General features: G+C 71.7%; 59 protein-coding genes and 1 tRNA gene (1 of these 60 running past the window's edge). 23 read left to right on the top strand and 37 right to left on the bottom strand.

Annotation, left to right across the window (positions count from 1 at the left end; translation table 11 throughout):
* The 3 genes from QDS12_RS12510 to ychF all read right to left on the bottom strand — a co-directional run.
* On the bottom strand, positions 1-606 hold the 5' portion of the coding sequence (locus QDS12_RS12510) for a class I SAM-dependent methyltransferase (RefSeq protein WP_279879364.1). Its footprint begins 147 nt before the window's first position; 606 of the gene's 753 nt are visible here — the first part of the coding sequence; its start codon is at positions 604-606; its stop codon lies beyond the left edge, outside the window.
* Positions 607-756: 150 nt separating this feature from the next.
* Positions 757-1,413 carry a fasciclin domain-containing protein gene (locus QDS12_RS12505; protein ID WP_279879363.1) on the bottom strand — a complete coding sequence of 219 codons (657 nt, stop codon included), beginning with the start codon at positions 1,411-1,413 and terminating at the stop codon, positions 757-759.
* 146 nt (positions 1,414-1,559) lie between these two features.
* Positions 1,560-2,633, bottom strand: coding sequence for a redox-regulated ATPase YchF (gene ychF / locus QDS12_RS12500; RefSeq protein WP_279879362.1), 1,074 nt, complete (start codon positions 2,631-2,633; stop codon positions 1,560-1,562).
* A gap of 80 nt (positions 2,634-2,713) precedes the next feature.
* Between ychF and QDS12_RS12495 the strand changes: the two genes are divergently transcribed.
* The 4 genes from QDS12_RS12495 (at position 2,714) to QDS12_RS12480 (ending at position 7,099) form a co-directional block, all read left to right on the top strand.
* The gene (locus QDS12_RS12495) at positions 2,714-3,226 is read left to right on the top strand and encodes a PH domain-containing protein (RefSeq protein ID WP_279879361.1); all 513 of its coding nucleotides are present in this window, start codon (positions 2,714-2,716) and stop codon (positions 3,224-3,226) included.
* Positions 3,223-4,674: a PH domain-containing protein gene (locus QDS12_RS12490; protein WP_279879360.1), complete on the top strand. Its 1,452-nt coding sequence runs from the start codon at positions 3,223-3,225 to the stop codon at positions 4,672-4,674. Before QDS12_RS12495 ends, QDS12_RS12490 begins: the two co-directional genes overlap by 4 nt.
* A gap of 78 nt (positions 4,675-4,752) precedes the next feature.
* Positions 4,753-6,642: a glycoside hydrolase family 3 protein gene (locus QDS12_RS12485; protein WP_279879359.1), complete on the top strand. Its 1,890-nt coding sequence runs from the start codon at positions 4,753-4,755 to the stop codon at positions 6,640-6,642.
* 46 nt (positions 6,643-6,688) lie between these two features.
* Positions 6,689-7,099 carry a VOC family protein gene (locus QDS12_RS12480; protein WP_279879357.1) on the top strand — a complete coding sequence of 137 codons (411 nt, stop codon included), beginning with the start codon at positions 6,689-6,691 and terminating at the stop codon, positions 7,097-7,099.
* A gap of 14 nt (positions 7,100-7,113) precedes the next feature.
* Here QDS12_RS12480 and QDS12_RS12475 read toward each other — a convergent pair whose 3' ends face one another.
* Genes QDS12_RS12475 through QDS12_RS12465 form a run of 3 tightly spaced genes read right to left on the bottom strand, consistent with a single transcriptional unit; the run spans position 7,114 to position 9,795 of the window.
* Entirely contained in the window at positions 7,114-8,199 is a 1,086-nt protein-coding gene (locus tag QDS12_RS12475; protein WP_279879355.1) for an ABC transporter substrate-binding protein, read from the bottom strand.
* A 52-nt stretch (positions 8,200-8,251) separates the two neighbouring features.
* A complete protein-coding gene (locus QDS12_RS12470) occupies positions 8,252-9,010 on the bottom strand; it encodes an ABC transporter permease (RefSeq protein ID WP_279879353.1) in 759 nt (252 codons plus the stop codon).
* The gene (locus tag QDS12_RS12465; RefSeq protein WP_279879351.1) at positions 9,007-9,795 is read right to left on the bottom strand and encodes an ABC transporter ATP-binding protein; all 789 of its coding nucleotides are present in this window, start codon (positions 9,793-9,795) and stop codon (positions 9,007-9,009) included. Before QDS12_RS12465 ends, QDS12_RS12470 begins: the two co-directional genes overlap by 4 nt.
* Before the next feature lie 41 nt (positions 9,796-9,836).
* Between QDS12_RS12465 and QDS12_RS12460 the strand changes: the two genes are divergently transcribed.
* Complete coding sequence (locus QDS12_RS12460; protein ID WP_279879350.1) at positions 9,837-10,607, top strand: exodeoxyribonuclease III; 771 nt, start codon at positions 9,837-9,839, stop codon at positions 10,605-10,607.
* A gap of 87 nt (positions 10,608-10,694) precedes the next feature.
* A complete protein-coding gene (locus tag QDS12_RS12455) occupies positions 10,695-11,162 on the top strand; it encodes a DUF6542 domain-containing protein (protein WP_279879348.1) in 468 nt (155 codons plus the stop codon).
* On the opposite strand, the gene QDS12_RS12450 is transcribed toward QDS12_RS12455, so the two are convergent.
* Complete coding sequence (locus QDS12_RS12450) at positions 11,108-11,734, bottom strand: L-threonylcarbamoyladenylate synthase (RefSeq protein WP_279879347.1); 627 nt, start codon at positions 11,732-11,734, stop codon at positions 11,108-11,110. The two genes, QDS12_RS12455 and QDS12_RS12450, sit on opposite strands and share 55 nt — an antisense overlap.
* Entirely contained in the window at positions 11,734-12,726 is a 993-nt protein-coding gene (locus tag QDS12_RS12445; protein ID WP_279879344.1) for a 4-hydroxy-3-methylbut-2-enyl diphosphate reductase, read from the bottom strand. Before QDS12_RS12445 ends, QDS12_RS12450 begins: the two co-directional genes overlap by 1 nt.
* A 98-nt stretch (positions 12,727-12,824) precedes the next feature.
* On the opposite strand from QDS12_RS12445, the gene xseA reads away from it, so the two are divergent.
* Both xseA and QDS12_RS12435 read left to right on the top strand, forming a co-directional pair.
* On the top strand, positions 12,825-14,057 hold the full coding sequence (xseA, locus tag QDS12_RS12440) for an exodeoxyribonuclease VII large subunit (protein ID WP_279879342.1): 1,233 nt from the start codon (positions 12,825-12,827) through the stop codon (positions 14,055-14,057).
* On the top strand, positions 14,047-14,253 hold the full coding sequence (locus tag QDS12_RS12435; protein WP_279879340.1) for an exodeoxyribonuclease VII small subunit: 207 nt from the start codon (positions 14,047-14,049) through the stop codon (positions 14,251-14,253). Before xseA ends, QDS12_RS12435 begins: the two co-directional genes overlap by 11 nt.
* Position 14,254: 1 nt before the next feature.
* Here the strand turns inward: QDS12_RS12435 and QDS12_RS12430 are convergent, their stop codons facing one another.
* Complete coding sequence (locus QDS12_RS12430) at positions 14,255-14,893, bottom strand: DUF4245 domain-containing protein (protein ID WP_279879339.1); 639 nt, start codon at positions 14,891-14,893, stop codon at positions 14,255-14,257.
* Positions 14,894-14,927: 34 nt separating this feature from the next.
* On the opposite strand from QDS12_RS12430, the gene QDS12_RS12425 reads away from it, so the two are divergent.
* The 7 genes from QDS12_RS12425 (at position 14,928) to QDS12_RS12395 (ending at position 21,227) form a co-directional block, all read left to right on the top strand.
* The gene (locus QDS12_RS12425) at positions 14,928-16,184 is read left to right on the top strand and encodes an SLC13 family permease (protein ID WP_279879337.1); all 1,257 of its coding nucleotides are present in this window, start codon (positions 14,928-14,930) and stop codon (positions 16,182-16,184) included.
* Between the two features lie 66 nt (positions 16,185-16,250).
* Positions 16,251-16,643: a TOBE domain-containing protein gene (locus tag QDS12_RS12420; RefSeq protein WP_279879335.1), complete on the top strand. Its 393-nt coding sequence runs from the start codon at positions 16,251-16,253 to the stop codon at positions 16,641-16,643.
* Complete coding sequence (modA, locus tag QDS12_RS12415; RefSeq protein ID WP_279879333.1) at positions 16,644-17,405, top strand: molybdate ABC transporter substrate-binding protein; 762 nt, start codon at positions 16,644-16,646, stop codon at positions 17,403-17,405.
* The gene (locus QDS12_RS12410; protein WP_279879331.1) at positions 17,402-18,175 is read left to right on the top strand and encodes an ABC transporter permease; all 774 of its coding nucleotides are present in this window, start codon (positions 17,402-17,404) and stop codon (positions 18,173-18,175) included. The genes modA and QDS12_RS12410 overlap by 4 nt, the downstream gene beginning before the upstream one ends.
* Positions 18,172-19,290, top strand: a complete 1,119-nt coding sequence (locus QDS12_RS12405; protein ID WP_279879330.1) for an ATP-binding cassette domain-containing protein — start codon at positions 18,172-18,174, stop codon at positions 19,288-19,290. Before QDS12_RS12410 ends, QDS12_RS12405 begins: the two co-directional genes overlap by 4 nt.
* The gene (gene glpX, locus QDS12_RS12400; protein WP_279879329.1) at positions 19,287-20,327 is read left to right on the top strand and encodes a class II fructose-bisphosphatase; all 1,041 of its coding nucleotides are present in this window, start codon (positions 19,287-19,289) and stop codon (positions 20,325-20,327) included. The genes QDS12_RS12405 and glpX overlap by 4 nt, the downstream gene beginning before the upstream one ends.
* Positions 20,328-20,330: 3 nt before the next feature.
* The gene (locus QDS12_RS12395; RefSeq protein WP_279879328.1) at positions 20,331-21,227 is read left to right on the top strand and encodes an alpha/beta hydrolase; all 897 of its coding nucleotides are present in this window, start codon (positions 20,331-20,333) and stop codon (positions 21,225-21,227) included.
* 57 nt (positions 21,228-21,284) lie between these two features.
* Here the strand turns inward: QDS12_RS12395 and ugpC (QDS12_RS12390) are convergent, their stop codons facing one another.
* Together ugpC (QDS12_RS12390) and QDS12_RS12385 are read right to left on the bottom strand one after the other, a co-directional pair.
* Positions 21,285-22,268: a sn-glycerol-3-phosphate ABC transporter ATP-binding protein UgpC gene (gene ugpC / locus QDS12_RS12390; RefSeq protein ID WP_279879326.1), complete on the bottom strand. Its 984-nt coding sequence runs from the start codon at positions 22,266-22,268 to the stop codon at positions 21,285-21,287.
* Positions 22,250-22,325 (bottom strand) — tRNA-OTHER (locus tag QDS12_RS12385). The genes ugpC (QDS12_RS12390) and QDS12_RS12385 overlap by 19 nt, the downstream gene beginning before the upstream one ends.
* Positions 22,326-22,562: 237 nt before the next feature.
* Between QDS12_RS12385 and QDS12_RS12380 the strand changes: the two genes are divergently transcribed.
* The 4 genes from QDS12_RS12380 to ugpC (QDS12_RS12365) are packed head-to-tail and all read left to right on the top strand — an operon-like array spanning position 22,563 to position 26,887.
* On the top strand, positions 22,563-23,858 hold the full coding sequence (locus QDS12_RS12380) for an extracellular solute-binding protein (protein ID WP_279879325.1): 1,296 nt from the start codon (positions 22,563-22,565) through the stop codon (positions 23,856-23,858).
* A complete protein-coding gene (locus tag QDS12_RS12375; protein WP_279879324.1) occupies positions 23,855-24,814 on the top strand; it encodes a sugar ABC transporter permease in 960 nt (319 codons plus the stop codon). The genes QDS12_RS12380 and QDS12_RS12375 overlap by 4 nt, the downstream gene beginning before the upstream one ends.
* Positions 24,814-25,689 carry a carbohydrate ABC transporter permease gene (locus QDS12_RS12370; RefSeq protein WP_279880438.1) on the top strand — a complete coding sequence of 292 codons (876 nt, stop codon included), beginning with the start codon at positions 24,814-24,816 and terminating at the stop codon, positions 25,687-25,689. The genes QDS12_RS12375 and QDS12_RS12370 overlap by 1 nt, the downstream gene beginning before the upstream one ends.
* Before the next feature lie 4 nt (positions 25,690-25,693).
* A complete protein-coding gene (gene ugpC, locus QDS12_RS12365) occupies positions 25,694-26,887 on the top strand; it encodes a sn-glycerol-3-phosphate ABC transporter ATP-binding protein UgpC (RefSeq protein WP_279879323.1) in 1,194 nt (397 codons plus the stop codon).
* Here the strand turns inward: ugpC (QDS12_RS12365) and QDS12_RS12360 are convergent.
* From QDS12_RS12360 to QDS12_RS12335, 6 genes are all read right to left on the bottom strand, one after another.
* Positions 26,884-27,516, bottom strand: a complete 633-nt coding sequence (locus QDS12_RS12360; protein WP_279879322.1) for a DUF1707 domain-containing protein — start codon at positions 27,514-27,516, stop codon at positions 26,884-26,886. The genes ugpC (QDS12_RS12365) and QDS12_RS12360 overlap by 4 nt on opposite strands.
* Positions 27,517-27,559: 43 nt before the next feature.
* Positions 27,560-28,126 (bottom strand): carboxymuconolactone decarboxylase family protein, encoded by a 567-nt coding sequence (locus tag QDS12_RS12355; RefSeq protein ID WP_279879320.1) that lies wholly within the window; start codon positions 28,124-28,126, stop codon positions 27,560-27,562.
* A gap of 73 nt (positions 28,127-28,199) precedes the next feature.
* The gene (locus QDS12_RS12350) at positions 28,200-29,237 is read right to left on the bottom strand and encodes an ABC transporter ATP-binding protein (RefSeq protein WP_279879318.1); all 1,038 of its coding nucleotides are present in this window, start codon (positions 29,235-29,237) and stop codon (positions 28,200-28,202) included.
* A gap of 1 nt (position 29,238) precedes the next feature.
* Positions 29,239-30,009 carry an ABC transporter permease subunit gene (locus QDS12_RS12345; RefSeq protein WP_279879316.1) on the bottom strand — a complete coding sequence of 257 codons (771 nt, stop codon included), beginning with the start codon at positions 30,007-30,009 and terminating at the stop codon, positions 29,239-29,241.
* Complete coding sequence (locus QDS12_RS12340; RefSeq protein ID WP_279879315.1) at positions 30,006-30,917, bottom strand: ABC transporter permease subunit; 912 nt, start codon at positions 30,915-30,917, stop codon at positions 30,006-30,008. Before QDS12_RS12340 ends, QDS12_RS12345 begins: the two co-directional genes overlap by 4 nt.
* Positions 30,918-30,919: 2 nt before the next feature.
* A complete protein-coding gene (locus QDS12_RS12335; RefSeq protein ID WP_279879314.1) occupies positions 30,920-32,035 on the bottom strand; it encodes an ABC transporter substrate-binding protein in 1,116 nt (371 codons plus the stop codon).
* 173 nt (positions 32,036-32,208) lie between these two features.
* On the opposite strand from QDS12_RS12335, the gene QDS12_RS12330 reads away from it, so the two are divergent.
* A complete protein-coding gene (locus QDS12_RS12330; protein ID WP_279879313.1) occupies positions 32,209-33,918 on the top strand; it encodes a fumarate hydratase in 1,710 nt (569 codons plus the stop codon).
* Between the two features lie 178 nt (positions 33,919-34,096).
* Here QDS12_RS12330 and QDS12_RS12325 read toward each other — a convergent pair whose 3' ends face one another.
* The 4 genes from QDS12_RS12325 to QDS12_RS12310 form a co-directional block, all read right to left on the bottom strand.
* Positions 34,097-34,405 (bottom strand): hypothetical protein, encoded by a 309-nt coding sequence (locus tag QDS12_RS12325; RefSeq protein WP_279879312.1) that lies wholly within the window; start codon positions 34,403-34,405, stop codon positions 34,097-34,099.
* A gap of 78 nt (positions 34,406-34,483) precedes the next feature.
* Complete coding sequence (locus QDS12_RS12320; RefSeq protein ID WP_279879311.1) at positions 34,484-36,226, bottom strand: sodium:proton antiporter; 1,743 nt, start codon at positions 36,224-36,226, stop codon at positions 34,484-34,486.
* Positions 36,227-36,277: 51 nt separating this feature from the next.
* Positions 36,278-37,240, bottom strand: a complete 963-nt coding sequence (locus tag QDS12_RS12315) for a DUF1648 domain-containing protein (RefSeq protein ID WP_279879310.1) — start codon at positions 37,238-37,240, stop codon at positions 36,278-36,280.
* The gene (locus QDS12_RS12310) at positions 37,237-37,590 is read right to left on the bottom strand and encodes a GntR family transcriptional regulator (RefSeq protein ID WP_279879309.1); all 354 of its coding nucleotides are present in this window, start codon (positions 37,588-37,590) and stop codon (positions 37,237-37,239) included. Before QDS12_RS12310 ends, QDS12_RS12315 begins: the two co-directional genes overlap by 4 nt.
* Before the next feature lie 44 nt (positions 37,591-37,634).
* Here QDS12_RS12310 and QDS12_RS12305 point away from each other — a divergent pair, with 44 nt between their 5' ends.
* Both QDS12_RS12305 and QDS12_RS12300 read left to right on the top strand, forming a co-directional pair.
* Entirely contained in the window at positions 37,635-38,291 is a 657-nt protein-coding gene (locus tag QDS12_RS12305; RefSeq protein WP_279879308.1) for a hypothetical protein, read from the top strand.
* 49 nt (positions 38,292-38,340) lie between these two features.
* Entirely contained in the window at positions 38,341-39,735 is a 1,395-nt protein-coding gene (locus tag QDS12_RS12300) for a class II fumarate hydratase (protein ID WP_279879306.1), read from the top strand.
* A gap of 24 nt (positions 39,736-39,759) precedes the next feature.
* On the opposite strand, the gene QDS12_RS12295 is transcribed toward QDS12_RS12300, so the two are convergent.
* From QDS12_RS12295 to QDS12_RS12285, 3 genes are all read right to left on the bottom strand, one after another.
* Positions 39,760-40,443, bottom strand: a complete 684-nt coding sequence (locus QDS12_RS12295) for a lytic transglycosylase domain-containing protein (RefSeq protein WP_279879305.1) — start codon at positions 40,441-40,443, stop codon at positions 39,760-39,762.
* Positions 40,444-40,648: 205 nt separating this feature from the next.
* Entirely contained in the window at positions 40,649-41,998 is a 1,350-nt protein-coding gene (locus QDS12_RS12290) for a PhoH family protein (RefSeq protein ID WP_279879304.1), read from the bottom strand.
* A gap of 300 nt (positions 41,999-42,298) precedes the next feature.
* Positions 42,299-43,075 (bottom strand): isoprenyl transferase, encoded by a 777-nt coding sequence (locus QDS12_RS12285; protein ID WP_279879303.1) that lies wholly within the window; start codon positions 43,073-43,075, stop codon positions 42,299-42,301.
* A 65-nt stretch (positions 43,076-43,140) separates the two neighbouring features.
* Between QDS12_RS12285 and QDS12_RS12280 the strand changes: the two genes are divergently transcribed.
* Positions 43,141-43,905: a hemolysin III family protein gene (locus QDS12_RS12280; RefSeq protein WP_279879302.1), complete on the top strand. Its 765-nt coding sequence runs from the start codon at positions 43,141-43,143 to the stop codon at positions 43,903-43,905.
* Between the two features lie 7 nt (positions 43,906-43,912).
* On the opposite strand, the gene QDS12_RS12275 is transcribed toward QDS12_RS12280, so the two are convergent.
* The 13 genes from QDS12_RS12275 to QDS12_RS12215 all read right to left on the bottom strand — a co-directional run bounded on the left by QDS12_RS12275 (position 43,913) and on the right by QDS12_RS12215 (position 55,461).
* A complete protein-coding gene (locus tag QDS12_RS12275; protein WP_279879300.1) occupies positions 43,913-44,776 on the bottom strand; it encodes a DUF1353 domain-containing protein in 864 nt (287 codons plus the stop codon).
* Positions 44,777-44,791: 15 nt separating this feature from the next.
* Positions 44,792-46,786 carry a thioredoxin domain-containing protein gene (locus QDS12_RS12270; protein WP_279879299.1) on the bottom strand — a complete coding sequence of 665 codons (1,995 nt, stop codon included), beginning with the start codon at positions 46,784-46,786 and terminating at the stop codon, positions 44,792-44,794.
* A gap of 187 nt (positions 46,787-46,973) precedes the next feature.
* A complete protein-coding gene (locus QDS12_RS12265) occupies positions 46,974-48,590 on the bottom strand; it encodes a polyketide antibiotic transporter (protein ID WP_279879298.1) in 1,617 nt (538 codons plus the stop codon).
* Positions 48,587-49,483: an ABC transporter ATP-binding protein gene (locus QDS12_RS12260; protein ID WP_279879297.1), complete on the bottom strand. Its 897-nt coding sequence runs from the start codon at positions 49,481-49,483 to the stop codon at positions 48,587-48,589. Before QDS12_RS12260 ends, QDS12_RS12265 begins: the two co-directional genes overlap by 4 nt.
* A gap of 61 nt (positions 49,484-49,544) precedes the next feature.
* Positions 49,545-50,768 (bottom strand): GAF domain-containing SpoIIE family protein phosphatase, encoded by a 1,224-nt coding sequence (locus tag QDS12_RS12255; protein ID WP_279879296.1) that lies wholly within the window; start codon positions 50,766-50,768, stop codon positions 49,545-49,547.
* 37 nt (positions 50,769-50,805) lie between these two features.
* Entirely contained in the window at positions 50,806-51,117 is a 312-nt protein-coding gene (locus tag QDS12_RS12250) for an STAS domain-containing protein (protein ID WP_279879295.1), read from the bottom strand.
* On the bottom strand, positions 51,108-51,554 hold the full coding sequence (locus QDS12_RS12245) for an ATP-binding protein (protein ID WP_279879294.1): 447 nt from the start codon (positions 51,552-51,554) through the stop codon (positions 51,108-51,110). The genes QDS12_RS12250 and QDS12_RS12245 overlap by 10 nt, the downstream gene beginning before the upstream one ends.
* Positions 51,555-51,696: 142 nt before the next feature.
* Positions 51,697-52,065, bottom strand: a complete 369-nt coding sequence (locus QDS12_RS12240) for an MmcQ/YjbR family DNA-binding protein (protein WP_279879293.1) — start codon at positions 52,063-52,065, stop codon at positions 51,697-51,699.
* 38 nt (positions 52,066-52,103) lie between these two features.
* Positions 52,104-52,802: a nucleoside/nucleotide kinase family protein gene (locus QDS12_RS12235; protein WP_279879292.1), complete on the bottom strand. Its 699-nt coding sequence runs from the start codon at positions 52,800-52,802 to the stop codon at positions 52,104-52,106.
* A 9-nt stretch (positions 52,803-52,811) separates the two neighbouring features.
* Entirely contained in the window at positions 52,812-53,015 is a 204-nt protein-coding gene (locus QDS12_RS12230; protein WP_279879291.1) for a CDGSH iron-sulfur domain-containing protein, read from the bottom strand.
* The gene (locus QDS12_RS12225; protein WP_279880434.1) at positions 53,012-53,962 is read right to left on the bottom strand and encodes an iron-containing redox enzyme family protein; all 951 of its coding nucleotides are present in this window, start codon (positions 53,960-53,962) and stop codon (positions 53,012-53,014) included. The genes QDS12_RS12230 and QDS12_RS12225 overlap by 4 nt, the downstream gene beginning before the upstream one ends.
* 187 nt (positions 53,963-54,149) lie before the next feature.
* Complete coding sequence (locus QDS12_RS12220) at positions 54,150-54,740, bottom strand: response regulator transcription factor (protein WP_279879289.1); 591 nt, start codon at positions 54,738-54,740, stop codon at positions 54,150-54,152.
* A gap of 1 nt (position 54,741) precedes the next feature.
* Positions 54,742-55,461, bottom strand: a complete 720-nt coding sequence (locus QDS12_RS12215; RefSeq protein ID WP_279879288.1) for a GAF and ANTAR domain-containing protein — start codon at positions 55,459-55,461, stop codon at positions 54,742-54,744.

Raw genomic sequence — 55,461 nt, 5'->3', positions numbered from 1 at the left:
GAGGAACCGGCCGACCCGGGCCCACTCCCGGCCGCCGGTCGCCAACCCGGCCGCCGGCAGCACCAGCCGGGTGTAGAGCCGCCAGGCCGATCGCCACACCGGAGGTGGCGGTACCGCGAACTCGAGGCTGGCCACCGTCCCGCCGGGCCGTACGACGCGGGCGAGCTCACGCAGGGTCGCCGCCGGATCGGCGACGTAGCGCAGCAGGTAGGTGAACGAGACCGCGTCGAACGCGTCGTCGGCGAAGGGCAGGCGCTCCGCCCGCGCCACCGCGAGCCGCACCCGGCGCTCGTCGAGCCGGTCGACCCGCGTCTGGCCCTGCCGCAGCATCGCCTCGGTCAGGTCGACGCCGGTGATCTCGGCACCCGTGCGGGCGGCGAGCGCCAGCGCCACGCCGGCGGTCCCGGTGGCGACGTCGAGCACTGTCCGCGGACGGCTCTCGGCGATGGCGTCGACCAGCGCCATCCGCCAGCGCCGGTTCTGGCCGAACGAGAGCGCCTCCTCCAGGAGGTCGTAGCGCTGAGGCAGTCCCGCGAAGAGCTGGCGCGCGAACGCGTTCGGGTCCTCGCGGGACCGGCGTACGGCTGAATCGACACGTCCTGGCATGCCTACCTCCAGGACCACGGTAGAGCCGCTCGGCCCGATCCCGCTCCCCCCAGTCTCGGCACAGTCTCGGCACAGTCTCGGCTCGGTCTCGGCGGCACCGGGCGGGTGACGACTCGTCGTGCACCCGCCCGGTCGCCGTATGGACGCGGCTCAGAGGTCGATCGGCCTGAGCACCCGGTTGATCGCGTGCGCGATCTGCTTGTTCCCCTTGTTGATGTCGACCGCGACGACCTGGGGGTTGACGGCGTCGGGGTCCCGGTCGACCAGTCGCACGGTGGTCCTGTGGATGCGGACGATGATCTGACCGCCCGACGCCGTGGTCAGGGAGGCCCCGTTGGACCTGGCGACCTTGCGAGCCGTCAGGGTCACGCCCGGAACCACGTGGTAGAGCAGGATCGCCTCGATCGTGTCGACGTCAGCGGCCCGGGTGACCGCCCGGAACGTTCCGCGCTCGGTGCGCGGTGCGCGGCCGGTCAGGTCGCGGACCAGGCGGCGGAAGGCGCGATCGGTCGGGAGGAAGGCGGTCAGACGGGTCCGGCCCTGGGTCAGCACCTTGACGGGGCTGTGGGGCTTGGCCTTCAGGACCGTGGTGACGGCCTTGTCGAGGACGTCGAAGTCGTTCCAGTTGTGGTCGAAGCCCTTGTCCGCGGCCAGGACCGCGGCGAGGCTGCGGTGCCCGACCATGTGGTGCGAGCGATCGGCGGCCTGAGCCGGCGCGATCGTCATCGCAGTGGCGGCGAGGGTCGCCGTGATCATGCCGACCAGGCCGAGCCTGGCCCCGTGCGTGACGCGGTGGAGCTGGTTCATCGTGCTGTCCCTCCGACTAGACGTTGACGAGTACGCGGCCCTCCGCCACGTGCTCGACGGTCATTCGCCGGTTCGGAACCGACCGCGAGTCGGATGGGTCGGTCCGGGGATACGGATCCCGACACGCCGCCCGGACAGCCGGATGGTCAGACGTTGAAGCGGAACTCCACGACGTCACCGTCGGCCATCACGTAGTCCTTGCCCTCCATGCGGACCTTGCCGGCCTCGCGCGCCTTGCCCATGGAGCCGGCGGCGACCAGGTCGTCGAAGGAGACGATCTCGGCCTTGATGAAGCCCTTCTGGAAGTCCGTGTGGATGACGCCGGCGGCCTCGGGGGCGGTCGCGCCCTTCCGGATCGTCCAGGCGCGGGACTCCTTGGGGCCGGCGGTCAGGTAGGTCTGCAGGCCGAGCGTGTCGAAGCCGACGCGGGCGAGCACCTCCAGGCCGGGCTCGGCGACGCCGGCGTCGGCGAGGAACTCGGCGGCCTCCTCGTCGGAGAGCTCGACCAGCTCGGACTCGAGCTTGGCGTCGAGGAAGATCGCCTCGGCGGGGGCGACGAGCTCGCGCATCTTGGCCCTCAGCGACTCGTCGCCGAGCTCGTCGGCGTCGCAGTTGAAGACGTAGATGTAGGGCTTGGCGGTCAGCAGCGACAGCTCGCGGATCAGGGTGCGGTCGATGGACGTCGCGATGATCGGCGTACCGGCCTCGAGCGCCTCCTTCGCGGCCTGGGCGGCCTCGACGTTGGCGAGCAGCTCCTTCTTGCCGCGCGCCTCCTTCTCCAGCCGCGGGATCGCCTTCTCGACCGTCTCGAGGTCGGCGAGGATCAGCTCGGTCTGGATGGTGGAGATGTCGTTGCCGGGGTTGACCTCGCCGTCGACGTGGGTGACGTCCTCGTCGCGGAACACGCGGGTGACCTGGCAGATCGCCGCCGACTCGCGGATGTGGGCGAGGAACTTGTTGCCCAGACCCTCGCCCTGCGACGCGCCGCGCACGATGCCCGCGATGTCGACGAACTCCACGGTCGCCGGGAGGATCCGCTCGGAGCTGAAGATCTCGGCGAGCTTCGCCAGCCGGGGGTCGGGCACCCCCACGACACCGACGTTGGGCTCGATCGTCGCGAACGGGTAGTTCGCGGCGAGCACGTCGTTCTTGGTCAGCGCGTTGAAGAGGGTGGACTTGCCCGCGTTGGGCAGGCCGACGATGCCGATGGTGAGTGCCACGGGTCCCGATCCTAGGTGTGCGTACGACGGCCGCGGGAATCCTCACCGGACGGGCACCGACGCACCCTAGGCTCGGCGGCGTGACCCTCCCCGCCCCGTCGCTGCGCGAGCCGTCCCACCGGGTGTCGCAGCGGGCTCCGGCGTACTGGCGCGTCCACGCGGCCGTCGCCGCGGTCGTGATGTGGCTGACCGCCGTCGCGCTGCTCGTGACGGTGCTCCTCGTCCCCGGCGGCTGGTGGAGCGTGCTCCTCTGGGTGGGCGTCGCCGTGCTCGCGGTCGCGCCGGTGCCGTGGCTGACGCTGGCGCCGCGGATCAGGTTCGACGTGCACCGCTGGGAGGTCACCGACATCGCGGTGCACGTGCGGTCGGGGTGGCTGAGCCGGACCGACGAGATCGTGCCGCTCTCCCGCGTGCAGACGGTCGACTCGGCCCAGGGGCCGCTGATGCGCGTGTTCGGGCTGCGCACGGTGACCGTGCAGACCGCCTCCAGCGCCGGCACCGTGGCGATCGCCTGCCTCGACGACGCGGTCGCGCAGGAGGTCGTCGCCCGCCTGGTCGCGATCACCGCCGCGACGCCCGAGGACGCGACGTGACGGACTGGCAGCGGCTCGACCCGCGGACGCTCGCGACGCAGCCGGTGGCCACCGTCGCGAAGGCGATCGTCCCGGCCATCGCAGCGATGGTCGGCCTCGGCTCCGCGATCGGGCTGAACTTCGCGTTGCTGATCGGCATCGCCGTCGTCGTCGGCGCCGGCGCGCTGCCCTGGTGGACGACGACCTACCGCGTGACCCCGACCCACCTGGAGATCAGGCGCGGCGTGCTCAACCGGACCACGGTCACCGCACGGCTCGACCGCGTGCGCAGCGTCGACCTCGAGGCCGACGTCGTCCACCGCGTCCTGCGCGTCACGAAGGTGGCCGTCGGCACCGGCGTCGACGAGAGCCGCCTCGAGCTCGACTCGCTCGGCGTCGACGAGGCCGAGCGGCTGCGCGTCGCGCTGCTGCACGGCTCCCGGCCCACCGACGAGCCGGCCGCCCCGGCGCCCGTCCACGAGATCGCCCGGCTGGACTGGTCGTGGGTGCGGTTCGCGCCGCTCAACGTCGGCAACCTCGTGATCGCGCTCGCCGCCTTCGGTGCCGTGCTCAGCCAGTTCGACCAGGTCATCGACGAGCAGCGGGTCGAGCGCGCCTGGCACTGGCTGCGCGACTCCGACGTCCCGCTGCTGGCCGGCGGCGTGCTGCTCGCCGGCCTCCTGCTCTGGGTCCCGTGCGCCTGCCTCGGCTACGCCGTGCGGTGGTACGGCCTGAGCATCACCCGCGAGCAGGGCAAGGACGGGCCGACCCTCCGCCGCGTGCACGGTGCTCTCACCCAGCGCGCGACCACGGTCGAGGAGGCGAAGATCCGCGGTGCCGTCGTACGGCGGCGGGCGCTGGTCGGGCTCGCCGGCGGAGCCGAGCTGCACCTGCTGACGACCGGCCTCGAGGACAACGAGACGCACCTGCTGCCGTCGGCACCCCGCGAGCTCGTCGACGACGTCGCGACCGACGTCCTCGGCGAGCGTGCGGCGCTCCGCGCACCGGTCACCGCCCACGGCGCAGTGGCCCGGCGACGGTGCTACGTCCGGAACCTCCGCGACGCCCTCCTCACGACGGCCGGGACGGCGCTGGCGGTCTGGCTGGCCCGCGCCGGTGGCCTGGGCCTGGCGGTCTGGCTCCCGCTGGTCGTGCTGGTCGTCGCCGTGCCGGTGGCGGTCGCGACCGCCGAGCTGCACTACCGGCGACTGGGGCACACGCTGACCGAGCGTTACCTGGTCAGCTGCACGGGGACGTTCACCGCGAGCCGCACGGCGCTCGAGAGCGACGGCATCGTCGGCTGGCGCGTCCACCAGTCGTTCTGGGACCGCCGCCGCGGGCTGGCGCAGCTCGTCGCGACGACCGCCGCCGGCAAGGAGCAGGTCGTGGTGCCGGACGTGCCCCTCGGCGAGGCGGTGGCCGTCGCGGCCGCGGCGACCCCCCGCATGGTGGAGGGGTTCCTCGCCTGACGAGCCTTCCCAACCCACACCGCCGGGCCTACATTCGGTTCGTCCTCACTCGGGGGACAGCCCATCTCGGAGGCGCCCATGTTCGCTCGGTCAGCATCCACCCGCCGCACCCGGACCCCGCTCCGGCTGATGGTCCTCGGCCTCACGCTCGCGCTGGGCACTGCGCTGGGCACGTCACTCGGACCGCCCGCGACGGCTGACGACCCGGGACACTCCGGCGACGCGCCCTACCGCGGCCGGATCATCTCGCAGCTGCGGCACATGACCGTGCAGCAGAAGGTGGGCCAGCTGTTCGTCATCGAGGTCGCCGGCCGCGACGCCAACGACGTGAGCGCCAACGCCAAGATCGTCAACCAGCGGCTCTACGGCGTCGACACCCCCGCCCAGGCGATCGCGAAGTACCAGCCCGGCGGCGTCATCTACTACACGACGCGCTCCGCCTGCAGCGGCTGCCCCAGCGACGACAACATCGGCGACCCGGCTCAGGTCGCCACCCTGTCCAACGGGCTCCAGGCAGCGGCGCTGGCGCAGCCGACCCGCATCCCGCTGCAGATCTCGGTCGACCAGGAGGGCGGCGCGCTCGTCGCTCGATTCGGCCCGCCCGCGACGCAGATGCCCGGCGCGATGGCGCTCGGCGCCGGCGGCTCGGCGCAGGACGCCCGCACCTCCGGGGACGTGATCGGCACCGAGCTCAAGGCGGTCGGCGTCACCCAGGACTACGGCGTCGACTCCGACGTCAACATCAACCCCAACAACCCGGTCATCGGCATCCGCTCCCCCGGCGGCGACCCGGCGCTGGTCTCGCGCATCGTCACCGGCGAGATCAAGGGCTTCCACGACGCCGGCGAGTCGGCCGTCTCGAAGCACTTCCCCGGTCACGGCGACACCGGCGTGGACAGCCACTTCGGCCTGCCGATCGTCACGCACGACCTGGCCACGTTCAACGCGACCGACCTGCCGCCCTTCAAGGCGGCGATCGCCGCCGGTGTCGACACGATCATGACCGCCCACGTCGTCTTCCCGGCCGTCGACCCGTCCGGTGCGCCGGCGACGATGAGCCACGCGATCCTCACCGGTGTCCTCCGCGACCAGCTCGGGTTCAAGGGCCTCGTGGTGACCGACGCCCTCGACATGGGCGGCGCCACGGCGACGTACCCGCCGAACGTCGCGCCGGTGCAGGCCCTGCTCGCCGGCGCCGACCAGCTCCTCATCCCGCCGCAGATGGACACGGCGTACGCCGCCGTGCTCGCTGCGGTCGAGGACGGCACCATCAGCCAGCAGCGGCTCGACGACTCGGTCTACCGCATCCTGCTGCACAAGTACCAGCACGGCATCTTCGCCGACCCGATGGTCGACCCGGCGACCGCGGCGACCGTGATGGGCGCGCCCGCGCACCTGGCCGCCGCGCAGGCGGTGACCGACCGCACCACGACGCTGGTCAAGAACGACAGCGGCCTGCTGCCGCTCGCGGCCGGTCCCCGCAAGGTGCTCGTCGCGGGCTGGGGCGTCGGCACGACCCAGGGGATCGCGAAGGCGATCGCCGCCCGGGGTGCGACGACGCAGGTGCTGGAGTCGGGCACCACGCCGTCGGAGTCGGCGATCGCCAACGCCGTCGCGGCCGCCCAGAACGCCGACCTCGTCGTGGTGTCGACCAACAACGCCTACGCGGTCTCCGCGACCACCGGCCAGCCCCTGGCCTCGGCGGCGGCGCAGACGCGGCTGGTGAGGGCGCTGCTCGCGACCGGCAAGCCGGTCGTGGTCTCGGCGATGCGCAACCCCTACGACGTCGCGTCGTTCCCGGAGGCGCCGACCGTGCTCGACACCTTCGGCTACACCGCCGACCAGCTCGAGTCGCTGGTGCGGGTGCTGTTCGGAGAGGTGAACCCGGCGGGCAGGCTGCCGGTCTCGATCCCGCGGGCGGACGGCAGCGGCGAGCTGTACCCGCTGGGCCACGGACTGCACTACTGACCCAAACCGCTGGCGGTCGTGCGCACACCCACGGGAGGGTGTGCGCATGACCGTCTCGATCACCGACATCACGTTCGACGCCGGCGACGCGCGAGCGCTGGCGACGTTCTGGGCCAACCTGCTCGGTTGGCAGGTCTTCTACGACGACGACCCGGTCGTCCTCGTCGCGCCCCACTACCCCACGCTCGGGAAGACGACGATGCTCTTCATCCCCGTGCCCGAGGGCAAGACGGCCAAGAACCGGGTCCACCTCGACCTCACGCCGACCGACATGACCCGCGACGAGCAGGTCGAGCAGGCGATCGCGCTCGGGGCGACCGTGGTCGGCGACCACCGCGAGGAGGAGGACGGCGGCGGGTGGGTCACGCTCGCCGACCCGGAGGGCAACGAGTTCTGCATCGTCCGGTCGGACGCCGAGCGGCCCGCCCCGACGACGAAGGCGTGGCGGCTCGGCTGAGCAGGCACCCCGGGCTACGGAGCCGGCCAGACGACCTTGTTGTCACCGCCGACGACGGCGTCGCTGAAGGAGTTGTCGAACCATCCCGCGGCCTCGTCGGGTGACACCTGGACGCCGCCGTACTGCGTCATGATGCCCGCCAGCGCGCGGACGTTCCCCGTGTCGATCGACCCGAACTTGCCGGGGAGCGGGTTGTCGGCGACGACCTCGGTCTCCTTCTTCCACACCGCGGTCTCGTGCTTGGGGTCGGACTCGGCGCCCGCCTTGTCGTGCTGGAAGCCGATGCACTCGTCGACGTGGGCCTCCTCGGCGCAGTACTGGTAGGCCTTGAACACCGCCCGCAGGAAGTCCTGGGCGGCGGTCGGGTGCGCCTTGAGGAAGCCGGGGTTCGCGGCGTAGGCGCCGAGCGAGCCGGGGACGCCGAAGTCCTTGGGCTCCCAGACCTTGACCGGCTTACCCGCCGCCTCGAGCTGGAGCGGCTCGTTGGAGATGAAGCCGACCAGCGCGTCGACCTGCCCGCGCGGCAGGATCGTCGGGTCGTAGCCGACCTTGACCTCCTTGACGTCGCCCTGCTTCAGCCCCGCCTTGTCGAGCATCGCGGAGACGCCGACCGGCACCAGGCCCTTCTGGCCGAGCGTCTTGCCCTTGAGCTGGGCGAGGTCGGTGATCGACGGCATCGTCATGAGGATGTCGAGACCGGCGTTGGAGTACGACGAGATGCCGGTGATCCGCAGCCCGTTGGCGTTCGCGGTCATGGTGTCCTGCTGCGAGAGGCCGCCGACCTGGGCCCGGCCGCTGGCGAGCAGCTTGGTGTTCTGCGAGACGTCGCCCGACCCGGGCTGCAGCCGCACGTCGAGGCAGAGGTCCTTGAAGTAGCCGAGCCGATCGGCGGCGATGACCTCGAGGATCGAGGCCGACGCCTGCCAGTAGTAGCCGGACAGGTAGGTGACGGTGCCGGCCGCCTTGTTCTGGTCGCAGCGCTTGGCCGACGCCGCCGAGCCGGTCGTGCCTGCCGACTCGTCGTCTCCCCCGCAGCCGGCCAGGGTCCCCGCCAGCAGCGTGGCGGCCAGGAGCAGGGCGAGCGGGCGGATGATCCTCACGGAAGTGACTCTCCTCGTCGGGGGGAACGCGGGGGACGCGCGGCGGGCAGGCTCAGCGGGGCTCGTGCCAGCGCAGGGCGCGGCGCTCGACGACGGTCACGAGGAGCAGCAGCAGCGAGCCCATCAGGGCCAGCACGAAGATAGCGGCCCACACGGTGGCGAGTCTGTTCATGGAGGACGCGACCTGGATCACGCTGCCGAGTCCCGCCGCCGACCCGGCGGCCGAGAGCTCGGCCACGACCGCGCCCACCACCGAGAGCGGGAAGACGATCTGGAGCGCCGCGAAGACGTACTGCAGCGAGCCGGGGATGCGCAGGTGCCGCAGGACCTCCCAGCGCGACGCGTGCACCGACTGGAACACCTGCAGCACCGGCTCCGGGACCGACCGCAGCCCGACCGAGGCGTTGATGAGGATCGGGAAGAAGCAGATCAGCCCCGTGATGATCAGCTTCGGCGCGGAGCCGAACCCGAACGCCACCACGAGCGCCGGCGCGATCGCGACGAGCGGGGTCACGTTGAGCACGACCGCGATCGGCATGACCGCCCGCCGCGCGAGGGTCACCTCGCTCACCAGGATCGCGAGCGCGAAGGCGGCCACGAAGCCGATCAGCAGCCCGAGCAGGGCTTCGCGCAGCGTCACCCAGCTGTTGTGCAGGAAGTAGCCGGGGTCGGTCGTGAGCGCCGACCACACGTCCGGCAGCGGTGGCAGCAGGTAGGGCATCCGGTCCGCCCCGACCTGCCAGAGCACGCCGAGCAGCACGAGGAGGACGGCGAGCGGCGCCCAGTACGCCGGGTGGAGCACCCGCTTCACGAGGCGACCCCGTTCTGCTCGAACGCGTCGCGCAGCCGCTCGCGCAGACCGAGCTCGTAGGCGTGGAACTCGGGGCTGCGGATCAGCTCCTGCGTCCGCGGCCGGGGCAGGTCGATGTCGACGACGTCGACGATCCGCCCGGGGCGCGGCGCCATCACGACGACGGAGTCGGAGAGCCTGACCGCCTCGAGGATCGAGTGGGTGACGAAGAGGACCGTCGCGCCGCGCTCCTCCCACAGCTCGAGCAGCTGCTGCTGCTGGGCCTCGCGGGTGAACTCGTCGAGCGCTGAGAACGGTTCGTCCAGCAGCAGTACGTCGGGCTGCAGCCCGAAGGCGCGCACGATGGCGACCCGCTGCCGCATCCCGCCGGAGAGCTGGGCCGGCCGCTGGTGCACGGCGTCGCCCAGGCCGGCGCGGCGCAGCAGCTCGCGCATGTCCGGGAGCGGCTCCCGGTTGTGGCGTCGGTTGACCTTCGCCGGCAGCGAGACGTTGTCGAGCACGGTCAGCCACGGCAGCAGCGCCGGCTGCTGCGGCACGAGCCCGAGCCGCTTCTGCTCCGCGGCCTCCCGCGGCGTCGTGCCGCACACGGTGACCTCGCCGGCGTCCGGCTCCTCGAGCCCGGCGACGATGCGCAGCAGCGTCGACTTCCCGCAGCCGCTCGGCCCGATGATGCTGACGAACCGCCCGGTCGGCACCTCGAGGTCGATGCCGTCCAGCGCGACCACGCGGGTGGCGTCCTCGTGCACGCGACCGATGCCGCGCAGGTCGATGGCGGCGCCGGTCATGGGGGTCAGTCTTCCAAACCGGGGACCGATAGGTTTCCGGGGTGCGCATCGCGACCTGGAACGTGAACTCCATCCGCTCCCGCATCGACCGCGTCGAGGCCTTCCTCGACCGCCACGAGGTCGACGTGCTCGCGGTCCAGGAGACCAAGGCCAAGGTCGACCAGCTGCCCACGATGGGCCTCGAGGCCAGGGGGTACGACGTCGCGGCGGTCGGCTACTCCCAGTGGAACGGCGTCGCGCTGATCTCGCGCGTCGGGCTCGAGCAGGCCACGGTCGGCTTCGAGGGCATGCCCGGCTGGGGCGAGCCGACCGAGGCCGAAGCGCGCGCGGTGAGCGCGGTCGCGGGCGGCGTACGCATCTCGTCGCTCTATGTCCCCAACGGACGCAAGCCCGACGACCCGCACTACGTCTACAAGCTCGACTGGCTCGCCCGGCTCCGGGACGCCGGGCAGGCATGGCTCGGCGAGCAGGCCGCGCTGGTCGGTGACTGGAACATCTGCCCGACCGACGACGACGTGTTCGACGTGACGCAGTTCCGCAACTCCACGCACGTCACGCCGCAGGAGCGCGCCGCGTTCCAGGCGATCCTCGACTCGGGATGGAGCGAGGTCACCCGCAAGTACGCCCCTGGCTACACCTACTGGGACTACTACCGCCAGCGGTTCGAGCGCGACCGTGGCCTCAAGATCGACTTCGTCCTCGCCTCGCCATCGCTGGCCGAGCGCGTGAAGGGCGCGTTCATCGACCGCGAGGAGCGGGCCGGGGCCGGGGCCTCGGACCACGCGCCGGTCGTCGTCGACCTCGAGGACTGAGCAGAAGGCTCGCCGAGTTCGGCGAGCGCGGCGCGTCGCGGCCGCCTCGTCGGCGGGTCGCCCTACCGTGAGCAGCGGAGGAGACCCATGAGCAGATGGCATCCCGGTCATGAGCCCGGCCGTCAGGTGGTCGTGCTCGCAGTCGCGCTCGCCCTCACGGCCGCCCTGCTCGACGTCGCGATCACCGGCAGCGTCACCTGGATCTTCGACGTCTGCTTCGTCGTCCTGTGCGCCGCGATGGCGTTGCTCGTCGCACCCAAGGACATGTTCACGGTCGGCGTGCTGCCGCCGCTCGTCATGCTCGGGGTGTTCGTGGTCGTCGGGCTGTCCGACGCCGACGCCCTCGGCCGTCCCGACGACAGCGTGGGGCAGGCCGTCGTCTCAGGACTGGCCCACCACAGCCTGGCGCTGTGCCTCGGCTACGGAGTGTGCCTGGGCCTGCTCGCCCAGCGCCGCCACGTCCAGGCGGCGCGCGCCGGGCACGCGGCCCGCTCGCGCCGTCAGGCGACGAAGCGCGACCAGTCCCCCGCGCCCTCGCGGATGACCTCGGGGTAGCCCTCGGACCAGTCCACGACCGTCGTGGGCTCGGCCGGGGTGTCCTCGCCGGTCTCGATGACGACGTCGACGAGGTGGTCGAGGGTGTCCTTGACGTCCCAGCCGTTGGTCCGCGGCTCGGTCTCCCCCGGCATGATCAGCGTCGACGACAGCAGCGGCTCGCCGAGCGCCTCGAGCAGCGCCTGGACGAAGGTGTTGTCGGGGATGCGGACGCCGACGGTGCGCTTCTTCGGGTGCAGCAGGCGACGCGGCACGTCGGGCATCGCCGGCAGGATGAACGTGTAGGGCCCCGGCGTCGCGCCGCGGATCGCCCGGAAGGCACTGTTGTCGACGTGCACCATCTGGCCGAGCTGGGAGAAGTCCCTGCAGACCAGGGTGAAGTGGTGACGCTCGTCGAGGTCGCGGATCGCCAGGATCCGGTCGCGACCGTCCTTGTTGCCGATCCGGCTGCCGAGCGCGTAGCCCGAGTCGGTCGGGTAGGCGATGAGCTGGTCGTCGTTCAGCGCGTCGACGACCTGCTGCAGCAGGCGCGGCTGCGGATTGTCCGGGTGGATGTCGACGTAGCGCGCCATCAGTGCTGACCCGCAGCCTTCAGGTCGCGGCGCAGCTCCTTGGGGAGCGAGAAGATGAGCGACTCCTCGGCACTGTGCACGGCCCGCGCATCCGGGTAGCCGCGCTCCGCGAGGAACGCGAGGACGCCCTGCACGAGCTCCTCCGGCACGCTCGCCCCGCTGGTCACGCTCACCGAGCGGACCCCGTCGAGCCACTCGGGGTCGATCTCCGAGGCGTCGTCCACGCGGTAGGCCGATCCGGCGCCCGCCTCCAGGGCGACCTCGACCAGCCGGACGCTGTTGGAGGAGTTCCCCGACCCGACCACGATGACGAGGTCGGACTCCTTGGCGATCTCCTTGACCGCCAGCTGGCGGTTCTGGGTCGCGTAGCAGATGTCGTCGCTCGGCGGGTCCAGCAGCAGCGGGAAGCGCTTCCGGATCGCGTCGACGGTCTCGAGCGTCTCGTCGACGCTGAGCGTGGTCTGCGACAGCCAGGAGACCTTGGCGGGGTCGCGGACGACGATCTTGTCGACGTCCTCTGGCCCCTGCACCAGCTGGATGTGCTCGGGGGCCTCGCCGGCCGTGCCCTCGACCTCCTCGTGCCCGGCGTGGCCGATGAGGAGGATGTCGTAGTCCTCGGCCGCGAACCGCTTCGCCTCGTGGTGGACCTTGGTCACCAGCGGACAGGTCGCGTCGATGGTCTTGAGCCCGCGGGCCTCCGCCTCGGCGTGGACGGCCGGCGAGACGCCGTGCGCGGAGAAGACGACCGTCTCCCCCTCCGGCACCTGGTCGAGCTCCTCGACGAAGATCGCGCCGCGCGACTCGAGGTCAGCGACGACGTGCTTGTTGTGCACGATCTGCTTGCGGACGTAGACGGGAGCGCCGTAGAGGTCGAGCGCCTTCTCGACGGTCACCACTGCCCGGTCGACGCCGGCGCAGTAGCCGCGCGGCGCGGCGAGCAGCACCTGCTTCTCCGCGTCGGTGAGCGGGCGGGGCATGGCGAGGTCCGTCATGGTGCTGAGTCTACGGACCCCTGCTCCCGGCGGGCGCTTCGGCGAGGCACCCCGCGGGACCCGTCGTGTCGGCGGGCGCCGCTAGTCTCGCCCAGGTCATGACGATGCAGACGTCGCTCGAGTCCCCGGCCCCGGTCCGGCAGATCGCCAACGCGATCGCCGGCTGGATCGACCGGCTCGGCGCGGTCTGGGTGGAGGGTCAGGTCGCCCAGGTCAGCCGGAGGCCGGGCATGCAGACGGTCTTCCTGACGCTGCGCGACACGGTGGCCGACATCTCGATCGCCGTCACGTGCAGCCGCACGCTCTTCGACGGGCTCAACCCGCCGCTGGTCGAGGGGGCCAGCGTCGTCGTCCACGCCAAGCCGTCGTTCTACGCCAACCGCGGGACGCTCTCGCTCTACGCCCGCGACATCCGCATGGTCGGGCTCGGCGAGCTGCTCGCCCGGCTGGAGCGGCGCCGCCAGCTGCTCGCCGCCGAGGGTCTCTTCGCCGCCGAGCTCAAGCGGTCGCTGCCCTTCCTCCCGGGCCGGGTCGGCCTGGTGACCGCTCCCGACTCAGCAGCCGAGCGTGACGTCCTCGAGAACGCCCGCCGCCGTTGGCCGGCGGTCGCCTTCGAGACCGCCTACGCCGCCATGCAGGGCACCCGCTGCGTGCCGGAGGTGATCGAGGCGCTCGAGCGGCTCGACCGCGACCCGTCGGTCGACGTCATCGTCGTCGCCCGAGGCGGGGGCTCCGTGGAGGACCTCCTGCCGTTCTCCGACGAGGCGCTCATCCGCGCCGTCCACCGGCTGACGACGCCGGTCGTCTCGGCGATCGGCCACGAGCCCGACAGCCCGCTGCTCGACCTGGTGGCCGACCTGCGCGCCTCGACCCCGACCGACGCCGCCAAGCTCGTGGTGCCCGACGTCGCGGAGGAGCTTCGCCTCGTGGCGACCGCCCGCGACCGGATGCGGAGCGGGCTGCGCTCCTGGCTGGACCGCGAGCAGGCAGCACTCGACGCGCTCCGCTCCCGGCCGGCGCTCGCCGACCCGCGCTCGCTGCTCGACGAGCGGGCCGACGAGGTGAGGGTGCTGCGCGATCGCGCCCGTCGTACGCTCTCCCACCTGCTCGACCGAGCCTCCGACGACATCGGTCACCACCGCGCCCGGGCGAGGGCGCTCTCGCCGCTCGAGACCCTGCGCCGCGGCTACGCCGTCCTGCAGGACGGCGACGGCCACGTGCTCGCCTCCGTGGCGGGCGTCGAGGCCGGCGCCGAGATCAGCGTCCGCGTCGCCGACGGTCGCGTCCACGCCACCACCACCCGAACCGAGGAGCTCCCCGATGGCCAGTGACGACGAGAAGCCCTCCTACGAGGAGGCCCGCGCGGAGCTCATCGAGGTGGTCCGTGCGCTCGAGGCGGGCGGCACGACCCTCGAGGAGTCGCTCGCGTTGTGGGAACGCGGCGAGAAGCTCGCGACCGTCTGCCAGGAGTGGCTCGACGGCGCGCGCCAGCGGCTCGACGCCGCGATGGGCTCCGACGAGGAGTAGGTCAGGCGACGGGCGCGGTGGTCAGCAGGCCGATCAGCGTCTTCAGGTCGGCGACCGACGCCGACCCGTAGACCAGCAGGGTGTCCTTGCCGACGCTGGTCGAGAACGCGTGGTCGCGCTGCCCGTCCGACCACGACGTCCACGTCGTTGCGACCTTGCTGTCGATCGTGACGTCCTCGCCCTTCCGAGCGCCGTTCGGCAGCGCCGTGGCGAGCATGTCCTCGACCGACAGGTCCTCCTGCTGGATCCCGGCGAACGTCCCGGAGTCGGTGAGCAGCGGCAACCCCCACGCGGGGCGGTCACCGGGAGTGAAGTTGGCGTCCGTCGCCAGCCAGCCCTTCGGCAGCGTCGCAGGGTAGGCGACGGTGTAGCCACCGCCCTGGATGTCTCGCACGGTGCTCAGGTAGTCGACCGCCACCGGCTTGCCGTCCGGCTCGTCGTGGAGGACGTTCTGGATGACGTAGTAGCCGACCACCGCGGCCACGAGCACGATCATCGAGCCGATCAGGCCGCCGAAGGTCCGTGGGTAACGCCTCGACGGTGCCTGCGGCTCGCCCTGCCGCTCACCCAGCCGCTCGCCCTGCGGCCCGCCCTGCGACTCGCCCTGCGGCTCACTCACGCCCGACTGCCGCTCGTTCACGGGTCAAGTGTGTCAGGCACCTATCGTTTCCGAAGTGCCGCCCCTGACCACCGCCGTCGCCGACGGAACCGGAGTGGTCGCGCTGGCGGGGCTCCTCGTGGCCGCCCACCGGCACCCACGGGCTCGCGTGGAGGCCGCCGCGGCGCTGGCCGCGTCGGCGCTCGTGCTGGTCGCGGGCCTGATCTCCCCCGAGGAGGCATGGGACGCCGTCCGCCCCCTGCTGCCGGTCGTCGCCTTCCTCGTCACCATCCTGGTCGTCGCGGAGGTGTGCGCCCGGGCGGGCGTCTTCACGGCCGCCGGGCACCGCGTCCGCCGGCACAGCCGCGGTCGGCCGGCCGCCCTGTTCACCGGCACGTTCCTGCTGGCCGCGCTCGTGACGACGGTGCTCAGCCTCGACGCGACGGTGGTGCTGGTGACGCCGGTGGCGGTCGCGGCCGCCGTCGGCCTCGGCACCTCGCCGCGCCCGGTCGCCTATGGCTGCCTGCGGATGGCCAACTCGGCGTCATTGCTGCTGCCGGTCTCCAACCTCACCAACCTGCTCGCGATGCCGCACCTGGACCTCACCTTCGCCGGCTTCGCCGTCCGGATGGCGCCCGCGCTCGCCGCCGTCCTCGTGGTCGAGTACGTCGGCCTGCGACTGCTCTTCCGCCGCGAACTCGCCGGCCACGGTGTCGAGCGGCGAGAGCCCCGGTCCCCGCGGCTGGAGCCCGTGCCCGTCGTGGTCGTGGCGGCCATGCTCCTCGGGTTCGCGGTCCTGTCGCCGCTCGGCGTCGAGCCGGCCTGGGTGTCCGCCGCCGCGGCCGCGGTGCTCGTCGTCTGGGCCCGCTACCGCCGGCTGGCGTCGTGGCAGGTGGCCGCGCGGGCCGCTCACCCCTCCTTCGCGCTGTTCGTGCTGGCGCTGGGCGTGGTGGTGGCGGGCCTCGGCCAGGGGTTCCTCGGCGACGTGGCCGCCCGGCTGCTCCCCGACGGGACGTCGTACGTCGACCTGCTGGCCGTGGCCGGGATCGCCACCGTGGGGGCGGCGCTGCTCACCAACCTGTCGGCGACCCTGCTGCTCCTCCCCCTGCTGGCGCCGCTGGGCACCGACGCCGTGCTGGCCGCCCTGGTGGGCCTCGGCGTCGGCTCCGGGATCACCTGGACGGGCTCGCTCGCCAACCTGCTGTGGCGGCGCACCCTGGTCCGCTACGGCGAGCCGGGCTCGATGCTCGGAACGGTCGCCTTCCACCGCGTCTCGCTCGCCCTCACGCCGCTCGCGGTCATCGCAGCTGTCACCGCACTCGCGGTCACCTGACGCCCTCCCTGCCGCATGCGCGGCGGACACGAGACAGATCGACCGCGGATGCGTCATGATGCGCCGGTGACGTCCTACCGCATCCCCGAGGCCGCCGAGGTGCTCGGCGTCAGCGACGACACCGTCCGGCGGTGGATCGACGCCGGACGCCTCACCACCGAGAGCGAGGGCGGTCGCGCCGTCGTCCCTGGCGGGGCGCTCGCCGAGCTCGCGGTCTCCCTCGCCGACGCTCCCGAGAGCGTGCCGCGCGCCGGCGCGGTCAGCGCCCGCAACCGGCTGCCCGGCATCGTCACACGGGTCCTCAAGGACACCGTCATGGCCCAGGTCGAGCTGATCTGCGGTCCCTACCGCCTGGTCTCGCTGATGAGCAGCGAGGCCGCCGAGGAGCTCGGGCTCGAGCCCGGCGTACGCGCCATCGCCTCGGTCAAGTCCACCAACGTCGTCGTGGAGCGTCCCTGAATGTCACCGAGAGCCAGGCTGTTCCTCGTCCCCGTCCTCGCGCTCGTCGCGCCGCTCGCCGCCTGTGGCGGCTCCGACGACGCCGGGGGCTCGGAGCAGCGGACCCTGACCGTGTTCGCCGCGGCGTCACTGACGAAGACCTTCACCCAGCTGGGCAAGGACTTCGAGGCCGACCACGACGGCACGGCGGTGAGGTTCAGCTTCGGCGGCTCCTCCGACCTCGTCGAGCAGATCCAGTCCGGCGCCCCGGCGGACGTCTTCGCGTCCGCGGACACGAAGAACATGGACAAGCTGGGCAACGAGGCCGAGAACCGTCAGGACTTCGCGTCCAACGTGCTCGAGATCGCCACGCCGCCGGGCAACCCGGCCCACGTCACGAGCTTCGCGGGCCTGGCCGAGCCCGGCCTCAAGCTGGTGATCTGCGCGCCCGAGGTGCCGTGCGGGGCCGCGACGGCGCAGGTCGCGAAGAACGCCGGCGTGACGCTGAGGCCGGTCAGCCAGGAGCAGTCGGTGACCGACGTGCTGGGCAAGGTCATCAGCGGCGAGGCGGACGCGGGCGTCGTCTACGTGACCGACGTCAAGGGCGCCGGCGACAGCGTCGACGGGGTCACCTTCCCGGAGTCGTCCAGCGTCGTGAACACCTACCCGATCGCGACGGTGAAGGGCGCGAAGAACGCCGACCTGGCGAAGGAGTTCGAGGACTTCGTCCTCAGCGTCGACGGACAGAAGGTGCTCGCGGACGCGGGCTTCGGGAAGCCATGATCGGGCTGCCCCGCTGGCTCCTCGTCCCGGCGGCCGTGGGCGCCGCCTTCGTGCTGCTCCCCCTGGTCGCGATGGTGTCGCGGGTCGACTGGGGCGGCTTCGGCAGCCTGGTGACGTCGGAGTCGGCCCGTGACGCGCTCTGGCTCAGCCTGCGCACGAGCACCTGCAGCACGCTCGCGTGCCTCGTGCTCGGCGTGCCGATGGCGGCCGTGCTCGCCCGCATCGACTTCCCCGGTCAGGGCCTGCTCCGCTCGCTCGTCCTCCTGCCCCTGGTCATCCCGCCGGTGGTCAGCGGCATCGCGCTGCTCTACACGTTCGGCCGACGCGGGCTGCTCGGCCACACCCTCGACGTGCTCGGCGTCGAGGTCGCCTTCACGACCACAGCGGTGATCATGGCGCAGACGTTCGTCGCGCTGCCGTTCCTGGTCATCTCGCTGGAGGGCGCGATGCGGACCGCCGGCCAGCGCTACGAGGTGGTCGCCGCGACCCTCGGCGCCGCGCCGTCGACCGTCTTCCGGCGGGTGACGCTGCCGCTCGTGCTGCCCGGGCTGCTGAGCGGCGCCGTGCTCGCCTTCGCCCGGTCGCTCGGCGAGTTCGGCGCGACGATCACGTTCGCCGGCTCGCTGCAGGGCACGACGGCGACGCTGCCGATCCAGATCTACCTCGAGCGGGTCACCGATCCCGACGCCGCCGTCGCGCTCTCCCTGGTGCTCGTCGTGGTCGCGGTGCTGGTGATCGGCGTCGCGAGGACGGGCCGGAGCGCGGTGTGAGCAGCGGGGAGAACGGCGAGGCGAGCCTGCGCTACGACGCCACCGTCGCGGACCGTGACGTGGCGGTGCGTCTCCGGGTGGCCGAGGGCGAGACCGTCGCCCTGCTCGGCCCCAACGGCGCCGGCAAGTCGACGGTGCTCGGCGTGATCGCCGGGCTCGTCACCCCGACGACCGGTCAGGTCTCGTTGGCGGGGCGGGACCTGGCCGGCGTACCACCCCATCGGCGCGAGGTGGCCCTGCTCGCCCAGGAGCCGCTGCTCTTCCCGCACCTCACCGCGCTCGAGAACGTGGCGTTCGGCCCCCGCTCCCACGGTGTCGGCCGTCAGGAGGCACGGGCGCTGGCGCGCGAGTGGCTGGACCGGGTCGGGGTCGGCGACCTCGGCAGCCGTCGGCCACGCCAGCTCAGCGGCGGCCAGGCGCAGCGCGTCGCCGTCGCCCGGGCGCTGGCCGCGCGGCCGAGGCTGCTGCTTCTGGACGAGCCGATGGCGGCGCTCGACGTCGACGTCGCGCCGGCCCTGCGGCACCTGCTCAGGACCGTGCTCGCCGATCGGACCGCCGTCGTCGTGACCCACGACGCGCTCGACGCCCTGCTGCTGGCCGACCGCGTCGTCGTGGTCGAGGGCGGCCGGGTCGTGGAGGAGGGCCCGACCGCCGACGTGCTGCGCCGCCCGCGGAGCAACTTCGCCGCACGGATCGCCGGCCTCAACCTGGTCGCCGGACGCTGGAACGGCGAAGCCGTGACCCAGGGCGACGTCGCCGTGCGCGGACTGCCCTCCGACGACCCTCCGGGGCAGGGCGAGCAGGCCGTCGCGGTCTTCTCCCCCACCGCTGTCTCGGTCTTCCGGGAGCCACCGGGCGGCAGCCCCCGCAACGCGCTGCCCGCGACCGTCACCGAGCTCGAGCCGCTGGGCGACAGGTTCCGGGTCAGGGCCGTGGCCGGCCGTGCGCCAGGGCAGGTGCCCCTCCAGGCGGAGGTCACCGCGGCCGCGGTCGCCGACCTCGCCCTCGTCCCAGGGGACCGCGTGAATTTGATCGTGAAAGCGACGGAAGTCTCGGTCCACGGCGCCTCTCGGGCCGCATCGGCACCATCGCGGACGGATACAGTCTGGCCATGAGCGAGCGCAGCGAGCGACACCTCCCCGAGCCACTCGACGTCGCCCCGCAGGCGCCCGACCGCAACCTCGCGCTCGAGCTCGTGCGCGTCACCGAGGCCGCCGCGATGGCCGCCGCACGCTGGGTCGGTCGCGGCGACAAGAACGGCGCCGACGGCGTCGCGGTCAACGCGATGCGGGTGATGATCTCGACCGTCGCGATGAACGGCACGGTCGTCATCGGCGAGGGCGAGAAGGACAACGCCCCGATGCTCTACAACGGCGAGCAGGTCGGTGACGGCACCGGACCGGACGTGGACGTCGCCGTCGATCCGATCGACGGCACCACGCTCACGGCGAAGGGCATGAACAACGCGATCGCCGTGCTCGCGGCCGCCCCGCGCGGCTCGATGTACGACCCCTCGGCCGTGTTCTACATGGAGAAGCTCGTGACCGGCCCCGAGGCCGCCGACGTCGTCGACATCCGGCTGCCCGTCGCCGAGAACATCCACCAGGTCGCCAAGGCGAAGGGTGCCCAGCCGAGCGACGTCACCGTGGTCCTCCTCGACCGGCCGCGTCACGAGCAGCTGGCCGAGGAGATCCGCGCCACCGGCGCCCGGATCAAGTTCATCACCGACGGCGACGTGGCCGGCGCGATCGCTGCGGCGCGCGAGGGCAGCGGCGTCGACCTGCTGCTCGGCATCGGCGGCACCCCGGAGGGCATCATCGCCGCGTGCGCGATGAAGGCGCTCGGCGGCACCCTGCAGGGCCGGCTCTGGCCCAAGGACGACGACGAGCGGCAGAAGGCCGTCGACGCCGGGCACAACCTCGACCCCGACTTCGTGCTCACCACCAACGACCTCGTGACGGGCGACGACTGCTTCTTCGTCGCGACCGGGATCACCGACGGCGACCTCATGCGCGGCGTCCACTACCGGGCCGGCGGCTGCACGACCGAGTCGCTGGTGATGCGGTCGCGCAGCGGCACGATCCGCAAGATCGTCAGCGACCACCAGCTGTCGAAGCTCAAGGCCTACTCGGCCATCGACTTCGAGAGGTGACCGGTGTCGGTCGCGGTGCCGCAGGAGCTCTTCGCCCACGTCGCCGACGGGGTCGACCTCTGCTACCAGACCTTCGGCTCGCCCGACGGCGACCCGCTGCTGCTGGTGATGGGGCTGGGCGGCCCGATGACGTGGTGGGACGAGCGGCTGTGCGGCATGCTCGCCGACGCCGGCTTCCACGTCATCCGCTTCGACAACCGTGACATCGGCCGGTCGAGCCGCCTCGACGGACCGGTCTCGATGGGCCGGCTGGCGCGGGCGTTCTTGGGGCTGAAGGTACGGACGACCTACACGCTGGACGACATGGCCGCCGACGCGATCGGCCTGCTCGACCACCTCGGGATCGAGGCGGCGCACGTGTGGGGCGTGTCGATGGGCGGGATGATCGCCCAGACGATGGCGGTGACCCATCCGGAGCGGGTGCTGTCGCTGACCTCGATGATGTCGACCACCGGGGCGCGGTCCGTCGGCTACCAGAACCCGTCGCTGCTGCCGATCTTCCTCACCCGGAGCGGTGACCGGGAGGGGTACGTCGACGCGTCGGTGCGCACGTGGAAGATCATCGGCTCGCCCGCCTACCCCTCCGACGAGCAGGACGTACGCCGACGCGCCGAGGAGACCTACGACCGCGGTATCTCCCCGCGCGGCACCGGGCGGCAGATCCTGGCCGTGCTCACCCAGCCCAACCGCACCCGCGACCTCGCCCGGGTGAGCGTCCCGACGCTGGTGGTCCACGGCCTGGCGGACAAGATGGTGCACGTGTCCGGCGGCCGGGCCACGTCGCTCGCCGTGCCGCGCTCGGAGCTGCTCCTCATCGACGGCCTCGGCCACGACATCCCCGAGGGCCTCTGGCCGACGCTGGTCAGCGCCGTCCGCCGCAACGCCGACCGCGCCTCCTGAAATGCCGAGATCCGGGCCCCCGCGCAATGCTGGGACCCGGATCTCGAGGACGAGGGATCAGTCGCTGAGGCGCAGACCCGTCGTGGTGTCGAAGACGTGCACGTCACGCGGGTCGGTGGTGACGTAGAGCGTGTCGCCCTTGCGGACCTGCTCGCGCGCCGGGACGCGGACGATGATGTTCGACGGGGTGCCCTCGACGTCCGAGGTGCCGTAGACGAACGAGTCGGAGCCGAGCTCCTCGACGACGGTCACCTGGACCGGGAGGCCACCCTCGCCGGCGGAGACCAGGCGCCAGGCCTCCGGACGCACGCCGACGGTGATGTCGCCGCTCATCTTGGACGCGGCGGCCGGGTCGACCGGCACGAGGTACTGACCGATCTTGGCCTGGTTGTCGGCGGACTTCGCCTGCATGAGGTTCATCTGGGGCGAGCCGATGAAGCCGGCGACGAAGAGGTTGACCGGCTTGGAGTACAGGTTGAGCGGGGTGTCGACCTGCTGGAGCTCACCGGCGTTCATGACGGCGACGCGGTCGCCCATCGTCATGGCCTCGACCTGGTCGTGGGTGACGTAGACCGTGGTGACGCCCAGGTCGGCCTGCAGCTTCGCGATGTCCGTACGGGTCTGGACACGCATCTTGGCGTCGAGGTTCGACAGCGGCTCGTCCATGCAGAAGACCTGCGGCTGACGCACGATCGCGCGGCCCATGGCGACACGCTGACGCTGGCCGCCGGAGAGCGCCTTCGGCTTGCGCTCGAGGTAGTCGGTCAGGCCGAGCAGGGCGGCGGCCTCCTTGACGCGACGCTCGCGCTCCCCGCTGTCGACCTTGGCCATCTTGAGCGCGAAGCCCATGTTCTCGGCCACGCTCATGTGGGGGTAGAGCGCGTAGTTCTGGAACACCATCGCGATGTCGCGGTCCTTGGGCGGGACGGTGGTGACGTCACGGTCGCCGATCATGATGCGGCCGCTGGTCACCTCCTCCAGGCCGGCGAGCATGCGGAGGGTGGTCGACTTGCCGCAGCCGGAGGGGCCGACGAGAACCATGAACTCGCCGTCGCCGATCTCCAGGTCGATGCCCTTGACCGCGGGGCTGTCGGCCCCGGGGTACCAGCGCTGGGCCTTCTCGAAGGTCACTGATGCCATGACGAACTGCTCCTTCACCGGCAGGTACGTGCCGGACGATCCGTAGTGAAGTGGGGGCCACCAGGCAGTGGCGTGCCTCACCCTAACCGATCCAGCAAGCGGGAGCGCTCCCGGTCGACCATCGCGAACTGGCAGGTGACAAAGCGCTTCCGACGGGGTACACCGGAGTGACAAGGATCACAGGGGAGGCGGTCGATGAGCGTCCATGGTCACCCGGGTCGGCGTACGAAGAAGCGGGTCCTGGGTCTCGCAGCCGCCGGCATCCTCGCCAGCTCAGCCTTGACGGCGTGCTCGTCGGCATCCGGCGTGACCCAGCTGACCTGGTACATCAACCCTGACTCGGGCGGGCAGGCCAAGGTCGCCGCCAACTGCAGCACCGACAAGTACAAGATCGCCACCCAGGTGCTTCCCCAGGACGCCAACGAGCAGCGGATCCAGCTGGCGCGGCGCCTCGCCGCCCACGACTCCGGCATCGACATCATGAGCATCGACCCGCCGTTCACCGCCGAGTTCTTCAACGCCGGCTTCTTGGCTCCGCTCCCCCAGGCCCTCCAGGACAAGCTCACGCAGCAGTCCTTCAAGGGCGCCACGGCGGCGGCGACCTGGAACGGCAAGATGGTGGTGGCGCCGTTCTGGTCCAACACGCAGGTGCTCTGGTACCGCAAGTCGTTCGTCCAGAAGGCGGGCATCGACATGAGCAAGCCGGTGACCTGGGACCAGATCATCGACGCCGCCGCCAAGAACGGCGGCAAGGTGGCCGTCCAGTCCAACAAGTACGAGGGCTACGTCGTCTGGATCAACGCGCTCATCTCCGGCGCCGGTGGTCAGATCGCGACCGACACCGACAAGGGTCTCGACCTGAAGCTCGAGGTCGACTCCCCGGCGGGCGACAAGGCGGCGGCGGTCATCCGCAAGCTCGCGCACTCGCCGGCCGCGCCCGCCGACCTGTCGGTCGCCCAGGAGGGCCAGGCGGGCAGCACGTTCGGTGGGGCGCAGGGCGCCTTCATGGTCAACTGGACCTACATCTACAACAGCTACGAGGCGATCACCCCGGGCTTCAACAAGGACATCGGCTACACGATGTACCCGGAGACGGTCTCGGGACAGACCGCCCGTCCGCCCTACGGCGGCATCGGGCTCGGCGTCAGCAAGTACTCCAGCCACGTCGACGACGCCATGGCGGCCGTCGAGTGCATCACGAGCCCGGACAACCAAGAGGTCAACGCCGAGATCACCGGCAACATGCCGGCCAGCCAGGCGGGCTACCAGGCCAACAACAACGCGCTGCAGAAGACCTACCCGGCTCCCCTGCTGCAGCTGTTCCAGCAGAGCCTCGACGCTGCGGCGCCGCGCACCGTGACGCCCTACTGGAGTGACATCTCCGGCGGTCTCCAGGCGACGTGGCACCCGCCGGGGAGCGTGGGCCCGTCGACGCCGGCGACGTCGCAGACGTTCATCGACAACGTGCTCCACGGAAGGAGCCTGCTGTGACCACCACCACGACCGCGACCGCCGCAGCATCAGCTCCGCCGGGGCGCAAGCGCGCGAGGATGACGGACCGCTCGAGGGCGGAGAACCGCCTGGGTCAGCGGCTCGTGGCTCCGGCGGTGATCGTGATGCTCGTCGTCACCGCCTACCCGATGTTCCAGGCGCTCTACCTCTCCTTGTTCCGCTACCGGCTCACCACGCCGGACGACAAGGCCTTCATCGGGCTGCGGAACTACGCGACCGTCCTGACGGACTCGCTGTTCTGGCGGGACACCTGGAACACGATCGTGATCATGGTGGTGACCGTGGGGGTCGAGCTGGTCATCGGGTTCGCGTTCGCCATGGTCATGCACCGCATCGTCTTCGCGCGCGGCACCGTCCGCACGGCCATCCTGATCCCCTACGGGATCATCACCGTCGTCTCGGCGTACGCGTGGCAGTTCGCGTTCAGCCTCAACAACGGCTGGGTCAACAGCTGGTTCTCCTGGTTGCCGTGGATCGCCCCCGAGACCAACTGGTTCGGGAGTCACTGGCCGGCGATGTTCGCGATCATCGTGTCGGAGATCTGGAAGACCACGCCGTTCATGTCGCTGCTCCTGCTGGCAGGGCTCTCGCAGGTGTCCGAGGACATGATCGAGGCGGCCCAGGTCGACGGAGCGACCTGGTGGCAGCGGCTGTGGAAGGTGATCATCCCCAACATGCGGGCGGCGATCATGGTCGCCGTGCTGTTCCGGGCCCTGGACGCCTTCCGCATCTTCGACAACATCTACGTGATGACGAGGGGTGCGCAGAGCACCGAGTCCTCGTCGTTCTTGACCTATCGCCAGGTCATCCAGCAGTTCCAGCTCGGGCTCGGATCGGCGCTCTCGGTGCTGCTGTTCCTCGCCGTGCTGCTGCTGGCCTGGTTGATCGTCAAGCTGTTCCGGGTCGACCTCGCGCAGGCAAGGGGTGAGGCGTGATGGCCGCCTCGAAGGAGACCCGCACCAGGATCGGCACGTGGATCGGCTTCGTCATCATCCTAATCTGGTGCCTGCTCCCTGTGGTGTGGATCCTTTCCCTCTCCTTCAAGGGCCCGGGCGAGACCGCTGCGGGCAGTCCCCAGTTCCTCCCCAAGCACTGGACCATCCAGAACTACCGTGACGTCCTCGGCTTCGGCACGGTCTCGACCGGCCAGGAGGGCACCCACACGGACTTCCTCTCCGCGCTGCGCAACTCGTTCGGCATCGCGGCGGTCGCGACGGTGCTCTCGGTCATCTTCGCCACGCTGGCGGCGTACGCGATCGCTCGCCTGGACTTCAAGGGCAAGCGCCTGGTGCTCTCCCTGGCGCTCGCGATCGCCATGTTCCCGGTGGTCGCCCTGGTCGGTCCGCTGTTCGACCTGTGGCGCGTCCTCGGCCTGTTCAACACCTGGCCCGGCCTGATCATCCCCTACATGTCGTTCACGCTGCCCCTGGCGATCTGGACGTTGTCGGCGTTCTTCCGGGAGATCCCCTGGGAGATGGAGCAGGCCGCCCAGGTCGACGGCGCGACGTCGTGGCAGGCGTTCCGGAAGGTCATCGTGCCGCTCGCCGCGCCCGGCGTCTTCACCGCGGCGATCCTGACGTTCTTCTTCGCGTGGAACGAGTTCGTGCTCGCGATCTCGCTGACCTCCACGACCGCGTCCCGGACCGTGCCCGCCCAGCTGTCCTTCTTCGTCGGGCCGGACCCGTTCAACCCGCCCTACGGGCTGTTGGCCACCGCCTCGGTGGTGGTCACGGTCCCGATCATCATCATCGTCCTGCTGTTCCAGCGAAAGATCGTCGCCGGCCTCACCTCCGGCGCTGTGAAGGGGTGACCTCGTGGCGAAGATCGAGATGAAGAACATCGTCAAGAAGTACGGCGACGGTTTCCCCGCCGTCAACGACGTGAGCATCGACGTCGCCGACGGCGAGTTCATGATCCTGGTCGGCCCGTCCGGCTGCGGGAAGTCGACCCTGCTACGGATGATCGTCGGCCTCGAGGACATCACGTCGGGCGAGATGATCATCGGCGACCGCCAGGTCAACGACCTCGCGCCCCGCGACCGCAACCTGGCGATGGTCTTCCAGAACTACGCGCTCTACCCGCACCTGAGCGTCTACGAGAACATCGCCTTCCCGCTCCGCCTGGCCGGCGCCTCCGACAAGGACGTCGACGAGAAGGTGCGGGCGGCAGCGGCGACCCTCGAGCTCGAGGAGCACCTCGAGCGCAAGCCCGGCAATCTCTCCGGTGGCCAGCGGCAGCGCGTGGCGATGGGGCGGGCGATCGTCCGCGACGCCGACGCGTTCCTCTTCGACGAGCCGCTCTCCAACCTCGACGCCAAGCTGCGTGGCCAGATGCGCACGGAGATCTCCCGGCTGCAGAAGCGGCTCGGCATCACCACGGTCTACGTCACCCACGACCAGACCGAGGCGATGACGCTCGGCGACCGGGTGGCCGTGCTCAAGCGGGGCATCCTGCAGCAGCTCGCCACGCCGCGCGAGCTCTACGAGAACCCCGGCAACCTCTTCGTGGCCGGCTTCATCGGCTCGCCGCCCATGAACTTCCTGCCCGCGACGGTCGAGGGTACGACGGCGAAGCTCCCCTTCGGCGACGTCCAGCTGCCGCCCCACAAGGCCGAGCGGGCGCAGGGACACGACCTGCTCCTCGCCGGGATCCGGCCCGAGCACTTCGACGACGCCAGCACCCGGGAAGGCGCCCGCGGCTCCACGTTCCGCGCGACCGTCGAGGTGGTCGAGTGGCTCGGCAACGAGACCTACGCCTACATCCCCTACGAGGCCCCGCCGGAGATCACCGAGAAGCTGCGCCAGCTCGAGCGGGAGCTCGACAGCGAGGCCATGCACACCCAGCTGGTCGCGGCGCTCTCCGGAGGCAGCCGGATCCGCGAGGGCGAGGAGGCTGAGATCTGGGTCGACGCGTCGAGGGTCCACCTCTTCGACCCCGAGACCGGTCGCAACCTGACCGTCGACACCGAGCGTGCCGGCACGATCCCGGAGCTGGAGACGACCGCCTAGCGGCCGAGTCTGCGCCGCGACCGCTCGCCGGGCATCGGCTTGCGGGTGACGTCGACGCTGCCCAGCAGGGCGAGCCCGCGGACGCGCACCAACGGCGACCCCGGGGTGATCTCGGCGTCGACCTTCGGACGGTTCTCGGTGAACGTGCCCATGATCCCGGCCCCCTCGACGACCACGCGGGTGCCGGCGTTCACGACGACGCTGATGCTGCCGAGGATCGTGTTCGCGTTGATGACCACCTCGGGCGCGCTGAAGTGCGCCTCACGCAGGTCCAGCGTGATGCTGCCCAGCATCCCGAAGGCGGTGTGCGTCGACCCGACCTCCCACGAGCCCTTCCGGTCCTGGCTGCTGAGGATCGCCAGGCTGGAGTCATAGCGCGCTCCCCCGGTCGCGGGCACGAAGGCACCGCGAGCGGCCGGGACCGCAACCGCCTGGCCGGGCGCCGTGGGCAGGTCCAGCGTGATCGGCACCAGGTCGGCGTACGTCTTGGCGGCGTAGGTCTGCCCGAGCCGCTCGTCGAGCTCCGTCAGGTCGATGCGGCCGTCACCGGCGGCCTGCTTGAGGAACTCGGCGACACGGTGCCGGTCGTCGTCGGAGATCCGCAGCTGCGAGGGGTCCTGCTGGTCCACGTCTCTCAGGCTAGTGGGCCGCGTGCTTCAGCGCAGCCGATGCTCAGTGGGTCCGCTCGGCGAGCGGCGCGAGGCCGCAGGCCGCCGCGAAGCCCTCCGACTCGATGCCCAGCGAGACGTTGGAGCGGGTCGTGAGGTTGGCGAAGCCGATGACGCTGGTCAGCTCGATGAGGCCGTCCGGGCCGAGCTGCGCGAGGAGGCTCGCGACCATCTCGTCGGTGACCGTGGGCGGGGTGTCGCTGGCTGCCTCGGCGTACGCGAGGACCTCGCGCTCCAGCGGCGTGAACACGTCGGACTCGCGCCAGCGCGGGATCTCGCGCGCCTTGTCCATGTCGAGGCCCTGGTGGTGCGCCTCGAAGTAGTTGAAGTCCAGGCACCACGTGCAGCCGATGTAGGACGCGACGGCCATGTGCGCGAACGCCTTCAGGCTCTCATCGCACCGGTCCCACTTCTTCAGCTTCTGCCCGTAGGACATGCTCGCCTTGAGCACGGGCTGGTGGTGCCACATCACGCCGAGCGACTCCGGCACGCTGCCGAACATCCGCTTGCTGAAGGCCTTCACGACGGCGCCGTAGAGGCCGGTGATCTCGGTGGCCGGGATCCTGGGCATGTCTCCTCCTGGGGTGGGTGTCGACATCAAGACACCGACCGCGGCCATGCTGTGACGGCCGAGCGCGTCTCCCTCAGTCGGCGACGACCAGAACCGGCGCCGGGTCGATCGACACGCTGACCCGCTGCCCCGCCTCGAGTGCGAGCGCGGCACCGCTGCCGACCTGGGCGATCACCAGCGTGCCCTCCACCTCGACCGTCACCTGGGACACCGCGCCGCGGAACGAGACCGCGACCACGGTGGCGGAGCCGGCTGGGTCGGCGGCGACCGACACCGCCTCCGGCCGGACCAGCGCGACGCCCGCGGACTCCGCGGAGCCGGGCAGCACCGGGATCGCCTGGCCCAGGACGGTCGCCGTACCGTCCGAGACGGTCGCGGGGATGCGGTTGGAGAGCCCGACGAACGACCCGACGAACGGCGTCGCCGGCGCGGAGTAGAGCACCGACGGAGCCGCGAGCTGCTCGAGCCGCCCGTCGCTCATCACCCCGACGCGGTCGGCGACGGCGAGCGCCTCCTCCTGGTCGTGGGTGACGAAGAGGGTGGTGGTGCCGACCTCGAGCTGGATGCGGCGGATCTCGTCGCGCAGCTGCACCCGGACCTTCGCGTCGAGCGCGGACAGGGGCTCGTCGAGCAGCAGCACCGAGGGCTCGATCGCGAGCGCCCGCGCGAGCGCGACCCGCTGCTGCTGGCCGCCGGACAGCTGGCGGGGGTAGCGCGTCGCATGCTGCTCCAGGCCGACGAGCTCGAGCATCTCGTGCGCGCGCCGACGGCGCTCGGCGGTCGCCCGCCCGCGCAGCTTGAGCCCGAACGCCACGTTGTCGACGACGGTCAGGTGCGGGAAGAGCGAGTAGGCCTGGAACACCATGCCCATGTCCCGCTTGTTCGCCGGCACCCGGGTCAGGTCTCGGCCGCCGACCCGGACGGATCCGGACGTGGCGGTGTCGAGGCCGGCCACGATGCGCAGCGCGGTGGTCTTCCCGCAGCCCGAGGGACCGAGCAGGGCGATGAGCTCCCCGGGCTGCATCTGGAGGGTGAGCCCGTCCAGCGCCCTGACCTCGCCGTAGTGACGGTGCAGGTCGTCGAGCTCGACGGTCACGCCGTTGGACTCCACGTCAGTTCCTTTCCGAGCGGCGCCGGTCGAGCAGCGACAGCGCCACGAGCAGCAGGGCGGTGAGAAGCATGGTGGCCAGCGCGGCCGCCATGGAGGCGCCGGTGTCGCTCTTCCCGAGCAGCACGATCGTCACCGGGAGCGTGTCGAAGTGCATCAGCGAGGAGAAGGTGTACTCCCCCAGCACGAGCGCGACGCCGATGAACGCGGCCGAGAGCACGCCGCTGAGCATGTTGGGAGCGACCACCCGGGCGATCACGGTGAACCACCCCGCACCGAGCGAGCGGGCCGCCTCCGCCAGGGTCGTCACATCGATCGCCGACAGGGAGGCGTCGAGTGCCCGGTAGGCGAACGGCAGCACCAGCACGACGTAGACGAACGTCAGCGTCAGCGGCGAACCGCCCAAGAAGTAGTTCACCCACGAGTAGACGCCGTTGATGCCGACGACGATGACCAGCGGTGGCACGGTGAGCGGCAGCAGGCACAGGAACTCCACGAGCCGGTTGGCCCGCGGCACGCGCAGCCGCACCCAGATCATCGTCGGGAGGAGCAGCACCAGCATCAGCACGACGGTGAGCACCGCGAGCTCGAGCGAGGTGATGATCGCGGAGCGCATCTGCTCGTTCTCGACGAGCGCCTTCCAGTGCGCACCGGTGCGCCCACCGGTGACGACCTGCTTGGTGCTGAGGTCGAGCAGCGCCCAGAGCGGGACGAGGAAGAACACCGCGAACGCGAGCAGCACCAGGCCGCGGACGCTGCGCCCGACCCAGGTCATCGCAGCCACCTCGCGGCGCGGCGCAGCAGCAGCGCGTACGCCGTCATGACGATCGCGACGACGACGATCATCTCCAGCGCGATCGCGTAGGCCAGGTGCTGGCGGCCGAGCAGGACCTCGCTGGTGAGGCCGGCGCGGATCATGAGGGGCAGGATGATCTGGCCCTGGCTGACCAGCGCGGCCGCCGTCGCGTAGGCGGCGAACGCGTTGGCGAAGAGCAGCAGCACGCTGCCGAGGAACGCCGGGCGCAGCAGCGGAACGGCGACCCCGGTGAGGTACTGCCGGCGACTCGCGCCCAGGCTGACCGCTGCCTCGCGCCACTGCGGCTTGAGCCCCTCGAGGGCCGGGATGAACACCACGACCATCAGCGGGATCTGGAAGTACAGGTAGACGAGGACGAGTCCCCACACGCCGTAGAGCCAGCCGTTGCCGTACAGGTCGAAGCCGCCGTGGCCCCGCAGCCAGACGGTGAGGACGCCCTGGGCGCCGACCGTGGCGATGAACGCGAAGGCCAGGTTGACGCCGCCGAACTGCGCGAAGACGCTCGCGATCGCCATGACCATGCGGCGCAGCAGGCTGGTCGCCGGCGCCGCCACGATGATCGACGCGAGCACGACGCCGAGCACGCCGCCGAGCACGGCGCTCACCCCGGAGACGACCACGCTGTTCCAGAGCGTGTGCAGCATGGTGGCGTCGAACAGGCCGCTGACGTTGTCGGACGTGAAGGCCCCGTCGTTGTCGCGGAACGCGCCCACGGCGACGTTGATCGTCGGGATCACCATGAACACGACGATGTAGGCGAGGAACGGGAGCAGGCCGAGGACCGGCAGTGCCCCGGCATACCCTCGCCGAGCCTGTCGGGGTGTGTCCTCGACAGGCTCGGCGAGCGTGATGGGCTGGGTGGCCAAGGTCAGCCGATCGCCTTGGCCCAGTTCTTGCCCAGGTAGTCGGCCACCTTGGCGTCATCGTCGGGCGTCGGCAGGACCGGGTCGCCCGAGACCGGCGGCAGCTTGTCGTACGCCGCCTTGTCGATCGTGCCGGCCGAGGCCATCGCGTCGGCACGGACCGGGCGGGCGCCACCGCCGAGCCAGAGGTTCTGGCCCTCGTCGGAGTAGAGGTACTCCTCCCAGAGCCGGGCCGCGGCCGGGTGGACGGCGTCCTTGCTCACGGCCTGGAAGTAGTAGCCCGCCACCGGGGAGCCCTCGGGGACGTAGACCTTCCAGGTCGGCAGCTTCGCCGTCGTGGCGGCGTTGAGGTAGTCCCAGTTGAAGACGACCGGCGTCTGGCCGGAGAGGATCGTCTCGTCGGTGGCGTCGACGGGCACGAAGTTGCCGGCCTTCTTGAGCTGCTTGAAGAAGTCGACGCCGGGCGCGATGTCGGAGGAGCTCCCGCCCTTCGCGATGGAGACCATCCGGACGGCGTTGAGCGCGGCGTTGGCCTGCGTCGGGTCGCCGTTGAGAGCGACCTTGCCCTTGAAGGCCGGCTTCATCAGGTCGTCGAGGCTCGTGATGTCGGGGACCTTGGCCGAGTCGTAGCCGAGCGCCATGTAACCGCCGTAGTCGTTGACCGCCGTGCCGTCCGCCTGCTTGAACGCCTCCGGGATGTCGTCCCAGGTGGCCACCTTGTAGGGCGCGAACTGGTCGAGGTTGGCCAGCGCGACGGCCTGGCCGACGTCGAACACGTCGGGCGCGGTGTCGCGACCCTTGAGCTGCTTCGCCGCGTCGATCTCCTCCTGACTGGAGGCGTCGGGCTGTGCGGAGTTGACCTTGATGCCGTACTTCTTGGTGAAGCCCTCGATGATCTTGCCGTAGTTGGCCCAGTCGGGCGGCAGCGCGATCACGTTGAGCGCGCCTTCCTTCTTCGCGGCCGCGACGAGCTTGTCCATGCTGCCGAAGTCGTCGGCTGAGGTCGCCGACGCCGCATCAGCGGTCGCGCTGTCCTTCTTCTTCTCCGGCGCCGAGCACGCCGCCATGGCCGAGACGGTCGCCAGCGCGGTGAGCGCGACGAGTGTTGATCGGATCTTCATGACTCTCCTGTCGGGGACTCGGTGTCTCGTGTCACCGAGGGCGGACGCTGTCGCAGCCCGTGGTCTGGGAGGGAAACGTAGCGTGACCCGTAAGTGCAGGTCACGCATCCGATTGGACCTCGTTCTACCCGGAAAAAGGGACCTTTTGCCCGGCGCGTCCACGGGCGGCGTTAATGTTGCTCGCCGTGGCGAGCGACCCCGAGTTCCTGTACTCCGACCTGCTGCCGACGGGCGCCGACGAGACGCCGTACCGGCTGATCACGACGGAGGGGGTCTCGACCTTCGACGTCCCGCAGGCGGACGGCACCACCCGGACCTTCCTCCAGGTCGAGCCCGAGGCGATCCGCCGGCTGACCTACGAGGCGATCCACGACATCCAGCACTACCTGCGGCCGGCGCACCTGGCCCAGCTGCGCAAGATCATCGACGATCCCGAGTCATCCGGCAACGACCGCTTCGTGGCGCTCGACCTGCTCAAGAACGTCAACATCTCCGCCGGCGGCGTCCTGCCGATGTGCCAGGACACCGGCACGGCGATCGTCATGGGCAAGAAGTCCGAGGGCGTCCTCACCGGCGTCGACGACGGCGAGGTGATCTCGCGCGGCGTCTACGACGCCTACACGAAGCTCAACCTGCGCTACTCCCAGCTGGCGCCGATCACGATGTACGACGAGAAGCCGACCGGCAACAACCTGCCGGCGCAGATCGAGATCTACTCGACGCCCGGCCCGAAGCCGGAGTACAAGTTCCTCTTCATGGCCAAGGGCGGCGGCTCGGCCAACAAGTCCTTCCTCTACCAGGAGACGAAGGCGATCCTGAACCCGAAGCGGATCCTCGAGTTCCTCGACGAGAAGCTGAAGTCGCTCGGTACGGCGGCCTGCCCGCCGTACCACCTGGCGGTGGTGATCGGCGGCACCTCGGCCGAGTTCGCGCTCAAGACGGCGAAGTACGCCTCCGCCCACTACCTCGACAACCTGCCGACGGCCGGCGACGCCTCCGGGCACGGATTCCGCGACCTGGAGCTCGAGGAGGAGGTCTTCAAGCTGACCCAGTCCTTCGGCATCGGCGCGCAGTTCGGCGGCAAGTACTTCTGCCACGACGTCCGCGTCGTCCGGCTCCCCCGCCACGGCGCATCGTGTCCTGTCGCGATCGCCGTGTCGTGCTCCGCCGACCGGCAGGCCCTGGGCAAGATCACGCCGGAGGGCGTCTTCCTCGAACAGCTCGAGACCGATCCGGCGCACTACATGCCGGCCGCCGGCGTCGCCGAGGACATCGCGGCCGGCGAGGTCGTCCAGATCGACCTCAACCAGCCGATGTCGGAGATCCTCGCCGAGCTGTCGAAGCACCCGGTCAAGACGCGGCTCTCGCTCACCGGTCCGCTCGTCGTCGCGCGCGACATCGCGCACGCCAAGATCAAGGAGCGCCTCGACGCCGGCGAGGAGATGCCGTCGTACCTCAAGGACCACCCGGTCTACTACGCCGGTCCGGCCAAGACGCCGACCGGCATGGCGTCCGGCTCGTTCGGTCCGACGACGGCCGGCCGCATGGACTCCTACGTCGACCAGTTCCAGGCGGCCGGCGGCTCACTCGTGATGCTCGCCAAGGGCAACCGGTCACGGGCGGTCACCGAGGCGTGCCACGCCCACGGCGGCTTCTACCTGGGCTCGATCGGCGGCCCCGCCGCCCGGCTCGCGCAGGACTGCATCAAGTCGGTCTCGGTGCTCGAGTACGAAGAGCTGGGCATGGAGGCGATCTGGAAGATCGAGGTCGAGGACTTCCCCGCGTTCATCGTCGTCGACGACAAGGGCAACGACTTCTTCACCGACCCCTCCGGGACCACCACGATCCCGCTCACCGGCATCCGGGTGCGGTCGGCGCAGTAGCGGGCCGGTCGATGCGCACCGGGCGTCCGACACGCCGACCCGCTCGGCCCGTCGCCGCCGGGGCCCGCATCGAGTGGCCTGGGGATGACGCACAGCGCCGGTCCGGTGTCTGTCCGAGACTCGTGGCGTGGGGGCTGGGAGGTCCGGCTACCACCCGACCGGCCGCTCGTGGTGCGGCCTAGGCGTCGTCGACCGACTCGTCAGCCCGGCGGTGCTTGGGGCCGGGCTTCTTGAAGTCGTTGTCGCGCCGGTTCTCCGGGGGGACACCGTCGGGGCCGACCGCGCCGCGATCGGTCTGTCCGCTCTCGCCCGACGGAGAGCCGACGACGCTGTCACCGTCGCTGATCGCGCCGCCTCCCAGGCCGCCGGCCTCGGACACCTGGCCGCTCGTCTCCTCGGCCTCGGACTCGCGGGGTGTGCCGGGGTGGGCAGCGGTCTCGTCCTGCATGCCGGGGCGCTCGGGAGTGGGGTCGCTCGGATCGGTCATGGGGACCGTTACCCGCGTCCGCAGAGCCACATTCAGGCGTCCGTGCGCGCCCTGGCCGGGACCCACGGACGCGGCGCCTCACTCCTCCACCCGCCCACCGCGCAGCTCGGTGGTGATCTGCTCGGCGTCGAGGATCCGGAGCGTCTCCTCCATGGTGGCGGAGGCGTAGACGCCGTCGGAGCGGGCCTGCAGCAGCGACTCGCGCATGGCGTCGATGACGCGCAGCCGCAGCTCGGTGTACTGGTCGCCGAGCTCACGGGCCGCCTCGTAGTCCGCCTCCTCCTCGGGGAGCACGTTGCGGCGCCGCATCTGTCGCAGCACCCTCGGGTCGTACGCCGACCCGTCGCGACGGCGCAGGTCGGGGTCGTCCAGCGTCGACTCGGCGGCGGCCGACAGCAGCTCCAGGAGTGCCAGCCGATCGGGGTCGTCGTCCGTCTGACCGGTCGCGAGCCCCAGCCGGCGGACCAGCCAGGGCAGCGTGCCGCCCTGCACGAGCAGGGTGCCGGCGGCGACGGCGAACGCGACGAGGACGAGCAGCGAGCGCTGCGGCGTGTCGCGAGGGAGCGTCTGGGCCGCCGCGACGGTGACGGCACCGCGCATGCCGGCCCACACCAGGACCGCGCCCTCACGCACGCCCATCGGCGCCCCGGCCAGGTAGTCGATGTCGGCGAGGCTGCGCCGGATCCTCGTGCGCAGCATCTCCGCTCGCCACGCGACGCGCTCCTCGTGGTGCTCGGCTCGACGCTCGTTGCGCCGTCTGGGCGGCTGCAGCTCCCCCGCGTCGAGCCGGGAGCCGATCGCCGCTACCTGCGGTCGGCGGCCACCGGCCCGGGCGGCTCGCCGGTGCAGCCTGGCGAGCAGCGGGACGACGTACACGGTCCGGACGAGGTTGACGAGCAGCGCGGCCACCGCGGCGATCCACACCGCGGTGAGGACGCCGTGCGCGTCCTGCACGTCCTCGACGACGCCACGCAGCTGGAGGCCCATGAGGAGGAAGACGCCGCCCTCGAGCAGCAGCTCGACGGTGCGCCAGTTCTGGTCCTCGGCGAGCCGGTGACGAGGCGGGAGGTGCCGCGGGGCGCCCTGGCCGGTGAACAGGCCGGCCGTGACGGCGGCGACCAGGCCGGACCCGCCCAGGTGCTCGACCGGCAGGTAGGCCACGAACGGGACCGCGAACGAGATCGCCGTGCTCACGACCGCGTCCTCGACGTGCGCCCGCACCCGCAGGTTGGCCCAGCCGACCACGACGCCGACGACGACCGCGGCCACCACCGCCCAGACGAAGTCGCCGGCGACACCCAGGAGCGACACGCCCACCCCGGTCGCGGCGATCGCCGAGCGCAGCAGCACCAGCGCGGTCGCGTCGTTGAGCAGGCTCTCGCCGTCGAGGACGGTGATGACCCGCGGGGGTACGCCGAGCCGGCGGGCGATCGACGTGGCGACGGCGTCGGTCGGGCTGATGATCGCGCCGAGCGCGATGCCGGTCGCCAGGTCGATGCCGTCGATCGCCCACGTGAGGAACACCCCGAGCACCAGCGAGCTGATGACGACGAGCACGACCGACAGGCCGCTGATCGCGCGCAGGTCGCGTCGGAAGTCCATCGCCGGCATCGAGACCGCCGCCGAGTAGAGCAACGGCGGCAGCACGCCGGCGAGGATCACCTCCGGCTCCACCTCGATGGTGGGCACGCCGGGCACCAGGCTGACCACGACTCCGACGAGGACGAGCAGGAGCGGCGCCGCGACGCCGAGACGCGACGAGAAGACGTCGACCGCCGCGATGCAGCAGACGCCGATGACCGCGATGAGCGCGATGTCCATGCCCGCATCATTCCCGGCCGGCGCCGATCAGGGGCGCGCCGACCGCCGACGTCAGCGACGTACGGCGACCAGCCCGTCGACCAGCGCAGCCGCGGTCTCGGCGTCGTCGACGGTGATCGCGAGGTCGCTCCGCCCCGTCCGCCTCAGCACGATCCCCGGGCCACGGCGGACGACGATCGCCGACCCGCGCGGCCCCAGGCGGTAGCCCCATCCGCCCCACCTCAGCGGCTCGATCATCTCGACGCTCGCGCCCTCGATCCGCTCCATCGGCGTCGCGAACGCCGGCCAGGGCAGTCCGCCGAGCCGTGCTACGACGCCGTCGTTGTCGACCCTGACGTGCACGCAGCGGCACCAGCCGACGGCCAGCGCCACCAGCAGCAGGGTGCCACCGACCAGGGCGAGCAGGACGAACGCGTCGCTCGGGACGAACCACGACAGGGCCAACAGCACGATGCCGCCGAGGGCGAGGGCGCCGGCGATCCGACCGGCGACCGTGGAAGTCGCGCTGCCGAGCCAGACCACCCGCTCCCCCGGCGCGACCGGGACAGCCGGGGGACGCTCCCCGGTCGTGTCCGGCCGCGGCCCCAGGGGGGTGAGGCGCCAGACCAGCAGTCCGGCGGCTGCGCCGACCGCGACCAGCGCGAGGATGTGCCCGGCGCCGGAGCGGATGTCCCCGGGGTCGGCGACCCCGCGGGCGGACAGCAGGGTGTCCGCGCCGACTGCTGCGAAGAGCCAGGCGAGGTAGCCGAGGACTCCGGCGAGCACCGGGGTGCCGGGCGCCCGGAGCCTGGTCACCACGACCACGCCGGCCGCGGCGATCACGGCGGTGAGCGGCAGGATCCAGCCCACGAAGACACCAGCGGGCTGGAACGCGCTCGGGGTGCCGTCGAGGCCGAAGTGGGTCGCCAGTCGCGCGGGCAGGTCGTCGCGCACGACCAGCCAGACCACCAGCAGGGCGGTCGGCGCGACCGCCAGCACGGTGGCGGCCGCGAGGGCCCGGAGCCGTGTCGTCATGGGAATGCCTTCCTGATCTCGTCCAGGAGCTCGTCACGGGACAGCCCCAGTCGGGTGGCGCTCGACACCACCTCGCGCACCTGGTTGCGCAGAGCGGTCCTCTGCTCGCTGGCGGCGGCCGTGACGTGGGCACCGCGACCGCGGCGCAGCTCCACCAGGCCCTCGTCGCGGAGCATCGCGTAGGCGCGCAGCACCGTGTGCATGTTGACGTCCAGCCCGGCGGCGAGCTGCCGCGCCGGCGGGAGCCGGTCACCGGGCCGCAGCGCCCCGTCCGCCACCTGCCCGCGGACCTGGCCGGCGATCTGCTCGGCCAGCCCGACGCTCGAGCCGGGATCGACGCGCAGCAACATAGTTCGCATGTTACTAGAACAAACCAGCATGAGACAATCGTCCGGTGGACGAGGTCGCACGCGCAGAGTCCGAGCGGGGCGAGCTGGTCCTCCGACGACGACCCGACGGGACGCTGGAGCTGCGCGCCAACGGCGTGTTCGTCATGGACACCGTCGAGACGTCGACCGAGCGGGCGCTCGCGACCCGGGCGCTCGAGCTGCACGCCCGCCCCGCGACCGTGCTGGTCGGCGGCCTGGGGCTGGGCTTCACCCTGCGCGCCGTGCTCGAGGACGGGCGGGTCGAGCGGGTCACCGTCGTCGAGATCGAGGAGGCGCTCCCCGGCTGGATGCGCGACGGGACGGTGCCGGGCAGCGACCTGCTCGCCGACCCGCGGGTCACGGTGACCGTCGGGGACGTGGCGCAGGTCCTGGCGGTCAGCGCCGGGTCGACGTACGACCTGGTGCTGCTCGACGTCGACAACGGCCCCGGCTACCTCGTGCACGACGCCAACGCCGACCTCTACGAGGCGGCGGCGCTGGAGCAGGCCAGGCGCGCCACGCGCCCGGGCGGGACGGTCGTCGTGTGGAGCGCGGCGCAGGCGCCCGGCCTCGGGGCCACGATGGAGCGGGTCTTCGGGCGCTGGCGCAGCGAGGCGGTCGCCTATGACGTCGACCTGCAGGGCCGGGCGGAGACCTACTGGCTCTACGTCGGCCACGTCTGACCGGTCACACCCCGACACTGACCGGCGCGTGACGGGGTACAACGGGGTTATGCCAGACGTGACTGACGAGTTCCGCATCGAGCACGACAGCATGGGCGACGTCCGGGTGCCCAAGGACGCCCTGTGGCGGGCCCAGACGCAGCGCGCGGTCGAGAACTTCCCGATCTCCGGCACCCCGCTCGAGGCGGACCTCATCCACGCGATCGCCCACGTGAAGGCCGCCGCCGCGACCGTCAACGCCGACCTGGGCGTGATCGGCGAGGAGCAGGCGACCGCGATCCGGAAGGCCGCGGCCGGCATCGTCAGCGGTCGCTACGACGACCAGTTCCCCATCGACGTCTTCCAGACCGGTTCGGGGACGAGCTCCAACATGAACGCCAACGAGGTGATCGCCTCGCTGGCCGCACGCGACGGCGTCTCCGTGCACCCCAACGACCACGTCAACGCCAGCCAGTCGTCCAACGACACGTTCCCGACCGCCATCCACGTGGCGGCCGCCGTCGCGGTGACGGAGCAGCTCCTTCCGGCCGTCGACGTGCTGGCCACTTCGCTGGAGCGCAAGGCGGAGGAGTTCGCCGGCCTGGTCAAGTCCGGGCGGACCCACCTGATGGACGCGACGCCGGTGACCCTCGGGCAGGAGTTCGGCGGCTATGCCGCCACGGTCCGCTACGCGGCGGAGCGACTGGAGGCCGTACTCCCCCGCGTGCGGGAGCTGCCCCTCGGCGGGACCGCCGTCGGCACCGGGATCAACACCCCGGCCGGTTTCCCGCAGGCGGTCATCCGCGTGCTCTCGGAGGCGACGGCGCAGCCGTTCACCGAGGCGCGCAACCACTTCGAGGCGCAGGGCACGCGCGACTCCCTCGTCGAGCTGTCCGGCGTCCTCAAGACGCTCGCCGTCGGCCTGATCAAGATCAACAACGACCTGCGCTGGATGTCCTCCGGGCCCACTACCGGCCTGTCCGAGATCCACCTGCCCGACCTGCAGCCGGGTTCCTCGATCATGCCCGGCAAGGTGAACCCGGTGCTCCCCGAGGCGACGCTCATGGTCGCCTTCCAGGTGATCGGCAACGACGCGGCGGTGACCGCCGCCGGCGCTTCGGGCGCCTTCGAGCTCAACGTCGCGATGCCGGTCATGGCCCGCAACGTGCTCGAGTCGATCCGGCTGCTCTCCGCATCGATGACGGTGCTCGCCCGGCGTACGGTCGACGGCATCACGGCCGACCGCGCACGGCTCCGGGCCTACGCCGAGTCCTCGCCCTCGATCGTCACGCCGCTCAACAAGTACGTCGGCTACGAGGACGCCGCGAAGATCGCCAAGCAGGCCCTCGCCGACGGCGCGACGATCCGCGAGACCGTGCTCAAGCTCGGGTACGTCGACCGGGGCGTGCTGACCTTGGACCAGCTCGACGAGGCGCTCGACGTGGAGTCGATGACGCACCCCTGAGCCGCAGCGGGCGGCTCCGGGGGCTCAGTACCAGTTGCTGGACTCGGAGTGGCCCCAGGCGTTGCACGGGGTCCCGTAGCGGCTCTGGATGTAGCCCAGGCCCCACTTGATCTGGGTGACCGGGTTGTTCTGCCAGTCCGGGCCGGCCGACGCCATCTTGGACCCGGGCAGCGCCTGCGGGATGCCGTAGGCGCTGGAGGAGGCGTTGTCGGCGTGGACGTTCCAGCCGCTCTCCTTGGTCCACAGGCTGTCCAGGCAGCTCATCTGCGAGCTGTCCCAGCCGAAGTCGCCGAGCAGCGCGCTGGCGATCGCCTTGGGGTCGCCGGCAGCCGCGTCCTCGGTCTTGGCGAACGCCTGGACCCGCGACGGCGCGGCCGCCGCGAGAGCGGCGGCCTTGGCGGGGTCGGCGGCGGCACGCCGGTCGCTGGACCGGGAGACGCTCACCTGCCGGCGTACGGGCGCGGCGGCGGTCGGCGTGGACGTCGACGACGTCGCGGGATCGGCGGTGTGCTGGGTCGGTCCGCTCACGTTGGCGGCGGCGAGCGAGCTGTCGCCGCCTCCGATCGTCAGGCCCCCGGCGACGACGGTGCCGGTCGCTGCGGCGGCCAGGCCACCGAGCACGACGGTCGTGCGGACCGCCTTCCGGGGTGCGTCGAGGACCGAGCGCTCAGACGCCTTGCGGTGCCTGGGTGCGGCATGCTTCGACAAGATTTAACCCTCGGGGTCTCGGGACACAACGTCGAACACCATGCCTGACCGATCCAAGGCCTGCAAACGGAACGCGCGAATTTCGTGCACGAAGTGAACGAAATCATTCCCTCGAGTCACATCCGTAACACGCATCTCATCAGCACGACGCGCCGAGGCCCATGTCACAGGGCCTCGGCGCGTGGGGCCGGATCGCGAGGTCAGGTCAGAGCACGTAGTTCTCCAGCATCTCCGTCACGAGCGCTGCGATCGGCGAGCGCTCGGAGCGGGTCAGGGTCACGTGGGCGAAGAGCGGGTGGCCCTTGAGCTTCTCGACGACGGCGACGACACCGTCGTGGCGCCCGACCCGGAGGTTGTCGCGCTGGGCGACGTCGTGGGTGAGCACCACCTTGGAGTTCGCGCCGATGCGGGACAGCACGGTGAGGAGGACGTTGCGCTCCAGCGACTGCGCCTCGTCGACGATGACGAACGAGTCGTGCAGCGATCGACCGCGGATGTGGGTCAGCGGGAGCACCTCGAGCATCCCGCGGGCGAGGATCTCCTCGACGACCTCCTGCGAGGTGACCGCGCCCAGCGTGTCGAAGACCGCCTGGCCCCACGGCCCCATCTTCTCCGCCTCGGTGCCCGGCAGGTAGCCGAGCTCCTGCCCGCCGACGGCGAAGAGCGGGCGGAAGACGACCACCTTCTTGTGCTGGCGGCGCTCGAGCACGGCCTCGAGGCCCGCGCAGAGCGCGAGCGCCGACTTGCCGGTGCCGGCACGCCCGCCGAGCGAGACGATGCCGACCTCGGGGTCGAGCAGCATCTCCAGCGCGATCCGCTGCTCGGCCGAGCGACCGTGGATGCCGAACGCCTCACGATCGCCGCGGACGAGGTGGACCTGCTTGTCGGGTCCGACCCGCCCGAGCGCCGTACCGCGGTCGGAGAGCAGCACCAGGCCGGTGTGGCACGGCAGCTCGCGCGCCTCCTCCAGGTCGACCACGCCGTCGTCGTAGAGCTCGTCCAGCTCGCCGGCGGGTACGTCCAGCTCGGCCATGCCCGAGTAGCCGGTGTCGGAGTCCGAGATCGCCTCGGCGCGGTATTCCTCGGCCTCCAGGCCGACCGCCGACGCCTTGATCCGCAGCGGCAGGTCCTTGGAGACCAGCACGACGTCGGCGCCCTCCTCGGCGAGGTTCTTGGCGACGGCGAGGATCCGCGTGTCGTTGTCGCCGAGCCGGAAGCCCGAGGGCAGCGCCGTGGGGTCGGTGTGGTTGAGCTCGACGCGCACGCTGCCGCCCTCGTCACCGACGGGGACGGGCTGGTCGAGGCGGCCGTGGAACACGCGCAGGTCGTCGAGCGTGCGCAGCGCGGCCCGCGCGAAGAAGCCCAGCTCGGGGTGGTGCCGTTTGCCTTCCAGCTCGGTGATGACGACGACGGGCAGCACGACCTCGTGCTCGGCGAAGCGCCGCAGCGCCCCGGGATCGGCGAGCAGCACGCTGGTGTCGAGGACGTAGGTCCGCACCGACGGCTTGGTGGCCGAGGTCGTCGTGGAACGGGAGGTCTTGGCCTGGGTTGCCACGCGGTTCACCCCTCACGGACCGCAGGCAGGCACCCCTCGCCCCGGTCCTCAGTTCACGCAGACGGACCGGGTCGACCGAAGGCCGGGGTGCCGGCCTCCCGCGAGACGGCACGGGTCACCGTGTCGAATCTCCAGGTCGTGAATGCTCACGAACGGCCCTCCCAGCGCGGCGAGCTTCCCCACTCGCCGTTGGTGTGAAAGTACGCCGCACCGGTACCCGGAAATCGCGACACGCCCGCATGCGTGGGTGAACAGTTGATTTCGCCACGGGAGCGCTTCAGGACCTGTTCAGGAGTGCCGTCAGCGGCCCATGCGGCGCTCGCGCTGGGCATAGGCGCGGAGCGCACGCAGGAAGTCGACCCGCCGGAAGTCGGGCCAGTAGGCCTCGCAGAAGTAGAACTCCGACTTCGCGCTCTGCCACAGCAGGAACCCGCCGAGCCGCTGCTCCCCCGACGTACGGATGACGAGGTCGGGGTCGGGCTGGCCCTTGGTGTAGAGGTGGTCGGCGATGTGCTCGACGTCGATGATCTGGGCGAGCTCCTCGAGCGACGTACCGCGCTCGGCGTGCTCGATGAGGAGGGACCGTACGGCGTCGGCGATCTCGCGCCGCCCGCCGTAGCCGACCGCCACGTTGACGAGCATGCCGTCGACGTCGCGGGTCTCCTCCTCGGCCGCCTTGAGCCGCTCGGCGGTGTGCGCCGGGAGCAGGTCGAGCGCGCCGACCGGGTGCAGCCGCCAGCGGCGCTGGTCGACGAGGGAGTCGACCGCCTCCTCGATGATCTGCAGGAGCGGGCCGAGCTCGGCCTCGGACCGGTTGAGGTTGTCGGTGGAGAGCAGCCAGAGCGTGACCACCTCGATGCCGACCTCGTCGCACCAGGTCAGCAGCGGCTCGATGTTGGCGGCGCCGGCGCGGTGTCCGTGCGCGGTGTCGCGGCCGACCGCCTTCGCCCACCGTCGGTTGCCGTCGAGCATGACGCCGACGTGCTTCGGCAGGTTGTCGTCCGGCAGCCTGCGGACCATGCGCGCCTCGTAGGCGGGGTAGAGCACCCTGCGGAGCCCTCGCTTCCAATCGGCCACGACTCCCAGCGTAAACGGTGGGAGTCGGCACGGTGCGGCAACCACGCGCCGGGTACCGTCTGCACATGAGCGACCCGATCAACGTCCGCCTCGACCGTGCTCGCGAGCGTGGCCGCGACGCCGTTCGTGACCGGTTCGACCAGTTCACCGAGAGCGTCAGCGACACGATCGCCGAGGTGAAGCCGAAGCTGCGCGGCTGGTTGCACGCCGCCAGCGTGCCGCTCATCCTGGCCGCCGGCACCGTGCTCATCGTGCTCGCTCCGGCCGGCCGCGCGAAGGTCGGGGCGATCGCCTACACGGCGACCGCGCTGCTGCTCTTCGGCGTCTCCGCGGTCTACCACCGCGGCCACTGGGGCCCCCGCGCCCACGCCTTCCTCAAGCGGTGGGACCACTCCAACATCTTCCTGCTGATCGCCGGCTCCTACACGCCGTTCTCACTGCTGCTGCTCAACGGCAGCGCCCGCGTGTGGCTGCTGTCGGTGGTCTGGTCGGGCGCTGTGCTCGGCGTGCTGTTCCGGGTCTTCTGGACCAACGCCCCGCGCTGGCTCTACGTGCCGATCTACATCGCGCTCGGCTGGGCGGCCATCTTCTTCCTCCCGTCGTTCTTCAGCGGTGCCACGGCCCTCGGTGTCGGCATCGGCATCGCCGTCTTCACGCTCATCTGCGTCGGCGGCGCGCTCTACACCCTCGGCGGCGTGGTCTACGGCTTCAAGCGCCCCGACCCGTGGCCGCGTTGGTTCGGCTTCCACGAGGTCTTCCACTCGTTCACGGTGCTCGCCTTCGTCGCCCACTACACGGGCGTCTCGATGGCGACCTACGCCCTGCGGTGACGACTCCCTAGGCCGAGGCCACGAGCAGCCCGGTCAGCACCGCGCACGACAGGACGACGACCGCTCCGGCCATCGCGACCGCGACCGGGGTACGGCGCGCGAGCACCTCAGTCGCCTGGTAGAGCAGTGTGATGGCGACGAGCGCGACCGTCACGTGGAGCAGCACCGCGAGGGAGATCCCACCGATCGCGCCTGCGGCCGCGAACCGGCCCCAGGTCAGCGCCAGGAGCAGCGGGATGACGACGGCGCCGGCGAGCCCGCCGACGAGCTCGAGCTCCCACGGCCGGTCACCCATCCAGGGCAGCCAGTCCAGTACGTCGAAGAGGTCCAGCGTGGCGATCGTGCCGAGCGCGGCGATGACGGCCAGCGTGCCGTCGGCCGCGACGACGTAGCGCACGTGGCGCAGCCGGCTCCACGACGGTGTGCCGACGTGGATCGTCGCCAGCGTCACGGCCGCCCACACGAGCCAGCGGCGCACTGCGCCGACGTGGGTGTCACGCATCGCCCGGCGGAACACCCGGTCGGCCGCCGGCCGGTCCAGCGGGCGGCCGAGATAGTCCTGCGGCCGGTCGACGAGGCCGTCGTGGAGCAGCGCCGGCGGCAGGATGCTGCCGGTCTTGGGGACGAGCCACGTGAACAGTGTCGGGACCGACGCCAGGTCGGTGCGGAACGAGTCGAGGTGGGCGGGCACCAGCAGCTCGCCGTACTCCTCGTCGCTGTAGCCGATCCGGCGCAGCATCCGGAACACCTCCCGCTCACCCTGCACCTCGCGCTCGAGCACGATCTGCGGCGGGGCGTCCACGTCGGGCGGCTCGCTGTCGGTGCCGCCGTCGTGGAAGCGGTGGGGTTGCGGGCGCAGGTCCGAGATCACGCACTCATCTGAGCATCACGAGCCGACACTGGCGAGGAGGTCGTCCGGCGTGGTGACGGGACGCTCGCAGACGAAGCCGCGGCAGACGTACGCCGCCGGCCGACCGTCGAGCGGGACCCGACCGGCGAGCAGCGGGACGTCGTCGCGGGGTCCGTCGGCGACCAGCACCACCGCGCCGGGCAGCCGCCGGGCCGCTTCTGCGAGCGCGTCGCGCTCGGCGCCGGCCGGGCCGACGACCGCTACCTCGAGCGGGCCGTCGGCCATCGTCAGGGCGGCGGCCAGCGACCAGCCCGCGAAGCGTGGGGCGCGCTCCATGAGCCCGCTCACCGACGCCAGCGCGGCCTCGGCGGCGTCGCGGTAGCGGCCCTCCCCGGTCACGGCGTGGGCCGTCGCCAGCGCGTGGACCGTCGCCGACAGGCCGCTCGGCGAGGCGTTGTCGGAGGGGTCGCGTGGCCGGGCCACCAGGGTCTCGGCGTCGGCGGCGGTGTCGAAGAACCCCGCCTGCCCCGACCCCGTCTCGGGGTCCACGGCGCCGAACCGCTCGAGCGCGGTGTCGAGCAGCGCCGTCGCCCGCTGCAGCCAGACCGGGTCGCCGGTCGCCTGGAGCAGGTCGAGGAAGCCGGCCGCGACGCAGCCGTAGTCCTCCAGCACGCCGGCATGCCGGCCGGCCACGCCGTCGCGGGAGACCCGCAGCAGCCGCCCGTCCTCGGGCACGTGCAGGCGGACGAGCAGGTCGGCCGCGGCAATGGCGGCGTCGACGTACGCGTGCTCGGCGAGGCGGAGCCCGGCGGCGACCAGGCCGCTGATGGCGAGTCCGTTCCAGGCGGCGACGACCTTGTCGTCACGGGCGGGCGCGGTCCGCTGGGCGCGTGCCTCGAACAGCCGGCGGCGTACGTCGGCCAGGCGCTCCTCCGCCCCCACGGGGTCGTGGCGGAGCTGGAGCGTGGAGGCGCCGTGCTCGAACGTGCCGGCGTCGGTCACCTCGAGGACCTCGGCCGCCCACGCGCCGTCCTCCTCCCCCAGCACCTCGACGAGCTGCGCGGGCGTCCAGACGTAGAAGCGGCCCTCGACGCCCTCGGTGTCGGCGTCGAGCGCCGAGGCGAAGCCGCCCTCGGGCGTCCGCAGCTCGCGGAGGAGGAAGTCGGCGGTCTCCCGCGCCACGCGGTCACCGAGGGTGGTGCCGAGCCGGGCGTAGAGACCGACCAGCTGGGCGTTGTCGTAGAGCATCTTCTCGAAGTGCGGCACCACCCAGCCGCGATCGACGGCGTACCGCGCGAAGCCGCCGCCCACCTGGTCGTACATGCCGCCTCGGGCCATCGCCGCGACGGTCCGGTCGAGCATGTGCCGGGCGCGGTCGGAGCCCTCGCGCCGCAGGAACTCCAGGACCATCGAGGGCGGGAACTTCGGTGCGCCGCCGAAACCACCCGCCATCGGGTCGAACTCCTCGGCCAGCCTGTCCACGGCCCCCGCGACGATCCGGTCCGTCGGCAGCGCCGACCCACCCAGCGACGCGCCCACGGAGGACAGGTGGGAGCGGACCTTCTCGGCCACCTGACGGATCTCGTCCCCCCGGCTCTCCCACGCGTCCGACAGCGCCTGGAGCACCTGGGTGAAGGCCGGCTGCCCGTGCCGCGGCTGGTCAGGGAAGTAGGTGCCGGCGAAGAACGGGTTGCCGTCGTGGTCGAGCACTACCGTCATCGGCCAGCCGCCCTGCCCTGTCATCGCCGTCGTGGCCGCCATGTAGACGGCGTCGACGTCCGGCCGCTCCTCGCGGTCGACCTTGATCGGCACGAAGTGCTCGTTGAGGTAGGCAGCGGTCGCCTCGTCCTCGAACGACTCGTGCGCCATGACGTGGCACCAGTGGCAGGCGGCGTACCCCACGCTCAGCAGCACCGGCACGTTCCGCCGACGGGCCTCGTCGAAGGCCGCCGGCTCCCACTCCCACCAGTCGACCGGGTTGTCCTGGTGCTGCAGGAGGTAGGGGCTGGTCGCTGCTCCGAGACGGTTCACCCCTCCATCATCACGCGCCACCCTGACCGCGCCAGGGCCGGTGGTCCGCGCGCTCGATCCTGTGGGGGTCTGGCTCTCGCACACGTCGGCGACGAGCACCGGGGTGACCGTCGGCTGTCGCGGTCACGCAGCGCGGGCTCCCGCGCGATCGCGTGGCGGCCGCACGGATGTCGTCGCCTCGGCGGTGTCAGCCCGTGACGACGTCCCGGCTCCGGAAGCGCGCCACCGCCGCCGCGACGAGAGCCGCTGCGATCAGGGCGAGCACGACGAGGGGTAGCGGCGCCTGCGTCTCCAGGGGTACGGCGGCGACGTGGCTGAGCGGCGAGAGGTCGAGCAGCGCGTCCGGCAGGTCGAGCGCGAAGCCCAGGTAGCCGACCACCATCGCGTAGACCGCGGCGATCCAGGCGAGGTTGAGCCAGCCCGGCCGGAACCCGAAGCCGAGCACGCCGATCCCGACGAGCAACGCGATCGCCGGGAGGTAGCAGATCGCTCCCAGGAGGCCGTCGCCGAGATAGCCGCCTCGTCCGGTCACCAGGGCGGCGGTGCCGCCGAGACCGAGGCCGGAGAGCAGCAGCAGGACGGTCGTCCCGACCATCGACGTCGTGAAGCCGGCCAGCAGGAGCCCGGGGCGGCTCACCGCGGTCGCGAGGACGATCTCGGACCGGCCGGCGCGCTCCTCGGTGGTCAGGCGGTGGGCGGCGACGAGCGCATAGCAGAGGGCGACGTAGCCGTTCACGAGCGTGCAAGTCGCGAGGTAGCCGTCGACCAGACGGTCGGCGTCGCCGCCCAGCGCGTGGACCAGGAGGTCGTTGTCGACGTCGCCGAGCGAGGACTGGACCGAGTCGGTGAGGGCGCCGTACATCGCGCCGAGGAGCAGCGTCGCCGCTCCCCAACCGAGCATCGCTCCCCGCTCCAGACGCAGCGCCAGGGCGAGCACGCTCCGCAGGTACGCCGGCGCGTGCGTGTGCCCGGGCCGAGGCCGGAGCAGACCGGCGCCCAGGTCGCGGTGCGCCTGCAGCGCGCCGGCGACGGCGAACAGCGCCACCGCCAGCACGACACCGAGGAGGAGCGGCCACCAGCGGTCGTCGTAGAACATCCGGGTCTGCTGGGCCCACGCGATGGGCGACAGCCACGAGAGCCAGCTCCCGTGCTCCTGCAGGACGTCGCCCGCTCCCCGGACGACCACGGCGACACCGATGACCAGCGACGCCAGCCCTGTCCCCGAGCGCGAGTGCTCGGTGATCTGGGCGGTGACGAGGGCGACGGCGCCGAAGACGAGCGAGATCATCGCCATGCTCGCGCCGAACAGCCACGTCCCCGCGGCGCCGTAGCCGGCCGGGAGCACGCACAGCGCGCTGACCACGCCGAGCGCCAGGCTCGAGCCGGCCACCAGCGCGCCGGCCACCGCCAGCGGCGTGTGCCGCCCGACCTCGGCCGCCCGCACCAGCTCCAGCCGCCCCGACTCCTCTTCAGCGGCCGTGTGCCGAGACACCAGCAGCACCGACATGAACGCCGCGCCGAGGAAGAGGTAGAGCGTGTAGACGGCGGCGAAGGCGGTCGCGTGCGTCGGGTGGTCGAGGCCGTAGCCCGGACCGCTCATCACGGTGCCCGCCGGACTGTTCATGAAGCCGGTGATCGCCTTGATGTCGCTCTCGTGCGGATAGGCGACGCGGAGCGCGTTGGTCACGTAGAACGCCATGATCCCGAGGGCGACGATCCAGACCGGCAGCTTGACCCGGTCGCGGCGCAGCGCGAGCCGCAGCAGCGCCGCGAAGCCGGCGTAGGACGAGGACACGCGGTTCATCGGTCGGTCTCGTCGGAGTAGTGCCGCAGGAACAGCTCCTCGAGCGACGGCGGGTTGCTGGTGATGCCGACCAGGTCGAGCGCGGCGAGCGCCTTCATGACCTCACCGGTGTGCTCGGAGTCGAGCTTGAAGGAGACCTCGCCGCCGCCCTCGGCCACGAGCTCGTGGACGCCCGGCAGCGTGGCCAGCCCTGCCGGGTCCCGTCTCACCGTCGCCGCGACCCGGGTGCGGGTCAGGTGCCGCAGGTCGGCGAGGCGGCCGGCCTGCACGGTCCGACCGTTGCGGATGATGGTGACGGTGTCGCACAGCTTCTCGACCTCGGCCAGGATGTGGCTGGAGAGCAGCACCGTGCGGCCCTGGTCGCGCAGCTCGCGTACACAGTCTTGGAAGACCTTCTCCATGAGCGGGTCGAGCCCCGACGTCGGCTCGTCGAGGACGTAGAGCTCGACGTCGGAGGAGAGCGCGGCGACGAGCGCCACCTTCTGGCGGTTGCCCTTGGAATAGGTGCGCCCCTTCTTCGACGGGTCCAGCTCGAAGCGGTCGATCAGCTCGTCGCGGCGGCGCATGCTCACGCCGCTGCGCAGTCGGTGCAGGACGTCGATCGCCTCTCCCCCGGTGAGCTGCGGCCAGAGGTTCACGTCGCCCGGCACGTAGACGATCCGCCGGTGCAGGGCGACGGCATCGCGCCACGGGTCGCCGCCGAGCAGGTCGATCGACCCCGAGTCCGCCTTCAGCAGGCCGAGCAGGACCCTGATCGCCGTCGACTTGCCGGCGCCGTTCGGGCCCAGGAACGCGGCGATCTCACCGGGCTGGACCGTCAGGTCGAACTCGTCCAGGGCACGGACGGGACCGAAGGTCTTGGTGAGCTTGTCGATCTCGATGACGGCGGACATGGGTGCCCCTTGTCGTGAACTCGCGCGGTTGGCCCGACGTCGAGCACGCTAGCCGCACCGCTCAGACGGCGTCGACGTGCGCCACGAGGACGGCGATGTCGTCCTCCGCGATGTGATCGCCGACGACGTCGGAGAGCGCCCGGATGCAGGCCATCTCGGGGTCCCCGGCATCCATCAGGGCGGTCGCCAGCCGCGCGGTGTTGTCGGCCACAGCGTCGGTGAACAAGGCGTCGGCCGCCGGGCGGCGCTCGACGAGACCGTCGGTGTAGAGGCACAGCGAGCCGCCGGGCGGCACCGTCAGCACGGTGCTCCGCCGGGCGGCGTCGGGCGAGACGCCGAGCAGTCGATCGCTCGGCACGTCGGCCACGGTCGCCGGCTCCCCCGGCGTACCGACGAGCGGCGGGTAGTGCCCCGCCGAGCTGAAGCGCCACGTCGTGAACGGCGCGGCGGAGACGCCGAACGAGACGGTGGCGAGCGCCCCCGCCTCGAAGTGGCAGATCTTGCGGTCGAGGCGGGAGAGGACCTCGGCCGGGTCGTCGTGGTCGAGCGCGTAGGCGCGCAGCGCGCTCCGTAGGCGGCCCATCACGATGGCGGCGTCCAAACCGTGGCCGACGACGTCGCCCATCACCACGCCAAGCCGCCCGTCGGGCAGTGTGAAGACGTCGTACCAGTCACCGCCGAGCTCGCCGTCGGCCGGGACGTAGCGGGCTGCGATGGAGATGCCGCTCGGCGCGCTGACGGCGGTGGGGAGGAGGCTGCGCTGCAGCGTCAGCGCGGCGGTGTGCGCCGCGTCGACGAAGCGGTCGTGCAGCACCGCGCCGAGCTCGGCCGCGAACTCGGTCAGCGCCCGGGTCTCGGCGTCGGTGGCGTCGTGCCGCTGGAGGAAGCCGACGTGCAGCACGCCCAGCAGCTCGCTGCCGTCCATGACGGGTACGCCGAGCAACGAGCGGACCCCGTGGTCGAGCAGCACCGGGTTGAGGACCGTCGAGCGGTCGACGTGGGTCAACGACACGGGCTGACGGGTCTGGGCGACCCGACCCGCGAACCCCTCACCCAGCGGGACCCGCCGGGCCCGGCGCAACGTGCGGTCGAGGCCGACGGTCGCGGCCGGCTCCAGGAGCGTCCGGGTGCGGTCCAGCACCAGGACGGTCGCGGTGTCGGCCCGCATCGTGGAGCGCACCCGGTCCAGCAGGCTGCTCAGACCCGGATAGGTCTCGGCGCTGTCGCCGGGCGCGACGGCATGGGCGATCACCGGCACGACCGCCAAGGCGTCGTACGGCGACACGACACCTGGCGGGGCGCACCGGGTCCGAGACGGGTCATCACACGGTGTCGGTGGGGTTCTCGAGGGGCCACGCGTCAGCCAGACCGGTCACCGCGAGAACACGCTGCACGGGCGGCGAGGGCTCGATGAGCGCGAAGGTGGCGCCGCGCGAGGAGGCCGTCTTGGCCAGCTCGATGACCGCGCCGACCCCGACCGAGTCCATGAAGTCGACACCCTTCATGTTGAGGACCAGGGCTCCGTGCTCGTCGAGCACCGCCCGGCCCGCGTCGACGAGCTCGTGACGGCTCACGAGATCGATGGAGCCCTTCGGCGTGAGCTCCGACCCTGCCGTCGCGATCGTCAGTTCCATGCCGTTCCACCCTCTATCTGTCCCACTCCGATGACGCGGTCCGCATCGGTCCGCGCGGAGTCCTTGACACAAGACCATACGGTCTTGCCTCCGCGCACCCGATCCGGCTCCGTCCCCCACGCGGCGGACAGCAGCTCCACGATCTCGAGTCCGCGCCCGGAAAGCGCATCCGTCGTCGGGGTCGCCGCTCGTGCCGGAAGGCGGCTGCTGCCGTCGGCGACGCGGACGGTCAACCGGTCGTCTTCGACGACGACCGTCAGCCGGATGCTCGGCATGCCGTGCACGACCGCGTTGGTGACCAGCTCCGACACCACCAGCTCGGCGTCGTCGGCGACGTCTGCCGAGAGCTCGGCCGCGCACTGGCGCACCAGCGACCGCGCGTGCCGCGCGGCTTCAGGAGCGAAGGGCAGGTCGAAGGACCTCTCGCGCCACGTCATGAGACGCTCCCCGACACCGTCGTGCCCAGGTCCACGCGACCCCCCCATCGGACAATACCTACGCCGACCGTAGCAAGAGCAGGCCGGGGAAGCGCGGCGCCCCGCCGCTGTGGGACCACACATCCCCGCCGCGGGGGCGCCGTCAGGCCGGTCTCGGGACCTGGCTGGCCAGCCGGTCGGGCGCCTGGAGGCAGTAGGAGTCGGTGAGCAGCTCGGCCAGCTCGCCCCAGTCGGTGTCGTCGTCGAGGAGGAGACCGACGACGTTGCGGCCCCAGGAGGCGCGGAAGTAGGGCGCCCCGAGGTGCTCGAACGCCATCACCTCGTCGGGCTCGGCCCGGAACGTCACCCGGAACAGCTGGTCCTCACCGCCGAAGACGTGCGCCACCGTCGCCTGGCCGACCCGCCAGGACACACCGGTCCAGGCGTCCCGCTCCACGCACTCGGGGAACCGCAGCAGCAGGTCGCTCAACCGGCGGACCCACTCCGGCGGCACATCCGGGCGTTCGGGCATGTCCCGAGCCTCGCACAGGGCACCGACAGCGCTGCCGGCTACCGCGGCTCGGACGCCGAGGCGGCGACCACGACGTCGGCGAACGCCCGCGTCGCCGCGATCGCCACCGCGTTGGGCTCGTCGACACCGGCGACCCAGGCCTCGGCCTGGGCGCGGGTCTTCCCGAACTCCACGTGCCGCTCGACCAGCCTCCGCCGACGCGTCTCGTCGTCGAGGTCGCAGAACCATGCCTCGTCGAGCGCGGCCCGCGCCCGGCGCCACCGCGGCTCGTCGACCAGCAGGTAGTTGCCCTCGGTCACCACCAGGCGGCAGTCCGGCGGGACGGGGATCGCCCCGGCGACCGGCTGCTCGATGTCACGGTCGAAGGCGGGCGCGTAGACGGTCTCACCGTCTCGGGCGTCCCGCAGGCGCTCCAGGAGCGCCGCGTAGCCCTCGGCGTCGAACGTGTCGGGCGCGCCCTTGCGGTCGAGCCGACCCAACCGCGTCAGCTCGACGTCGGCCAGGTGGAAGCCGTCCATGGGGACGTGCGTGACCCACGGCCGCCGGTCAGGTGCCGAGGCGTTGAGCGCACCGACCAGCGCCAGGGCCAGCGTCGTCTTCCCGGCCCCAGGACTGCCCGTGATGCCGATGACGTGGCGCCCCGCGTCTCCCGCCACGGCCCGCGCCCGGCGTACGACGGCGTCGAAGTCCGGCAGGACGAGGTGCGGCGGCCCCACGGCCCCCGGTCGAGCCGGCATGGGGCCACCCTAGGGGCGCAGCTTCTCCGGGATGACCTTGTGCGTCCCGTCGCACCACGGCTTGGTCGCCGAGCGCCCGCAGCGGCACACGGCCGAGACCGGCCGCGTGGTCTCGTGGTCGACGCCGTCCTCGTCCTGGACCAGGTGCTCCCCGCGCAGCAGCAGCGGGCCGCCGGGGCAGATGACGACGTCGGGCGTCGCGGTCTCGCTCATGCCGAGACCCCCCAGCGCTCGAGGTAGTGACGCGCGACCCGGTCCTCGAGGTCGAGGCACGTGAACCCGCCGAACCACACGTCGCCCTCCGTCTCGGGCTCCGCCGCGACGAGCGGTGCGCAGATCAGGCGCACGGCGAGCTGCTCGTGCACCGCGTCGGCCTCGACGTGCTCGTCGTAGTAGGCCCGCATCTCCTCCGCGAGCCCCAGCCGCGCGAGGCCCTGGGACATGCGTCGGCAGGGACCCGAGCTGGTCGCCTCGAAGGCGGCCAGGTGGCCGACCGAGGCGCCCCGGAGCCGCCGGTTGAGCCCGAAGAGGCTCATCGCGTTGTTCTGCTCCAGCACCGACAGCGGCGCCTGGTCGACGTAGGCGCCCTCGTGGGGATCGAGGCCGAGCGCGGCGAGTCCCCCGGCGAACAGGTGGGCGTGCAGCCGGTCCGGCCGGCCGCCGCCGTACTCGTCGTACTGCAGCTCCATCAGGGCGGCCCGCGGCGCGACCGGCAGCCGCGGCACGCTGAAAGCGACCGGGTCGGACTCCTTCAAGTGGTAGACCGAGCGCGCCTGCAGCAGCTCCATCACCTGGTCGGCGGTCGCGTCGCGCTGCACGAAGCGCGCGAGCGACGGGCCGTCGTGACCCTCCACCTCGGCGAAGAAGGCGGCCGCGAAGTCACCCTCGTACGACGGCGTGCCGCTCCAGCGCGAGCGCAGCCGTGCCTCGAGGTCCTCCTCGAGGGCGCGCCGGACGGCGACGAGCTCCGGCGCCCACTCCAGCCGGTCGTCGACCTCCTCGAAGCCGCGGTAAGACAGCTCGTAGAGAGACCACAGCGCGAGGGCCGCGTCTTCCGCAGTCTCGGGCTCCGGGGCGCGGCCGACACCGGTGGGGTCGCCCGAGGCGAGCGTCGCCACCACCTGCTCGCTGAACGCGCCACGCGGCTTGGGCAGGTGCATCACGCCTCCTCCTCGCTCCAGGAGTGCCAGTGCCCGCGGCAGTCGAGGAACCCCTCGGGACCGTCGGGGGCAGGCCCGGGTGGAGCGGGGACGAGAGGCTCGGCGAGCGCTTCGGGCGAGGACGTCATGGGCTGCCGGTAACCGCCGAGGCCCTGCCGGATGAGTAGCCGGACGAACGGCCGGCGACTCAGCCCAGCCCGTGCTGGTTGGCCCAGGCCACCGCCTGTGCCCGGGTGGACACGCCGATCCGGCGATAGGCCTGGCGGATGTGGCTCTTCAACGTGTTGTGGCTGATGACCAGCTTGGCGGCGATCTCGTCGTTGGAGAGCCCCTGCGCGATCAGGCCCACGATCTCGGCCTCGCGCCGGGTGAGCGGCCCGGCGTCCTCGACGGCACGAGGCAGCAGGCGGCCTGCGGCGACGGCCGCGATGGCGCCGAAGAGCTCCTGGGCGTGCACGTCGGTGGGGAGGAACCCCGCGAGCCCGTGCTCGTCGACGACGTGCCGGTGCGGACCGTCGATCGACTCCGCGAGGCCGATCACCCGACCGGCCGACGCCCGCACCAGCTCCCGGAGCGGGGTCGGGCCGGAGTCGTCCAGCAGCGCGAGGTCGTAGAGGACGACGTCGACGGCCGGCCCGACACCGCGCAGGCTCGCGCCGACGCTGACGGCGACCGCCTCGGGATGGTCGGCCAGGATCGCCACGAGTCCGCGCGCGAGGATCTCGCGATGGCTGGCGACGACGACGCGCAACGGCCTCTGCGGAGGCTGCGCCGTCACCTCAGACCGCGTCCGGGGCATCGTCGTTGTGCTTCTCGACCAGGCGCCGCGCGACGATCGCCAGCCTGAGGTTGAGCTTGCTGGAGGCGTCCCGCAGCATGTTGAACGCGTCTTCGTCGCTGATGCCGTGCGTGGCCATCATCAGGCCGATCGCCTTGCCGATCTCGCGGTTGCTGTCGAGGGCGTCACGGAGGCTCCGCGCGCTCTCGTGCTCAGCTGCCGCCGCGAGGGCGACCGACGCGAAGGCAGCCATGATCGCGCCCATGCTGCCGGCCTCGGCCGTGAAGGCTCCCGGGGTGTCGGAGAAGAGGTTGAGTGCGCCCGCCTTCCGGCTGCCGACGAGGATCCGGTAGCCGACCATCCCCCGCACCGGCGTCTCCGCCAGGACCCGCTCGGCGAGCCGGGGCCAGGTCGGGCCGATGCTGATGTCGGCGTCGCACTCGTAGCGCTGGGTCAGGATCGCGTCGACGCACGGCCCCTCGCCGACCTGCCGCTCCATCTCGTCGATCCGACGGGCGATCGGATCGGTGGCGGCCTCGCAGACCGGCGGCTCGCCGGCCCGCATCGTCATGACGCACGCCCGGTCGCAGCCCGGGACGGCGCTCAGCGCGGTCCGGCAGATGGCGTCGTAGACCTCGGCGTAGGAGTCGGCCTGGTAGACGAGCTCGGCGAGGGCCCGGAAGGCCTTGGCCGCCTCATCGAACGGCAGTTGCTCTGTCAC

The organism is Nocardioides sp. CER19 (assembly GCF_029846275.1).
Lineage (GTDB): Bacteria > Actinomycetota > Actinomycetes > Propionibacteriales > Nocardioidaceae > Nocardioides.
Note: the sequence above shows the minus strand (reverse complement) of the source record. Positions and strands in the feature narration are given on the sequence as shown.

Coding starts and splice junctions, on each gene's coding strand:
- QDS12_RS12265 (WP_279879298.1), bottom strand. CDS start 48,590: ATGAACCGCGTGTCCTCGTCCTACGCCGGCTTCGCGGCGCTGCTGCGG.
- QDS12_RS12465 (WP_279879351.1), bottom strand. CDS start 9,795: ATGACCGGCGCCGCCATCGACCTGCGCGGCATCGGTCGCGTGCACGAG.
- QDS12_RS12320 (WP_279879311.1), bottom strand. CDS start 36,226: ATGGACATCGCGCTCATCGCGGTCATCGGCGTCTGCTGCATCGCGGCG.
- QDS12_RS12435 (WP_279879340.1), top strand. CDS start 14,047: ATGGCCAGTGACGACGAGAAGCCCTCCTACGAGGAGGCCCGCGCGGAG.
- QDS12_RS12325 (WP_279879312.1), bottom strand. CDS start 34,405: ATGACCGATCCGAGCGACCCCACTCCCGAGCGCCCCGGCATGCAGGAC.
- QDS12_RS12310 (WP_279879309.1), bottom strand. CDS start 37,590: ATGTTGCTGCGCGTCGATCCCGGCTCGAGCGTCGGGCTGGCCGAGCAG.
- QDS12_RS12315 (WP_279879310.1), bottom strand. CDS start 37,240: ATGACGACACGGCTCCGGGCCCTCGCGGCCGCCACCGTGCTGGCGGTC.
- QDS12_RS12455 (WP_279879348.1), top strand. CDS start 10,695: ATGAGCAGATGGCATCCCGGTCATGAGCCCGGCCGTCAGGTGGTCGTG.
- QDS12_RS12235 (WP_279879292.1), bottom strand. CDS start 52,802: ATGCCGGCTCGACCGGGGGCCGTGGGGCCGCCGCACCTCGTCCTGCCG.
- QDS12_RS12225 (WP_279880434.1), bottom strand. CDS start 53,962: ATGCACCTGCCCAAGCCGCGTGGCGCGTTCAGCGAGCAGGTGGTGGCG.
- QDS12_RS12280 (WP_279879302.1), top strand. CDS start 43,141: ATGAGCGACCCGATCAACGTCCGCCTCGACCGTGCTCGCGAGCGTGGC.
- QDS12_RS12335 (WP_279879314.1), bottom strand. CDS start 32,035: ATGAAGATCCGATCAACACTCGTCGCGCTCACCGCGCTGGCGACCGTC.
- QDS12_RS12505 (WP_279879363.1), bottom strand. CDS start 1,413: ATGAACCAGCTCCACCGCGTCACGCACGGGGCCAGGCTCGGCCTGGTC.
- QDS12_RS12370 (WP_279880438.1), top strand. CDS start 24,814: ATGGCCGCCTCGAAGGAGACCCGCACCAGGATCGGCACGTGGATCGGC.
- QDS12_RS12245 (WP_279879294.1), bottom strand. CDS start 51,554: ATGACGTGGCGCGAGAGGTCCTTCGACCTGCCCTTCGCTCCTGAAGCC.
- ugpC (WP_279879326.1), bottom strand. CDS start 22,268: ATGGTTCTCGTCGGCCCCTCCGGCTGCGGCAAGTCGACCACCCTCCGC.
- QDS12_RS12355 (WP_279879320.1), bottom strand. CDS start 28,126: ATGCCCAGGATCCCGGCCACCGAGATCACCGGCCTCTACGGCGCCGTC.
- QDS12_RS12250 (WP_279879295.1), bottom strand. CDS start 51,117: ATGGAACTGACGATCGCGACGGCAGGGTCGGAGCTCACGCCGAAGGGC.
- QDS12_RS12410 (WP_279879331.1), top strand. CDS start 17,402: ATGATCGGGCTGCCCCGCTGGCTCCTCGTCCCGGCGGCCGTGGGCGCC.
- modA (WP_279879333.1), top strand. CDS start 16,644: ATGTCACCGAGAGCCAGGCTGTTCCTCGTCCCCGTCCTCGCGCTCGTC.
- QDS12_RS12480 (WP_279879357.1), top strand. CDS start 6,689: ATGACCGTCTCGATCACCGACATCACGTTCGACGCCGGCGACGCGCGA.
- QDS12_RS12445 (WP_279879344.1), bottom strand. CDS start 12,726: ATGACGGACCTCGCCATGCCCCGCCCGCTCACCGACGCGGAGAAGCAG.
- glpX (WP_279879329.1), top strand. CDS start 19,287: ATGAGCGAGCGCAGCGAGCGACACCTCCCCGAGCCACTCGACGTCGCC.
- QDS12_RS12300 (WP_279879306.1), top strand. CDS start 38,341: ATGCCAGACGTGACTGACGAGTTCCGCATCGAGCACGACAGCATGGGC.
- QDS12_RS12240 (WP_279879293.1), bottom strand. CDS start 52,065: ATGCCCGAACGCCCGGATGTGCCGCCGGAGTGGGTCCGCCGGTTGAGC.
- QDS12_RS12450 (WP_279879347.1), bottom strand. CDS start 11,734: ATGGCGCGCTACGTCGACATCCACCCGGACAATCCGCAGCCGCGCCTG.
- QDS12_RS12330 (WP_279879313.1), top strand. CDS start 32,209: ATGTTGCTCGCCGTGGCGAGCGACCCCGAGTTCCTGTACTCCGACCTG.
- QDS12_RS12345 (WP_279879316.1), bottom strand. CDS start 30,009: ATGACCTGGGTCGGGCGCAGCGTCCGCGGCCTGGTGCTGCTCGCGTTC.
- QDS12_RS12485 (WP_279879359.1), top strand. CDS start 4,753: ATGTTCGCTCGGTCAGCATCCACCCGCCGCACCCGGACCCCGCTCCGG.
- QDS12_RS12230 (WP_279879291.1), bottom strand. CDS start 53,015: ATGAGCGAGACCGCGACGCCCGACGTCGTCATCTGCCCCGGCGGCCCG.
- xseA (WP_279879342.1), top strand. CDS start 12,825: ATGACGATGCAGACGTCGCTCGAGTCCCCGGCCCCGGTCCGGCAGATC.
- QDS12_RS12380 (WP_279879325.1), top strand. CDS start 22,563: ATGAGCGTCCATGGTCACCCGGGTCGGCGTACGAAGAAGCGGGTCCTG.
- QDS12_RS12260 (WP_279879297.1), bottom strand. CDS start 49,483: ATGTCCGCCGTCATCGAGATCGACAAGCTCACCAAGACCTTCGGTCCC.